Source organism: Pseudomonas sp. NPDC089918 (assembly GCF_050280605.1).
Lineage (GTDB): Bacteria > Pseudomonadota > Gammaproteobacteria > Pseudomonadales > Pseudomonadaceae > Aquipseudomonas.
Genome location: NZ_JBNNVP010000024.1, coordinates 57,339 through 104,200 on the forward strand (window position 1 = coordinate 57,339; position 46,862 = coordinate 104,200).

At 59.7% G+C, this 46,862-nt stretch carries 49 protein-coding genes and 2 tRNA genes (1 of these 51 only partly in view); 33 read left to right on the forward strand and 18 right to left on the reverse strand.

The genetic code is table 11. The annotated features are described in order from the left end of the window. The 4 genes in view from ACQKPC_RS17900 to ACQKPC_RS17915 are tightly spaced (at most 25 nt apart) and all read left to right on the forward strand, a layout consistent with a single transcriptional unit that may run on beyond the window. Window positions 1-227, forward strand: partial view of a DUF2282 domain-containing protein gene (locus ACQKPC_RS17900; RefSeq protein WP_427625747.1) — the 3' portion only. It extends 79 nt beyond the left edge of the window; the window shows 227 of its 306 coding nt (coding positions 80-306); its start codon lies off the left edge, out of view; the stop codon is at window positions 225-227. 25 nt (window positions 228-252) lie between these two features. Next, a complete protein-coding gene (locus tag ACQKPC_RS17905; protein WP_427625748.1) occupies window positions 253-1,107 on the forward strand; it encodes a DUF692 domain-containing protein in 855 nt (284 codons plus the stop codon). After that, complete coding sequence (locus ACQKPC_RS17910) at window positions 1,104-1,862, forward strand: DNA-binding domain-containing protein (RefSeq protein WP_427625749.1); 759 nt, start codon at window positions 1,104-1,106, stop codon at window positions 1,860-1,862. Before ACQKPC_RS17905 ends, ACQKPC_RS17910 begins: the two co-directional genes overlap by 4 nt. Next, window positions 1,859-2,344, forward strand: coding sequence for a DoxX family protein (locus ACQKPC_RS17915; protein ID WP_427625750.1), 486 nt, complete (start codon window positions 1,859-1,861; stop codon window positions 2,342-2,344). Before ACQKPC_RS17910 ends, ACQKPC_RS17915 begins: the two co-directional genes overlap by 4 nt. A 146-nt stretch (window positions 2,345-2,490) precedes the next feature. On the opposite strand, the gene ACQKPC_RS17920 is transcribed toward ACQKPC_RS17915, so the two are convergent. Further along, window positions 2,491-3,405, reverse strand: coding sequence for a LysR family transcriptional regulator (locus tag ACQKPC_RS17920; RefSeq protein WP_427625751.1), 915 nt, complete (start codon window positions 3,403-3,405; stop codon window positions 2,491-2,493). A 105-nt stretch (window positions 3,406-3,510) separates the two neighbouring features. Between ACQKPC_RS17920 and ACQKPC_RS17925 the strand changes: the two genes are divergently transcribed. Further along, window positions 3,511-4,110, forward strand: coding sequence for a short chain dehydrogenase (locus ACQKPC_RS17925; RefSeq protein WP_007906681.1), 600 nt, complete (start codon window positions 3,511-3,513; stop codon window positions 4,108-4,110). A gap of 35 nt (window positions 4,111-4,145) precedes the next feature. Here the strand turns inward: ACQKPC_RS17925 and ACQKPC_RS17930 are convergent, their stop codons facing one another. Continuing rightward, complete coding sequence (locus ACQKPC_RS17930) at window positions 4,146-4,544, reverse strand: hypothetical protein (RefSeq protein ID WP_427625752.1); 399 nt, start codon at window positions 4,542-4,544, stop codon at window positions 4,146-4,148. 148 nt (window positions 4,545-4,692) lie between these two features. Between ACQKPC_RS17930 and ACQKPC_RS17935 the strand changes: the two genes are divergently transcribed. Together ACQKPC_RS17935 and ACQKPC_RS17940 are read left to right on the forward strand one after the other, a co-directional pair. After that, on the forward strand, window positions 4,693-5,346 hold the full coding sequence (locus tag ACQKPC_RS17935) for a COG3650 family protein (protein WP_427625753.1): 654 nt from the start codon (window positions 4,693-4,695) through the stop codon (window positions 5,344-5,346). 95 nt (window positions 5,347-5,441) lie between these two features. Further along, complete coding sequence (locus ACQKPC_RS17940) at window positions 5,442-7,055, forward strand: NAD(P)/FAD-dependent oxidoreductase (protein WP_427625754.1); 1,614 nt, start codon at window positions 5,442-5,444, stop codon at window positions 7,053-7,055. A gap of 135 nt (window positions 7,056-7,190) precedes the next feature. Here ACQKPC_RS17940 and ACQKPC_RS17945 read toward each other — a convergent pair whose 3' ends face one another. Next, window positions 7,191-8,288, reverse strand: coding sequence for a PLP-dependent cysteine synthase family protein (locus ACQKPC_RS17945; protein ID WP_427625781.1), 1,098 nt, complete (start codon window positions 8,286-8,288; stop codon window positions 7,191-7,193). 246 nt (window positions 8,289-8,534) lie between these two features. Here ACQKPC_RS17945 and nhaA point away from each other — a divergent pair, with 246 nt between their 5' ends. The 3 genes from nhaA (at window position 8,535) to ACQKPC_RS17960 (ending at window position 11,258) form a co-directional block, all read left to right on the forward strand. Beyond that, on the forward strand, window positions 8,535-9,722 hold the full coding sequence (gene nhaA / locus ACQKPC_RS17950) for a Na+/H+ antiporter NhaA (RefSeq protein ID WP_427625755.1): 1,188 nt from the start codon (window positions 8,535-8,537) through the stop codon (window positions 9,720-9,722). Between the two features lie 121 nt (window positions 9,723-9,843). Next, window positions 9,844-11,025, forward strand: coding sequence for an S-type pyocin domain-containing protein (locus ACQKPC_RS17955; RefSeq protein ID WP_427625756.1), 1,182 nt, complete (start codon window positions 9,844-9,846; stop codon window positions 11,023-11,025). Further along, window positions 11,022-11,258, forward strand: coding sequence for a DUF7683 domain-containing protein (locus ACQKPC_RS17960; protein WP_427625757.1), 237 nt, complete (start codon window positions 11,022-11,024; stop codon window positions 11,256-11,258). Before ACQKPC_RS17955 ends, ACQKPC_RS17960 begins: the two co-directional genes overlap by 4 nt. A gap of 83 nt (window positions 11,259-11,341) precedes the next feature. Here ACQKPC_RS17960 and ACQKPC_RS17965 read toward each other — a convergent pair whose 3' ends face one another. Further along, window positions 11,342-11,806: a glycine zipper 2TM domain-containing protein gene (locus ACQKPC_RS17965; protein WP_218398330.1), complete on the reverse strand. Its 465-nt coding sequence runs from the start codon at window positions 11,804-11,806 to the stop codon at window positions 11,342-11,344. A gap of 168 nt (window positions 11,807-11,974) precedes the next feature. On the opposite strand from ACQKPC_RS17965, the gene ACQKPC_RS17970 reads away from it, so the two are divergent. Continuing rightward, entirely contained in the window at window positions 11,975-12,211 is a 237-nt protein-coding gene (locus ACQKPC_RS17970; protein ID WP_063342689.1) for a hypothetical protein, read from the forward strand. A 5-nt stretch (window positions 12,212-12,216) separates the two neighbouring features. Here the strand turns inward: ACQKPC_RS17970 and pdxH are convergent, their stop codons facing one another. The 5 genes from pdxH to dinG all read right to left on the reverse strand — a co-directional run bounded on the left by pdxH (window position 12,217) and on the right by dinG (window position 20,223). Further along, a complete protein-coding gene (gene pdxH / locus ACQKPC_RS17975) occupies window positions 12,217-12,864 on the reverse strand; it encodes a pyridoxamine 5'-phosphate oxidase (protein ID WP_427625758.1) in 648 nt (215 codons plus the stop codon). Between the two features lie 24 nt (window positions 12,865-12,888). Then, complete coding sequence (locus tag ACQKPC_RS17980) at window positions 12,889-13,986, reverse strand: OmpA family protein (protein ID WP_427625759.1); 1,098 nt, start codon at window positions 13,984-13,986, stop codon at window positions 12,889-12,891. Window positions 13,987-14,098: 112 nt separating this feature from the next. Continuing rightward, complete coding sequence (locus tag ACQKPC_RS17985; protein ID WP_427625760.1) at window positions 14,099-15,244, reverse strand: serine hydrolase domain-containing protein; 1,146 nt, start codon at window positions 15,242-15,244, stop codon at window positions 14,099-14,101. Between the two features lie 227 nt (window positions 15,245-15,471). Beyond that, window positions 15,472-17,982, reverse strand: coding sequence for a beta-agarase (locus tag ACQKPC_RS17990; RefSeq protein WP_427625761.1), 2,511 nt, complete (start codon window positions 17,980-17,982; stop codon window positions 15,472-15,474). A 96-nt stretch (window positions 17,983-18,078) separates the two neighbouring features. Continuing rightward, window positions 18,079-20,223, reverse strand: a complete 2,145-nt coding sequence (dinG, locus tag ACQKPC_RS17995) for an ATP-dependent DNA helicase DinG (RefSeq protein WP_218398340.1) — start codon at window positions 20,221-20,223, stop codon at window positions 18,079-18,081. 98 nt (window positions 20,224-20,321) lie between these two features. Here dinG and ACQKPC_RS18000 point away from each other — a divergent pair, with 98 nt between their 5' ends. Then, window positions 20,322-20,780 (forward strand): CopD family protein, encoded by a 459-nt coding sequence (locus ACQKPC_RS18000; protein ID WP_427625762.1) that lies wholly within the window; start codon window positions 20,322-20,324, stop codon window positions 20,778-20,780. A 110-nt stretch (window positions 20,781-20,890) separates the two neighbouring features. Here the strand turns inward: ACQKPC_RS18000 and ACQKPC_RS18005 are convergent, their stop codons facing one another. The 4 genes from ACQKPC_RS18005 to ACQKPC_RS18020 form a co-directional block, all read right to left on the reverse strand. Continuing rightward, window positions 20,891-21,649: a collagen-like triple helix repeat-containing protein gene (locus ACQKPC_RS18005; protein WP_427625763.1), complete on the reverse strand. Its 759-nt coding sequence runs from the start codon at window positions 21,647-21,649 to the stop codon at window positions 20,891-20,893. After that, window positions 21,642-21,920 (reverse strand): DUF1145 domain-containing protein, encoded by a 279-nt coding sequence (locus tag ACQKPC_RS18010; protein ID WP_032830505.1) that lies wholly within the window; start codon window positions 21,918-21,920, stop codon window positions 21,642-21,644. Before ACQKPC_RS18010 ends, ACQKPC_RS18005 begins: the two co-directional genes overlap by 8 nt. 163 nt (window positions 21,921-22,083) lie before the next feature. Then, window positions 22,084-22,797, reverse strand: coding sequence for an OmpA family protein (locus ACQKPC_RS18015; RefSeq protein ID WP_427625764.1), 714 nt, complete (start codon window positions 22,795-22,797; stop codon window positions 22,084-22,086). Window positions 22,798-22,887: 90 nt separating this feature from the next. Further along, a complete protein-coding gene (locus ACQKPC_RS18020; protein WP_123499290.1) occupies window positions 22,888-23,583 on the reverse strand; it encodes an OmpA family protein in 696 nt (231 codons plus the stop codon). 201 nt (window positions 23,584-23,784) lie between these two features. Here ACQKPC_RS18020 and ACQKPC_RS18025 point away from each other — a divergent pair, with 201 nt between their 5' ends. The 4 genes from ACQKPC_RS18025 to ACQKPC_RS18040 all read left to right on the forward strand — a co-directional run bounded on the left by ACQKPC_RS18025 (window position 23,785) and on the right by ACQKPC_RS18040 (window position 25,579). After that, complete coding sequence (locus ACQKPC_RS18025; RefSeq protein ID WP_427625765.1) at window positions 23,785-24,282, forward strand: DUF6231 family protein; 498 nt, start codon at window positions 23,785-23,787, stop codon at window positions 24,280-24,282. Between the two features lie 4 nt (window positions 24,283-24,286). Continuing rightward, complete coding sequence (locus ACQKPC_RS18030; protein WP_123499295.1) at window positions 24,287-24,763, forward strand: YchJ family protein; 477 nt, start codon at window positions 24,287-24,289, stop codon at window positions 24,761-24,763. Between the two features lie 115 nt (window positions 24,764-24,878). Then, window positions 24,879-25,364: an LEA type 2 family protein gene (locus tag ACQKPC_RS18035; RefSeq protein WP_427625766.1), complete on the forward strand. Its 486-nt coding sequence runs from the start codon at window positions 24,879-24,881 to the stop codon at window positions 25,362-25,364. A gap of 5 nt (window positions 25,365-25,369) precedes the next feature. Then, a complete protein-coding gene (locus ACQKPC_RS18040) occupies window positions 25,370-25,579 on the forward strand; it encodes an SEC-C metal-binding domain-containing protein (protein WP_007906737.1) in 210 nt (69 codons plus the stop codon). A 201-nt stretch (window positions 25,580-25,780) separates the two neighbouring features. Here ACQKPC_RS18040 and ACQKPC_RS18045 read toward each other — a convergent pair whose 3' ends face one another. Further along, entirely contained in the window at window positions 25,781-26,305 is a 525-nt protein-coding gene (locus tag ACQKPC_RS18045; protein ID WP_427625782.1) for a cysteine hydrolase family protein, read from the reverse strand. Here ACQKPC_RS18045 and ACQKPC_RS18050 point away from each other — a divergent pair. The 10 genes from ACQKPC_RS18050 (at window position 26,186) to ACQKPC_RS18095 (ending at window position 37,419) form a co-directional block, all read left to right on the forward strand. Beyond that, complete coding sequence (locus ACQKPC_RS18050) at window positions 26,186-26,458, forward strand: hypothetical protein (protein ID WP_427625783.1); 273 nt, start codon at window positions 26,186-26,188, stop codon at window positions 26,456-26,458. The genes ACQKPC_RS18045 and ACQKPC_RS18050 overlap by 120 nt on opposite strands. 26 nt (window positions 26,459-26,484) lie before the next feature. After that, on the forward strand, window positions 26,485-27,129 hold the full coding sequence (locus ACQKPC_RS18055; protein ID WP_427625767.1) for a glutathione binding-like protein: 645 nt from the start codon (window positions 26,485-26,487) through the stop codon (window positions 27,127-27,129). Between the two features lie 220 nt (window positions 27,130-27,349). Then, on the forward strand, window positions 27,350-29,800 hold the full coding sequence (locus ACQKPC_RS18060; protein ID WP_427625768.1) for a penicillin acylase family protein: 2,451 nt from the start codon (window positions 27,350-27,352) through the stop codon (window positions 29,798-29,800). 343 nt (window positions 29,801-30,143) lie between these two features. Further along, the gene (locus ACQKPC_RS18065) at window positions 30,144-31,175 is read left to right on the forward strand and encodes a ligase-associated DNA damage response exonuclease (RefSeq protein ID WP_427625769.1); all 1,032 of its coding nucleotides are present in this window, start codon (window positions 30,144-30,146) and stop codon (window positions 31,173-31,175) included. Further along, window positions 31,172-32,860 carry an ATP-dependent DNA ligase gene (locus ACQKPC_RS18070; protein ID WP_427625770.1) on the forward strand — a complete coding sequence of 563 codons (1,689 nt, stop codon included), beginning with the start codon at window positions 31,172-31,174 and terminating at the stop codon, window positions 32,858-32,860. The genes ACQKPC_RS18065 and ACQKPC_RS18070 overlap by 4 nt, the downstream gene beginning before the upstream one ends. Before the next feature lie 375 nt (window positions 32,861-33,235). Beyond that, window positions 33,236-34,018: a transporter substrate-binding domain-containing protein gene (locus ACQKPC_RS18075; RefSeq protein WP_427625771.1), complete on the forward strand. Its 783-nt coding sequence runs from the start codon at window positions 33,236-33,238 to the stop codon at window positions 34,016-34,018. Window positions 34,019-34,074: 56 nt separating this feature from the next. Continuing rightward, window positions 34,075-34,803, forward strand: a complete 729-nt coding sequence (locus ACQKPC_RS18080; protein ID WP_427625772.1) for an ABC transporter permease — start codon at window positions 34,075-34,077, stop codon at window positions 34,801-34,803. After that, window positions 34,800-35,510, forward strand: a complete 711-nt coding sequence (locus ACQKPC_RS18085; RefSeq protein ID WP_007904660.1) for an ABC transporter permease — start codon at window positions 34,800-34,802, stop codon at window positions 35,508-35,510. Before ACQKPC_RS18080 ends, ACQKPC_RS18085 begins: the two co-directional genes overlap by 4 nt. 12 nt (window positions 35,511-35,522) lie before the next feature. Beyond that, entirely contained in the window at window positions 35,523-36,641 is a 1,119-nt protein-coding gene (locus tag ACQKPC_RS18090) for a succinylglutamate desuccinylase/aspartoacylase family protein (protein WP_427625773.1), read from the forward strand. A 13-nt stretch (window positions 36,642-36,654) separates the two neighbouring features. Then, entirely contained in the window at window positions 36,655-37,419 is a 765-nt protein-coding gene (locus ACQKPC_RS18095; RefSeq protein WP_427625774.1) for an ABC transporter ATP-binding protein, read from the forward strand. Window positions 37,420-37,482: 63 nt separating this feature from the next. Here the strand turns inward: ACQKPC_RS18095 and ACQKPC_RS18100 are convergent, their stop codons facing one another. Together ACQKPC_RS18100 and dcd are read right to left on the reverse strand one after the other, a co-directional pair. Further along, the gene (locus ACQKPC_RS18100) at window positions 37,483-37,692 is read right to left on the reverse strand and encodes a hypothetical protein (RefSeq protein ID WP_427625775.1); all 210 of its coding nucleotides are present in this window, start codon (window positions 37,690-37,692) and stop codon (window positions 37,483-37,485) included. A gap of 107 nt (window positions 37,693-37,799) precedes the next feature. Further along, on the reverse strand, window positions 37,800-38,366 hold the full coding sequence (gene dcd / locus ACQKPC_RS18105; protein ID WP_008030058.1) for a dCTP deaminase: 567 nt from the start codon (window positions 38,364-38,366) through the stop codon (window positions 37,800-37,802). A gap of 354 nt (window positions 38,367-38,720) precedes the next feature. Between dcd and ACQKPC_RS18110 the strand changes: the two genes are divergently transcribed. Then, window positions 38,721-38,930, forward strand: coding sequence for a cold-shock protein (locus ACQKPC_RS18110; protein ID WP_002554837.1), 210 nt, complete (start codon window positions 38,721-38,723; stop codon window positions 38,928-38,930). 109 nt (window positions 38,931-39,039) lie between these two features. Here ACQKPC_RS18110 and ACQKPC_RS18115 read toward each other — a convergent pair whose 3' ends face one another. Next, complete coding sequence (locus ACQKPC_RS18115) at window positions 39,040-40,047, reverse strand: DUF481 domain-containing protein (protein WP_427625776.1); 1,008 nt, start codon at window positions 40,045-40,047, stop codon at window positions 39,040-39,042. A 167-nt stretch (window positions 40,048-40,214) separates the two neighbouring features. Here ACQKPC_RS18115 and ACQKPC_RS18120 point away from each other — a divergent pair, with 167 nt between their 5' ends. From ACQKPC_RS18120 to ACQKPC_RS18135, 4 genes are all read left to right on the forward strand, one after another. Next, window positions 40,215-40,568, forward strand: a complete 354-nt coding sequence (locus ACQKPC_RS18120) for an MGMT family protein (RefSeq protein ID WP_007940587.1) — start codon at window positions 40,215-40,217, stop codon at window positions 40,566-40,568. A 44-nt stretch (window positions 40,569-40,612) separates the two neighbouring features. Further along, window positions 40,613-42,172 carry an AmpG family muropeptide MFS transporter gene (locus ACQKPC_RS18125; RefSeq protein ID WP_427625777.1) on the forward strand — a complete coding sequence of 520 codons (1,560 nt, stop codon included), beginning with the start codon at window positions 40,613-40,615 and terminating at the stop codon, window positions 42,170-42,172. Between the two features lie 141 nt (window positions 42,173-42,313). Beyond that, on the forward strand, window positions 42,314-44,029 hold the full coding sequence (locus ACQKPC_RS18130) for a proline--tRNA ligase (protein WP_123360588.1): 1,716 nt from the start codon (window positions 42,314-42,316) through the stop codon (window positions 44,027-44,029). Between the two features lie 17 nt (window positions 44,030-44,046). Next, the gene (locus ACQKPC_RS18135; RefSeq protein WP_008072742.1) at window positions 44,047-45,000 is read left to right on the forward strand and encodes a hypothetical protein; all 954 of its coding nucleotides are present in this window, start codon (window positions 44,047-44,049) and stop codon (window positions 44,998-45,000) included. 116 nt (window positions 45,001-45,116) lie between these two features. Here ACQKPC_RS18135 and dinB read toward each other — a convergent pair whose 3' ends face one another. Further along, window positions 45,117-46,178: a DNA polymerase IV gene (dinB, locus tag ACQKPC_RS18140; protein ID WP_427625778.1), complete on the reverse strand. Its 1,062-nt coding sequence runs from the start codon at window positions 46,176-46,178 to the stop codon at window positions 45,117-45,119. 300 nt (window positions 46,179-46,478) lie between these two features. Here dinB and ACQKPC_RS18145 point away from each other — a divergent pair. Continuing rightward, a tRNA-Met gene (locus ACQKPC_RS18145) sits at window positions 46,479-46,555 on the forward strand. A 220-nt stretch (window positions 46,556-46,775) separates the two neighbouring features. Next, a tRNA-Met gene (locus ACQKPC_RS18150) sits at window positions 46,776-46,852 on the forward strand. The last annotated feature ends 10 nt before the right edge of the window (window positions 46,853-46,862 follow it).

Sequence of the window (46,862 nt, forward strand, 5' to 3'; positions counted from 1 at the left end):
CCACTACTCATGCCGCTGACGCCAACATGGAAAAATGCTTCGGCGTGGCCATGAAAGGCCACAACGATTGCGCCGCAGGCGCTGGCACGACTTGCGCCGGCACAGCAAAAACAGACTACCAGCCAAATGCTTTCAAACTGGTTCCTAAAGGCACCTGCGCCACCACGATGAGCAAAACCTCGCCAACCGGTTTCGGCCAGATGGAAGCCTACAAAGCCAAGTCGTAATCAGCACCCAGCCTGAGTGTCGACCATGAACAATTCATTCTCCGGGCTCCCGCCCCGCTCCGGGCTGGGGCTCAAGACCGAGCACTTTCGTGAAGTGCTCGGTGCACAACCGGACATCGGTTTCTTCGAAGTCCACGCCGAAAACTACATGGTGGCCGGCGGCCCGTTTCATCATTTTCTGGGGTTGATTCGCGAGCAGTATCCGCTATCGCTACACGGCGTTGGCTTGTCTATTGGTGCCGAAGGTCCACTGGATCTTCAGCACCTGCAAAGGCTTGCCGCGCTGATCGAGCGCTATCAACCCCAATCCTTTTCCGAACACCTGGCCTGGTCCAGTCATGGCCCGGTGTTTCTCAATGACCTGCTGCCCCTGGCCTACGATGCACCGACGCTGAACCGCGTCTGCGAGCACATCGATCAGGTGCAGAGCGCCCTCAAACGCCCGATGCTGCTGGAGAACCCGGCGACGTATCTGGCGTTCCAGCGCTCGACAATCGATGAAGCCGACTTCATCAGTGAGGTCATTCGCCGCACCGGCTGCGGGCTGCTACTGGACGTCAACAACGTCTACGTCTCCTGCATCAATCACCAAAGGGATCCGCTGGCCTACATCGACGCGCTGCCGCTGCAGGCGGTGGGAGAGATTCATCTGGCCGGGTTTGCCGAAGACACCGACAGCCTCGGCGACCGTCTGCTGATCGACGATCACGGTGCGCCCATCGATAACGCAGTGTGGGCGCTGTACTCGCGGGTGCTGGAGCGGGTCGGCCCGGTCGCCACGTTGATCGAGCGCGACAACCAATTACCGGCCTTCAGCGTGCTGCACGCCGAAGCCCGTCAGGCTGATGAGTTGCTGCATTGCGCGGGGAGCCGATCATGAGCACTCAAGCCGCGTTTGCCGCCGCCCTGCTCGATCCGCAACGGCCCTGCCCCGACGGTTTGTTCTGTGCCAATGGCGCCGATCCCGCCAGCCGTTTCGCGGTGTATCGCAACAATGTGCAGAGCTCGCTGATCAACGCCTTGGCCGACAGTTACCCAGTGGTTTCGCAATTGGTGGGCGATGAGTTCTTTCGGGCGATGGCGGGGCTGTATGTGCAGAGTTACCCGCCCCAAGGCTCACTCATCAACGATTACGGCAAGGACTTCGCCGAGTTCATCGACAGCTTTGAACCGGCAGCCAGCGTGCCTTATCTGGCCGACATAGCGCGGCTGGAGCGGTTGCGCGTTCAGGCCTATCACGCCGCCGACGCTCAGCCCTTGCGCCATGAACAGATTGCCGCCGCGCTGTCGGACCCGCAGGCGCTGAGCGAGCTGACGGTCGGGTTTCATCCCTCCCTGAATCTGCTGACTTCAGCTTTTGCCGTGGTTGCGATCTGGGCGGCGCATCAACAGGACGCGACGCTGGCCGGGATCGACCTCGGCCATGGGCAAAACGCGCTGGTGTTGCGCAATGGTCTGGAAGTTGAGGTTTTCGCCATCGACCACGGCGCCTGCACCTTCATTCAGAACCTGCGACTCGGCCAGCCTCTGGCCCAAGCGCTGGAAACAGCGCCCGACTTCGACCTCGGCCAAACCCTGGCGCTGCTGATCAGCCACAACGTCATCACCCATTTACACCAGAAGGTATCGCCATGAACCTCCATCACAACCCCATCGCCCGCGCCATCAAGTGGCTGGAAAAAATCCCCCACAGCCTGATCGCCTTTATCGCGCGTTTTTCGATTGCCGCGGTGTTCTGGAAGTCCGGGCAGACCAAGGTGGAAGGCCTGGCCATCGACTTGATCGACGGCACGTTTCAACTCGGCGTACCAAGGCTGGCGGACTCGACCATCCCGTTGTTCCAGAGCGAATATCACCTGCCATTGCTCTCCCCGGAACTGGCGGCGCACCTGGCGGCCTTTGCCGAGCATTTCTTTCCGATGCTGATTCTGATCGGCTTCGCCACCCGCTTTTCGGCTCTGGCGCTGTTGGGTATGACCCTGACCATTCAGCTGTTCGTGTACCCCGATGCTTATCCGACCCACGGCACCTGGGCTGCGGTGTTGCTGTACTTGATGGCGACCGGGCCGGGCAAATTGTCGATTGATCATTTGATTGCCAAGCGTTACACCCGCTGATCCCTACCTCAGACCTCCAGACGATAAAGAACTAATGTGGGAGCGGGCTTGCTCGCGAAAGCGGTATCACATTCAACAGATATGTTGGCTGACACACCTCTTTCGCGAGCAAGCCCGCTCCCACAGGGGGGGTGCGTGGTGAGACGTTACCGCTGAAGCCGATCCAACGCCTCGCCACTGCGCTTGAACCAACCGATCAGATAATCCGCCAGCACTTGGGTGCGCTTCGGCAAACCGCCTTGATACGGGTGCACCAGGTACATCGGCATGCTGCGAGTCTGATAATCGCGCAGGAGCCAGCGCAAACGCCCGTCAGCCAATTCCTCTTGCAGCAAATACGATGGCAAACGCGCAATGCCCGCATCCGCCAGCGCGGCCTTCTTCAAGAGGTTGTAGTGGTTGCTGGCGAACGGCCCCGACACTCGCACCCGCAGTAACTCGTGCTGTTGGTGATAGAGCCATTCTTCGCGACCGCTGTAATGGCTGTTGAGCAGGCAGCGGTGTTCGGCCAGTGCCTGAGGCGTCAGTGGTTCACCGAATCGCTCCAGGTACGCGGGGCTGGCGCAGGTCATCTCGTGCCAGGCCAGCAGCGGGCGGGCGACCAGGCGTTCGTCGTTGGCCACTTCCGAGCGGATTGCCAGATCGAAACCGTCCCGGGACAGGTCGCGGTAGTGATTGTTGAGCTCCAGTTCGATCTGCACCTCGGGGTATTGCCGGGAAAACTCCAGCAGCGCGCCGTCAAAGAAGGTCTCCCCCAATGAAACCGGAACCGTCATCCGCACCGGGCCAGCCATGTCGTCTTTCAACCGCGCCAAGGCCTGACGTGCTCGCTCGACTTGAATCACCAGTGCCTGGGCTTGCGGCAACAACGCCGCGCCCGCCGCCGTCAGGCTCAAGCGGCGTGTGGTGCGTTGCAGCAACACCACGGAGAACCGCGTTTCCAGCAGGCTAATGCGCTTGGAGAGTTGCCCCTTGCTGCAACCCAATTGCTGGGCGGCCAGGGTGAAACTGCCCGCCTCGATCAACACCGCGAACGCCGCCAGATCGTCCATTTCGCTCATGGATTGTTTCCATTTGAAAACCAAAGGTTGCCTATTAGCCCGCTTATCTATGGAAAAAACCACTCTAAACTTAAATTTAAATCCAACCCATTCAGGTACATCACGATGAAAATTCTTTTGATCGGCGCCTCTGGCACCGTCGGTTCGGCCATTGACCATGAACTGTCCCAGCGCCACGAAATCATCCGTATCGGCCGCAAGAGCGGTGAGTTTCAGGTCGACATCAGTGACAGCGCCTCGATCCGCAAATTGTTCCAACAGACCGGCAACTTCGATGCGCTGATCTGCGCCGCCGGCAGCGTCAACTTCGTGCCGCTGGCGACCATGACCGAACAAGACTTCGAGCTCGGTTTGCGGGACAAGCTGATGGGTCAGGTGAACCTGCTGCTGATCGGCCGGGAATTCGCCAATGACGGTGCGTCATTCACCTTCACCACCGGCATCCTCAGCCACGATCCGATTCGTACCGGCAGCTCGGCCTCCCTGGTCAACGGCGCCCTGGACAGCTTCGTCCGTGCCGCGGCGATCGAACTGCCGCGCGGCCTGCGCATCAACTCGGTCAGCCCGAACGTGCTGGTCGAAGCCATGGGCAGTTATGCTCCGTACTTCCGTGGCTTCAAACCGGTTCCCGCCGCCGAAGTGGCGCTGGCCTACGCCAAAAGCGTGGAAGGCTTGCAGACCGGCCAGACCTACCGCGTTGGCTGAACAAGCCCCAAGTGCGGCGCTGCCTCAGCGTCGCCTTAAGGTACAGAAGGCTCCAGCAGCGTAGGTACCAGATTGCGGGCTATCTCGCGCGGTACAGATATCGCCAGTTTTGGGCCTTCGATTACCGATTGAATCGTCGTGGTCGATACCAGCAACCCATTGATGAACAGCGTCAACGACTGATGCATTTCCTCACGCGTCATCTGCGCCAAGCGACGCTGCGCATCAGGACTCAGCGTAACCTGAAGCCCGATAGATTGCGGATTGATATCACCCGCCCTCCTGAGTTCAAGACTCATCTCGGTGAAATCCGACCCGGACGAAAAAGCGATTTCTGCCGCCAGGCACTGCAGCGCTCCAGCCATTCCCAACGCCAAAAAAAGCAGCTTCCCTATTCCCCTCATAAAACCTCCTTTCAACGAAAACGCCGACAAGGTTACGCCCTAATTCCTTTCGCCTCAGTGCCTGAAGTAAAGCCGAATGTTGCTTGCGCCGGCTTCGGATCTTCGACAAGTCCAACTCTTAGGTTGTGATGAACGGTCAGGCTAAGTAACGTGGCGACACTTGTCAGGAGACTCAAAGATGCGTGTTGCCCGTTCCTTGGTACTTGTTGCCGTGCTTCCGTTGTTCGCCGCCTGCCAGTTGCTTGATGGCCCACGGGAAAGCGCTTCCCATGTGGGCCAGACCCGCTTGCAGGGCCAATTGACGGCCGCTGACGGCAAGTTACTGTTCCAGCCATGCAATGAGCAACGCAGTTTGGTGGTCAACGACAGCGGTGGCACCAGCGTCCTGCAAGAGGCCGCAACCCTGGCCGATGATCAGGGCAAGCTGTTCGCCGACGTACGTGGCCGGATCTCCGACAACCAGCTCGATCTGCAGCAGTTGTACCGCGTCGAACGCTCGGGCACGGCGTGCGACGATCCCAATTTCAAGCAGCTGACGCTGCGCGCCGCCGGCCATGGCCCGGAATGGAACGTCAGAGTCAGCGGCAAAGGCATGGTCATCGACCGCGCCGGTCAGCCGCCCCTGGCCCTGCCGTACGTTGAAGAGCAACTGGGCGATGGCCGCTTCAATCTCAGCACCGAAGCCAATAACCAGCGCATCGAGCTCTGGGTCGCGCCGCAACGTTGCGTCGACAGCAGCACCGGCAGCGTGCAGCACATGAGCGCCGAGCTGCGCATCGATGGCCAGGTGCAACGTGGCTGTGGGTATTTTGGCGGATCGCGCGACGACTGATCGTTTTTGCCTCACGGGAATCATCCTTTGAGGCTTATAATCGCGGGCTTCAAACGCCTTGGCGCAGTTGTGCGCCCCGCGAACCGGATCCCGTCATGTTACGAATCACCGAACTCAAGCTGCCGATCGACCATCCCGAAGAAGACCTGCGCCCTGCCATCGTGCAGCGCCTGGGCATCGCCAGTGATGACCTGCTCGATTTCACCTTGTTCAAGCGCAGCTACGATGCGCGCAAAAAGTCCTCCGAACTGTGCTTCATCTACACCATTGACCTCAACGTTCGCGATGAGGCGGCGGTGCTGCACACATTCGCCGATGACCGTAACGTCAACGTGGCGCCGGATGTCAGCTACAAAGTGGTCGGCCAGGCGCCTGCCGACCTGAGCCAGCGCCCGATCGTGGTCGGGTTCGGCCCCTGCGGGATCTTCGCCGGGCTGCTGCTGGCGCAGATGGGCTTCAAGCCGATCATTCTCGAACGTGGCACCGAAGTGCGTCAGCGCACCAAGGACACTTGGGGCCTGTGGCGTAAAAGCGTGCTCAACCCCGAATCCAACGTGCAGTTCGGTGAAGGCGGCGCGGGTACGTTCTCCGACGGCAAGCTCTACAGCCAGATCAAGGACCCGAAATTCATCGGTCGCAAAGTCTTGCACGAGTTCGTCAAGGCCGGCGCGCCGGAAGAAATCCTCTACGTCAGCAAACCGCACATCGGTACGTTCCGTCTGACCGGTGTAGTGGAAAACATGCGGGAGCAGATTCGCGCCATGGGCGGCGAAGTGCGCTTCCAGCAGCGCGTCACCGATGTGTTGATCGAAGATGGCCAACTGATCGGCGTCGAGCTCAATGGCGGCGAGCAGATCCATTCCAAACACGTGATCCTGGCCCTCGGCCACAGCGCCCGGGACACCTTCCGCATGCTCCACGGTCGTGGCGTGTACATGGAAGCCAAGCCGTTTTCGGTGGGTTTCCGCATCGAGCACCCGCAATCGCTGATCGACCGCGCGCGCCTGGGCAAATATGCCGGGCACCCGAAACTCGGCGCTGCCGACTACAAACTGGTGCACCACGCCAGCAACGGTCGTTCGGTCTACAGCTTCTGCATGTGCCCGGGCGGCACCGTGGTGGCGGCGACCTCCGAGCCGAACCGCGTGGTCACCAATGGCATGAGCCAGTACTCGCGTAACGAGCGCAACGCCAACTCCGGGATCGTTGTCGGGATCACCCCGGAAGTCGATTACCCAGGTGGCCCACTGGCTGGCATCGAGTTGCAGGAACGTCTGGAATCCCACGCCTTTGTGTTGGGCGGCAGCAATTACGAAGCGCCGGCGCAATTGGTCGGTGACTTCATTGCAGGCAAGCCATCGACCGAGTTGGGCAGCGTCGAGCCGTCCTACAAGCCGGGCGTTGCCTTGGGTGATTTGGCACTGGCTTTGCCGGCATTCGCCATCGAAGCCATTCGCGAAGCCTTGCCGGCGTTCGAGAAGCAGATTCGTGGCTACTCGCTGCACGACGCCGTGTTGACCGGAATCGAGACGCGCACGTCATCGCCACTGCGGATTACCCGTAACGAGTCGATGCAAAGCCTGAACGTGAAGGGCTTGTTCCCGGCCGGTGAAGGCGCGGGTTATGCGGGCGGGATTCTGTCGGCGGGTGTCGACGGGATTCGCATCGCCGAAGCGGTGGCCCGAGACATCCTTGGCCTCGAGGCCTGACCGGCAACTCCTGAAACAACGCAAAACCCTGTGGGAGCGGGCTTGCTCGCGAAAGCGGCGGATCAGTCAGCATCGTTGTCGACTGACCCGCCGCTTTCGCGAGCAAGCCCGCTCCCACATTTGATCTTCGGTGAGTCAGATGTTTGCGCGCAACACGCTGGCCGGCAACGGCTCGCCGCGCTCGACACTCGCCGCCACGGCATCCATCAAACCACTCAACTCATACCCTTGGGCCTTGAGCCAGGCCTGATCGTAATAGGTGGTGGCATAGCGCTCGCCGCCATCGCACAGAATCGCCACGATCGATCCCGACTCCCCCGCCGCCTTCATCTGTTGCGCCGCCATCAGCGCGCCAATCAGGTTGGTGCCGCTTGATCCGCCTACATGCCGACCCAAACGCTGCGCCAGATAGTGCATGGCCGCCAGCGACAAGGCGTCCGGCACCTTGACCATCGCATCGATCACCTTGGGCAGGAACGACGCTTCCACTCGTGGCCGACCAATGCCTTCAATCCGTGATCCGCAATCCAGGCGCAAGCTGGCATCGCCAGTCTGGTAGTAATCGAAGAACACCGAACGCTCGGCATCGGCGCACAACACGCGGGTGCAGTGCTGGCGATAGCGCACGTAACGGCCGAGCGTCGCGGTAGTGCCTCCGGTGCCGGGGCTGGAAATCAGCCAGCTCGGTTCCGGATGTTGCTCGAAGCGCATCTGCTGGAAGATCGATTCGGCGATGTTGTTGTTCGCCCGCCAGTCGGTGGCGCGTTCGGCGTAGGTGAACTGGTCGATGAAGTGCCCGTCATGCTCGCGAGCCAGGCGTTCGGATTCGGCGTAGATCTGCGTCGGATCGTCCACCAGATGGCTCTTGCCACCGTAGAAAGCGATCTGCGCGATCTTCTCCTTGGACGTGGTCGCGGGCATCACCGCAATGAACGGCAACCCCAGCATCCGGGCGAAGTACGCCTCGGAAATCGCCGTCGAACCGCTGGAGGCTTCGATCACCGGCGCACCGGGTTTGAGCCAGCCGTTACACAGGGCGTAGAGAAACAACGAGCGCGCCAGCCGATGTTTCAGGCTTCCGGTGGGATGGCTCGACTCATCCTTGAAATACAACTCGATACCTGGCAACCCCGGTAGCGGCAAGGGAATCAGGTGGGTATCGGCGCTACGCTGGAAGTCGGCTTCGATGATCCGGATGGCTTCGCGGGCCCACTGTCGGTTGTCGCTCATGATGGTTTTCTCGTTGAATCAGGCAAAGAGTCGGCCTTGTCGCAAGGCTCAGCCCACAAGCTTAGGAAAGAACCTACATCATGCACAGATACAGCTGAGGTCCAATACGTCCGGCAACTGCTAGGCTCGCCTTTGCTGACCGTCCGCGTTGTAACGGCATATAACAAAAAAGAATATAACTTTTGTTTTAACAACTAACGGTACGGGTTAGGGTGTGCCACCTTTTGAATTCATCGATGGAGAGCGACCTTGCCTCTGCGTAGCACGTTCACGCATTTCTTTCAGTTGGAAGCTGCCAGCGGTCTGTTATTGATCGCCGCGGCCGCTCTCGCCCTGATCATCAACAATTCATCGCTGTCATGGCTCTATAGCGGGCTGCTGGACACCCCGGTGGTGGCTCAGATCGGCGCGCTGAAAATCGCCAAGCCGCTGCTGTTGTGGATCAACGACGGCTTGATGGCCCTGTTCTTCCTGCTGATTGGCCTGGAAGTGAAACGCGAAGTCCTCGACGGTCAACTGTCGAAACCCTCGCAGATCGTCCTGCCCGGCGCGGCGGCGATTGGCGGCATGGTGGTGCCGGCGCTGATCTACTGGTTCCTCAACCGCGACAACCCGTCCGCCCTGAGTGGCTGGGCCATTCCGACCGCCACCGACATCGCCTTCGCCCTCGGCGTACTGGCCCTGTTGGGCAAACGCGTGCCGGTGTCGCTGAAACTGTTCCTCATGACCCTGGCGATCATCGACGACCTGGGCGCGATCATCATCATTGCGATCTTCTATTCCGGAGCACTGTCGACCTTGTCCCTGGCATTGGCCGCAGCCTGCATCGCGGCGTTGATCGGGATGAACCGACTCGGCGTGGTCAAGCTCGGGCCGTACATGATCATCGGGCTGATCCTCTGGGTCTGCGTGCTCAAGAGCGGCGTGCATGCCACGCTGGCCGGTGTGACCCTGGCCTTCTGCATTCCACTGCGTACGAAAAACGCCGAGCCTTCGCCGCTGCTGACCCTGGAACATGCCCTGCATCCGTGGGTGGCCTACGGCATCCTGCCGCTGTTTGCCTTCGCCAACGCCGGCCTGTCACTGAGCGGCGTGACCGCCGAAAGCTTCACTCACGACGTGCCGATGGGCATCGCCGTCGGCCTGCTACTGGGCAAGACCATCGGTGTCTACGGCCTGACCTGGCTGGCGGTAAAAATCGGCATCGCCGCCCTGCCCCAAGGCGCCAACTGGGGCCAGGTGCTGGGTGTGGCGATCCTCTGCGGCATCGGTTTCACCATGAGCCTGTTTGTCGGTTCCCTGGCCTTCGTGCCCGGCACCAGTGAATACGCCGGGATGGATCGAATGGGGATTCTGACCGGCTCGATACTGGCGGCATTGCTCGGTTATGCGGTGACGGCGGCGGCGAGTCGCAAGAACCCCGCACTGCCTTCCTGAGCGATAGAGAACACTCTTAGCGACATTCAGGATTCGTCCTACAGCCACGATTAGCCACGTTCGTTAACGTCGTGCAGCCCCTCTTTCAGGGGTTGCCGATGGACGAGCGAAAGGACAATCAGTGGCTGGCAACAAGGACATCCCTCGGGTTAAAAACCCACCGTCAGGCGATGGGCATCACGTCACCCACCGCTACATGACGGCCACCGAACTGGCCGAGCGGGACGCCAGGCAAAATGCCTACGACACCATGCTGGCGAGGCAGCAGGCCTTCGAAGACAGCCTTCAAGTCGCTACGAAAAAGGACGACGTTGTCCGCGCGGGCTGCGTGTTCGCCAAGTCCTGCAAGCTGCCCGACGCAATCATCGACTACACGAATCCCACTGGCGTTGTTCCGACTGACAGTCTGAAAGACTACGGCGAACTGATCCTGCTCGGTGCTCGCGAGGCCGATGAAAGCGGTGTTGTACCGCTCAAGAAAATCAGTGGCACTGCGGTTCCGGCAGGTTTCGGCAGTTTTGCTTTGACCGGCTCAGCATTCACCGCGCTGCCCGCTGTCGCGGCCAGCACCGCCGCGGCTACCTTGGCAGGCCTGGTGGCCCTGGTCATACCTTCGAGCCTTGGCGACAGCTCGCTCTATACCGAAGACCAACTGCGCGCCCTTAAACAGGCCCGCACTCGCGTACGCCTCAGAGTCGAGCAACAGGCTGACGGCAGTCTCAAGGGATACGGTTTCTACACCGGTAAAAACCGTGACTGGGAGATGGTCGATGTCGCGCAATTCGCCTTGCGCGGCAGTGAGCAGGTGGCGGACCTTGGAGACGGCGTTGAGCTGATCTGGACACCGGCCGAGGACGGTTCAAACATCCTCGGCATCCCCGCCCTGGAAGCCGCACCGCAAGCGCCGCACATCTGGGTTTACCCGCCGACGAAGGCGGCTGACAGCATCATCGTGAACCCGGTGTATCCGCCTGAGTACAAGGATTTCATTCTGGTGTTTCCGGCGGATTCGGGGGTGTTGCCGGCTTATATTGTGGTGAGTATTGCGGACCACAAATATCATCCGGCGCCAAAGGGGCTTACTGCTTTTCCTGATGCCACACCGGCAAAACAGAAAACACGGGTTAAAGGTAGAGGCACCCGAATGCGCTGGAGAACTGCTGAAGGGCGAATTCTAGAATGGGATTATCAGCATGGAGCAGTAGAAATGTACGACAAACGAGGTCGCCATCTTGGTGAGTTTGATGCTGAAACAGGTAATCAAAACAAGCCGGCAGATCCGAAAAGAAGGATAGAACCGTGAACCACGTAATTTATGCTTTTGATAAAGAAACAGAAGCGCTGGTATTCGAAGTGCCCGTCCCCGCAGACAACATTGAACAGCTGAGGGAGATAATGAGTTGGACTGAAGCTGAAGAAGAAATCTATGGCTATGACCTTGATTCCCAGCAGATAACAAAACTGGAAACGTTAGTTGGTCGATCATTCTACGATCCACAATACGATTTTCAGCTCGGTTGCTATGTAAGCAAGTAAACGCTCTGGTTCAACCCCACAGCCAAAAACAAAACCCCGACCAGCTCACCTGATCGGGGTTTTCTTTCACCCTACATTCCCGCTTAGTGCGCAACGCGGCTCGTACCATCAACCGTGGCAATCCGCACCCGCTCACCCACGCGGAACACTTCGTTTGGCTGAACTTCCTGCACGTAGGCGCGCATGCTGCCATCGTCTTCGCGCACGGTGATTTCAACACCTTGCGTACGGGTCAGGCCTTCTTCGGCAGCCGAGCCTATCAGGCCGCCGGCGACAGCGCCGATGACCGCTGCGACGATGCTGCCGCGACCGCCGCCAATGGCGCTACCGCCGACACCACCCACGGCTGCGCCCGCGACGCTGCCGATCGGGGTTTTGGTGCCTTCGATTTTCACCGGACGCAGGGCTTCGATGGTACCCATGCGAATCGTCTGCACACGACGCGCTTCGTCACGGGAGTAGGAGTCACCGGTCAGGCTCGATTGGCAACCGGAGAGCAACATCGCCATCGTGGAAAAGGAAGCAACCAGCAGAACAGACTTACGCATAGCATCAAACTCCATAGGACAGGTATCCATTAAACTCCGCAGCTTGACGCCTGTCACGGCATTGCCCGGATAAAATTGGTTTCATTCAGGCCCGATACAGGCGCTTTTTCGAACTCACATACAGTAGCGGCAAATTACAAAATCTGCGCCGCAGACCCAAGGACTTTCATGGATTACTTCATCATTGTCGTCACGACCGTTGCCGGCTTGTACTTCCATTGGTGGCTGTACGTGCGGATCAAACGCTGGATGGACCGCGATCTGGCGTTGTCACTGGCGGGTAAAGACGAACAGAAAAGAGCCTTTATGCTCCAGCAACTGGCGAACGCTCAAGCGCAGAAGATCAAGCGGCGGGACCTGCCTCAGTGGCTGGCGGCCGCTGCGGCAGGGTATCCCGATCGGTAGGCTATTTACGGCGCCAGGCGTTCACGAACCCAGTCGGTGCCTTGCAAGCGGTAGTTGAGGCGATCGTGCAGACGGCTCGGACGGCCCTGCCAGAATTCGATGCGCTCGGGTAGCAAACGATAACCGCCCCAGTGTTCGGGGCAGTGAGGCTGAGTATCGCTGAAACGTTGCTCGGTGTTCTTGAGCAGCGCTTCCAGTTCGTCGCGATCGGCGATCACCCGGCTCTGGGGCGAGGCCCAGGCACCGAGACGGCTGCCCAGAGGGCGAACCTGATAATAAGCGTCAGACTCTTCAGGCGTGACCTTCACCACCCGCCCTTCGATGCGTACCTGACGCTCCAGGGCTGGCCAGAAGAACGTCATGGCCGCCAATGGATTGGCTGCCAGTTGCTGACCCTTGTCGCTATCGTAGTTAGTGAAAAAGGTGAAGCCCTGCTCGTCCAGCCCCTTGAGCAGCAAGATGCGGCAATGCGGCCGCCCCTGCTGATCGACGGTCGCCAGCGTCATGGCATTCGCCTCCACCGGCACTTGCTCGGTTTTCACCGCGTCGGCAAACCACTGATGAAACAGCGCGAACGGCTCGGCCGGGGCTTGCGCCTCGGTCAGGCCATCTCGGGTGTAATCGCGACGCATATCTGCCAAGGGCCGGGTCATGGCGCATTCCTTTTGGTTAACGAATCACTTCTTTGTGTCATCGGCGACAGCGACTTTCTTGGTGTCGACAGCGGCTTTAGCCGGCGCAGTCTTTTTCACTACGGCTTTTTTGGCTGGAGCCTTGGCAGCCGCTTTCTTGGCCGGGGCCTTTTTCGTCGCCGGCACAGCCGCTTTCTTCGCAGCAGGCGCCGGGGTCACAGGCTTGGCCACTGGCTTGATGTCTTGCGCAGCGACCATGGCTTTCACGGGTGCAGGAGCCGGCATGTTGTACTTGCTCAGCAGCGCGACCATGGTGTTTGCCGGCGTCACCAACAGCTCGACGCGACGGTTCAAGGCACGACCTTCAGAACTGTCGTTGGCGGCGCGCGGAGCCTCACCACCCATGCCACGCAGCATCAGGCGATCACGTTGCAGACCGCTGAGACGGAAGATCGCCGCCACCGCTTGGGCGCGCTCCTGGCTCAGTTTCACGTTGGCCGGAGCGGCGCCCGACGTATCACTGTGACCGAGTACCAGCACGGCAGTTTTTGGATCGACTTCGAGGATTTTCGCGACACGGGTGAACGGGCCGAGGGTCACCGGCAGCAGCATGGCTGGACGGTCAGGGTTGAACGAGCCGTCTACCGGTGCAGTGACGACCAGCACGTTTTCACGGCGCTCGAGTTTCAGATTGCTGTCCTTGATCGCCTCACGCAGGCGCGGTTCGTAGTCGTCGAGCCAGGCTTGGGTGACTTTCGGGTCGGGCATCGGCACGGCCTTGGCGGTGCTCTGCTCCTTACCGCCGAACGGCCACCACCAATTGCCACCCGCATCGGCTTCAGCCTTGGCTGCAACGGCCGGCTTGGCTTCAGGTTTAACGTCCGGTTTCACGTCCGGTTTGGCCACTTTGTCGGCAGCGTCATCGGAACCGAACGGCCAGTACCAAGGGGATGCACTTTCAGCCTTGGCGACGGGTGCTGTTGCAGCAGGTTTCAGCGGGGCCGGGGCCGGTTCTTTGGTCGCAACCTTGTCGGATGAGCCGAACGGCCACCAGCTGCCGCCGTCTGCGTCATTTTGTGGGGTTTGTGCGCAACCGGTGATAGCGAAGCACAGGGCCAGGGCGAGAGTTTTATTGGATGACATTGGATATCCACAAAATGAAGTAATGAAGAATCAGACCGGGTTGGCCCGGATAAACAGCGCTTTGAAACCACAAAGGCTTTCGGGTTCCGGCCCTGGCCCCCTTAAGCGTGATTTACAGACAAGTGGCCAGTACTCGCACAAGCTTTTGCGCTCGTGGATCCATCAAGACGTACGGCCCCAGGGTATTTGTCACAAAGCCGAAGGCCACATCGTGTTCTGGGTCAGCAAAACCGATGGAACCGCCGGCGCCGGGGTGACCGAACGCCCGTGGGCCGAGGCCGTAGGTGGCGTTGGGTACGTCCGGTTGATCGAGCATGCAACCCAGGCCGAAGCGGGTCCGGGTCAATAAAGTCTTGTCTTCGCCGACGCTGTGTTCGCGGGTCAGCTCGTCGAGCATTTCGCTTTCCAGCAGACTGCCGTCGAGCAAACCGGCGTAGAACCCGGCCAGGCTGCGGGCATTGCCATGGCCATTGGCGGCCGGCTGCTGCATGCGCCGCCATTCCGGTTTGTTGGTGCTAGTCATTATAGACGGCGGGTTGGTAAAGGCCCGCGTGCTCATGGCCGTCGGCTCGCGCATGGTCACTTGCAGCAAGCGCTGGGCCGCGGCATCGCCAAGGTTGCCCTTGCTGCGGGCAATGTGTGCCACGCGATGAAATTCTTTGTCGGCGAGGCCGACGTGGAAGTCCAGCCCCAAGGGCTTCGCGACCCGCGCCACGATGGACTCGCCCGGCTCACGACCGTCGGCGCGACGCAGCAACTCACCGACCAGCCAGCCATAGGTGATCGCCGCATAACCGTGACCTTCACCCGGCTTCCACCATGGCGCTTCGGCAGCCAGGGCATCGACCATGGTCTGCCAGTCGTAAAGTGCTTCTGGCGCCAACAATTCGCGCAGGGCCGGCAGGCCGGCCTGATGGCAGAGCAAGTGGCGCAGGGTCACGGATTCTTTGCCGGCGGCAGCGAACTCGGGCCAGTAGCGGGCGACCGGGACATCCAGTTGCAGCTTGCCTTCGGCCACCAATTGCAGCGCGGTCACGGCGGTGAAGGTCTTGGTGCAGGAAAACAGGTTGGCAATGGTGTCGCTGTGCCAGGCTTCGGTGCCGTCCTTGTCAGCGGTACCACCCCAGAGGTCGAGGACAGTTTCACCGCCAATCCGGATGCACAACGCCGCGCCACGCTCCTGAGGATCGTCGAACAGCGCTGCAAAAGCTTCGCGCACCGCTTCGAACTTAAGCTCGTAATGACCCTGAATCTGCACCCACAACTCTCCCGGATAAACGCTCTATAAAGTGGCCCGCATTGTTCCAGCCCTTGAGGGATTTGGGAACAGGGTCGGGCCGGGCGGTCGCCCATGGAATTAATCAGGAGCCTCTGTGGCGAGGGAGCTTGCTCCCGTTGGGGCGCGGAGCGGCCCCCTATTCCCAGAATGGGACTGCTGCGCAGTCCAACGGGATCAAGCTCCCTCGCCACAGGGGATCTCAGTGCTTAATGACCATTGCCCGAATGCCCACCCGCATGACCGGCGCCCTTCTCCGCACCTTTGCCGGCAGCGCCTTGCTTGCCGCCCTTGCCTTCATGGTTTTCCGCCTCGGCTCTGGCCTTCTCGGCCTCTTTGCCGAGTTGATCGACAGTCTGCACATTGCTTTTGCGTACCGTGTCGACAAAGCCCTGGAACGGCAGGTCAGTAATGCCCACCAGCCCGAAGTGACCGTTCTCGCCATCCAGCAGGCGACCGGTCACCGGTTGATCGAGGTACTGGAACCAATGCACCCCGACAATCGAGGGTTCGCTCATCGCTTGTTTGAGGAAGTTGGCGTAGGCCGGGCCGCGGTCTTCTTCTTTGGCCAGTTGCGTCACGCCACCCCAGAACGGGCCGCGATCCGCCGATCCGAAGTTGAATTCGGTGATCAGTACGGGCTTGTCCAGGCTGCGCAGTCTGGCGAAGTCGTAACCGTCCTGGGGTTGCAAGGTGTACATATTGAAGCTCAACACGTCGCAGTATTGCGCGCAGGACTCGACGGCTTCCGGGGTGCTGATGGCAAAACGGCCACCCAGCAACAACTGGTTCGGCGCATGCCACTTGAGCGAGTCGGAGACGGTTTTGAAGTACGTGTCTGCGAACACTTTCTGGAAGTATTTGAAGTCGGCTTCGATTTCCGGGTACTCGGCGCTCGGCTGCGGCGGCACGAAGCCCGGGTCTTCCATCAATTCCCAGGCCGGCAGATCAATGCCCCATGCCTTGGAAAGGCCCGCCTGGTTGCGGTACTTGTCACGCAGCTGTTTGAGGAAGGCACGCTTGGCCGGCACATCGGTGGTCATTTTCAAAGTGCCGTAGGCCAGCGCGTAACGAGCCTTCGGGTCATCGCCGGGACCGGCCCAGGCCAGTTCATTGTCGGCGAAGTAACCGATCAGCCACGGATCGTCGCGATGGTCGCGGGCGGCGATGGCCACGGCGCGCTCGGTGGCCATGGCGAAACGCGGATCGAACGGATCGGGCATACCGCCCCACCAATCGGTGCCGGTGCTGATGCTGGCGTAATCGCCGACGATCGACAGCGGCAGGGTGTATGGCACTCGGTCAGCGTTGCCAAACACCGGTGCGCTCCAGTTGCCGAGGGTGTTGAAACCCCAGGCTTGCAGGCGATCGAGGGTGTGACTGGCCCAACGCTTTTCGTCGAAAACCACTTTGCAAGTCTCGACGGTTGTTTGCTCGGCCGCTTTTTCGACTGACGCTTCAACGGCGCCAGTCTTGGCCGCTTCGGCAACCCCGGCGCCGGATTCGGTCGCCGCAGGAGCGGCTGATTGCTCTGTGGCCTTGGCTGCCGTCGCCTCGACCGCATCGGCCTTGGCCGCTTGGGCAACACCGGCCTTGGTGTCGCTGCCCGGTGCGCAAGGCTCGCCATACAGACGCTGCAGGTTGGCGCCATAGAAATCGTACCAGCGCCCGGCATTGTAGGCTCGGCCCTGATCGGCGCCATTGCCGCCACGGTTGTCGCCTTCGCCATAGTAGCTGGCAAGGGGCTCGTCGGGTTTGGGCAGGGACTCGAACATCCACTCGCGACCGGCGACGTAGGTCTGGTTGACGCTCGGGTTCACGCTGTTGACGCCGAGGGAATAGAACGGATGCCCTTCCGGGGTCACCAGGTACCAGCGACCGTCACGTTTTTCTGTGCGGAAAAAGCCGCTGGCCTTGAACGCAGGGCCTTTGGTCCAGCCGCCGAACTTGTCCAGGGACTGCTTCTCACGCTCGGCCAGCCAGCTTTTCAGTTGTTGCTGTTCTTTGGTCGCAGCGGATTTCAGTTGCTCGTCGCTGCTGACCTTCTCCGGCCATTTGGCCCGGGTCGATTGGCCGTAGGCGTCCACCAGACCGCCATAAGCGGCCTTGGTGACAGCCTCGCCATCCTGCACGCCGAAGCGCTCGAGCAGGATGCTTTGGGCGACTTTGGGCTGATCCATCGACAAGGTCACTGACACCACTTGGCTGCGGTCCAGCTCACCGGCGCTGCTGGCCAGCAATACACGCTGGCCTTCGAAGTTGATCGGCATCGGCGGGCCGGCTTTCATGCCCTGGCTCAAAGGTGTACTCGGCTGCAGTGGCACCAGCAGGGTTTGCGCCGGGCCGGCCGGCAGATCGACGCGGCTGACCAGGGTCTTGCCGTCGTTGCTCTGGATTTTCACGTACAGGGTCACGGCCCAGTTCATCGCGCTCTGGATCCGCAGGCTCATGACACCCGACTGCGACCAGTCCCAGGCACCGGTCTGCGGCGTCAGACGCAACGTCGGCTGGGCCACAGGGTTGAAGGTCACGCGGCGCAGCACTTCACCTTCGGCCGTTTGCTCCGCGTTCGATTGCGGCAGGCTGGCGTCCTGGGTCGCCACCTGGACCACATCGGCGGGACGCACAAAGTTGAACAGCGTCTGTTGGCCGGCAGGGGCCGCCAGCAAAGGGGCTGCGAACATCAGAGCGAAAACAGCAGGCAACGAACGGCGAATCATAGGAACGAGGTTCTCCCTAACGACCTTCAATGGGCCAGTGGAAAAGCGATGGCAGAGAGATAGACAACGCGGCGGGCAAATTTGCCCACCGGTGTATCAGGAAATTTCACGACGGAAGGGTGGCAACGCATTGAGGATTGCCTTGCCGTAACGCTGGGTGACCAGACGACGGTCGAGCAAGGTGATGGTGCCGCGGTCTTCTTCGGTCCGCAGTAGGCGCCCGCAAGCCTGGACCAGCTTCAGCGAGGCATCCGGCACGGAGATTTCCATGAACGGATTGCCACCGCGGGCCTCGATCCATTCCGCCAGCGCCGCTTCGACCGGATCGTCGGGCACCGAGAACGGAATCTTGGCGATCACCACGTGTTCGCAGTAGGCACCGGGCAAATCCACGCCTTCGGCGAAACTCGCCAGGCCGAACAACACGCTCGAATCCCCGCCATCGACCCGCGCCTTGTGCTTGTTCAGGGTTTCCTGCTTCGACAGGTTGCCTTGAATGAACACTTGCTTGCGCCAGTCGCGGTCCAGACCGTCGAACACGTCCTGCATCTGTTTGCGTGAGGAGAACAGCACCAGGGTGCCACGTGAACCTTCTACCAGTTGCGGCAGGTCGCGGATGATCGCTGCGGTATGAGCCGGCGCATCACGCGGGTCGGCTTTGAGGTCCGGCACCCGCAACACACCGGCATCGGCGTGATGAAACGGGCTCGGGACCACGGCGGTCACGGCTGTTTTAGGCAGACCGGCACGCATACGGAAGCGGTCGAAAGTGCCGAGAGCGGTCAGGGTCGCCGATGTCACCAGCGCCCCGTAAGCCACGTTCCACAGGTTGCGCCGGAGCATATCCGCCGCGAGGATCGGGCTGGCATTGACCTCGATGTCGAACAGCGAACCGCTTTCGGCCAGGGTCAGCCAACGGGCCATGGGCGGGTTGTCTTCCGGGTCTTCGACGGTGAAAGCGGTCCACAGCTCCCAGTTGCCCGAAGAGCGCGACAACAGGCTGCCGAACAGTGGATACCACTCTTCGGCCTGGTTACTGGCGATGCCGATGTTGACCTCGCCATCCATGCCTTCCTTGAGCAGTTCAGTGAGCCGGGTGAACAGGTCGGTCAGGCGGGCAAAGCCCTTCTTCAGCTCGATGCCCATTTCGCGCATGTGCTCGGGAATCACCCCGCCGACGAATCGGTGACGCGGCCGCTCGCGACCTTCGACGTCTTCGCCGGGCTTGAAGTCGGCGGCTTGCTCACAGGCGCTGAACATGAACTGCTGCTGGGTCTTGATCTCCCGGGCCAGCTCCGGCACCTGCTCGATCAACTTGCCCAGATCGCCCGGCAGCGGGTGCTGGGCGAGTAATTTGGTGAGGTTCTTGGCGGTGGTTTCCAGCCAGTCGGCGGTGGAACGCAAACGGGTGTAATGCGCGAAGTGGCCGATGGCTTTGTCCGGCAGGTGGTGGCCTTCGTCGAACACATAGATGGTGTCACGCGGGTCCGGCAGAACCGCACCGCCGCCCAGGGCCAGGTCGGCCAGGACCATGTCGTGGTTGGTGACAATCACATCAACTTTGCCCATGCCTTCGCGGGCCTTGTAGAAGGCGCACTGGCCGAAGTTCGGGCAATGACGGTTGGTGCACTGACTGTGATCGGTCGTCAGGCGCGCCCAGTCGGCGTCTTCCAGCGCCGTCGACCAACTGTCGCGATCGCCGTCCCACTTATTGCCGGCGAGCTTCTCGATCATGCTGGTGAACAGCTTCTGGCTGGCCTCATCAACCTCGATCTTGAAGCCTTCTTCTTCGAACAGCTGCGCGGTGGCAGTCTGCGCATGACCTTCCTGGAGCAACATATCCAGCTTGGACAGGCACATGTAGCGGCCCCGGCCCTTGGCCAGGGCGAAGCTGAAATTCAGCCCGCTGTTGCGCATCAGGTCGGGCAAATCCTTGTAGACGATCTGCTCTTGCAGGGCCACGGTAGCCGTGGCGATCACCAGACGCTTGCCGGCGGCCTTCGCGGCAGGGATGGCCGCCAGGCTGTAGGCCACGGTTTTGCCGGTACCGGTGCCGGCTTCCACCGCGACAATCGCGGGGTCGCCACTGCGCCGGCCTTCGTCGTCGGTGTCGATGTCACCGAGGACTTTGGCAATTTCGGCGATCATCAGGCGTTGGCCGTAGCGCGGCTTGAGGCTCTTGGCTTCGAGAAAACGCGAGTAGGCGCCCTGGATCGTGGTTTTGAGTTCGGTGCTGATCATGGATTGTCGGGCGCAAAAACGCTGGATAAATTTTCAGTAGTTGGGATCGGCCGCTATCATACCGCGCTAATTAATCCCGCGCAGAACGGAGTACCTCAATGACACCTTTTGGCATCGTTTATACCCTGCATGTCCTGGCCGCCCTGGTTTGGGTCGGCGGCATGTTTTTCGCCTGGATGGTCTTGCGGCCCGCGGCGATGAAGGCGCTGGAAGGCCCTGCCCGGCTGAAGCTGTGGGTGGAAGTGTTTCAAGGTTTTTTCCGCTGGGTCTGGATCGCCGTAGTGCTTTTGCCGATCAGCGGTGTGGGCATGATTCATCTGCAGTTCGCGGGGTTTGAAGCGGCGCCGCGGTATGTGCAGGTGATGATGGGATTGTATGTGGTGATGACGGCGCTGTTTATCCGGATTCAGGCGCTGATGCTGCCGGAATTGCGCACGGCGGTGGCGGCTCAGGATTGGCCGACGGGCGCGGCGGTGCTGGGCAGGATTCGCCGGTTGGTGGGGATTAATCTGGTGGTCGGGTTGGTGCTGGTGGCGATTGCTGCTGCTCGGCCGTGATCGTTCCCACGCTCTGCGTGGGAATGCCTCAAGGGACGCTCCGCGTCCAGTGACGCGGAGCGTCACGGGCTGCGTTCCCACGCAGAGCGTGGGAACGATCGCTTGAGGGCTTACAACCGCTGAATCGTCACCGAACCCGCCACTCCCGCAGGCCCTGGCTGACCGTCGACACCGGGACGACCGCTCTTGCCGCCATCGGCTTTATAGACGACGCAGCCCTTGGCCTTGCCGCCCGCGCCAGGTTTACCCCCCGGACCTGCCGCGCCACCAACCCCGCCCGCAACCTCGACCTTGATCTGCTGCGCAGGGTAATCACGCGGCACTTCCAGCCGAACCAGCGCCCCTGGTGCGCCCGGCTGGCCGTCGCTGCCATTACTGCCATCGGCGCCGCGACCGGCCTGGCCCCAGGTACAACCCGGTGCTTGACCATTAGCCCCATCAAGGCCGACAAAACCTGGAGCTCCCGCGCCACCGCGAGCGTCTACCGACAATTGCGGCGCGTTCAACGCTTTGATCTGCAAATCCAGATTGCGTCCGGAGCGAGCGGCCTTGAGGTAAGTCCCCGGCGCGCCACGTGCAGTGATCTGACTGCCTTCGGCCAATTCGGCACGGCTGACCTTCAACGCCAGAGCTTGTTCGCTCGGCACAATGGCAATCCGCGCGTCGCGCCCCAGGTGCAGCTCGCCGACCGTCACTTCGGTCACGTTCGAGGGAATCAGCAAAGTCCCGTAATCGGCGACTTCCAGCCGTTCCAGTTGCAAGGTACTGGTGGTGTTGGGCAAGCGCATCAGCGAGTTGGTTTCGACGCTCACCACCTGCGCGCAGGCCAATGGGCTGATAAATGCAGCGAGCAGACAGAGTTTACGCATGGGAGGCCTTCGAAGCGGCCGGGGCCGGAATGGTTTGCAGGTGGAAAACGCCGAAAAAGACAATCTTCAGGCGATCACGCCAAGGATGGGCTCGACCTTTGAGGCTGCGGTTGCAGAACACCAGCTCCAGAAGATGGAGCCCTGCCAACACAGTGCCTGCAAAATTGATCAGCAGGTGAAACGGATGAACAAACGGTATGAGCAGATTGGCCAGCACCACCAACCAGAACAGCAGGGTCAACAACTTCCCCAGCCCCCAAAACACCTTCATACGCTCCTCCGTTGAGAATTATTCTTTGCGCGCACAGTAACGGCTTCCACGCGGGATATGCCAGAGGGCAACAGAAAATTCTTCCAGAAGGTCGCGGATTAGCCGCCGGATCAACCCGAATCGTTGTCCGACGGCTCTATCACGCGGTTATTAGTCACAGAGCTTAGCGATTGATGTGCAATTCCACGCGACGGTTTTGCGCCCGTCCTTCTTCCGTGTCGTTATCGGCCACCGGTTGGCTTTCGCCCCGGCCTTCGCTGGTGAGTTTGTTCGGCGCCACTCCCTGGCTCAACAGGTAGGCCGCGACGCTGCTGGCACGACGCTCCGACAGTTTCTGGTTATAGGCGTCCGAACCCTGGCTGTCGGTATGACCGATGACTTTAATGCTCACCACATCGGTGTTCTGCAATTTGGCCATCAACGAATCCAGCTCACTGCGCGCTTGGGGCATCAGCTCGGATTGGTTGTAAGCGAACAGCACGTTGCCGTTCAGGGTGATGACTTCGGAGACCGGTGCTTCAACAGGTTTCACGCTGGCCGGGTATTGCGGCAGCGGGCAACCGTGATGTTCGACAGGTGTATCGGCGGGCGTATCGGGGCAACGATCACGTCGGTCGAAGACACCATCATCGTCTTCATCGCCATCCTGGGCGTAGCAGATCAGGCCACCGGTCAAGATCCCGAGCGCCGCTCCACCGGCTGCCCAGCCACCACTTTCGATCGCGCCCAAACCGCCGCCGACCAGTCCGCCAATGACGCTGCAGATCGGCCACGTACGTTGATTGAGGGGGGCGGTGCCATCGCTGTGAGTCGCACAACCGGTCAGAAGACTGCCAAGCAGCAGAACCGGCAAGACGGTCCTTGTGAGAACGCTCATTGTGAATGCTCCTGTGTCACCGGCCCATACCGGTCACACAGGAGTAAAGACCCGCATCCGCGACTGTACAAGCCGCGGAACGGGAGAGGCCTAGCGGTTGATTTTGATTTCCGTGCGCCGATTCATCGAACGGCCGTCAGCGGTTTTATTATCGGCCACCGGTTGGCTTTCACCAGCACCGGTCACAGACACGAAACTGCTGCGTGGCACGCCTTGGGAAATCAGGTATTCCACCACTGAATGGGCGCGTCTATCCGACAGTTTCTGGTTGTAGGCATCACTGCCGACACTGTCGGTATGACCGGTGACGGTCAGTTGGGCGGTGGAGGATTCCTGTTTCAGGCGCGTGGCAATGGTGCTGAGTACGTCCTTATCGGCAGGGGTGAGCTTGGCCGAGTCGAACTGGAAGTGCACATCACGGATAACGATGACTTCTTCCTTGACCACCGCCGCCTCCTCGACCACCGGCGCAGGCGCGGGTGGAGGGCAGCCGTTGGCATCGACCTGCACGCCTTTAGGTGTGCCCGGGCACTTGTCGCGGCTGTCCGGTACGCCATCGCCGTCTTCGTCGCCGTCACCATGCACCCAGCAATAAGCGGCTGCCGTGCCGCCGACCAGCAGCGCGCCATACCCCGCCCATGCCGAGCTTTCGGTCGCGCCGAGCCCCGCACCGATAACACCACCGACCGCCGCACAGGACGGCCAGTCGGTTTTCTGCAAACCTGCGCAACCAGTCAACACACTGGTTAGCAGAACCAAGGGTAATGCTGTCCGAATTATGCTCATCTAGTTCTTCTCCTGAGGGATCGGCTTAAAACCGATTCTAGGGAGTAAAGACCCGACTTTTAATCTCCGCCAGCAATAGGCCATTGCTGTTTTGCCCCGTGTTCACGGAAGATCGGCGCTTTTTGGTTAAACCCGCCAGAAGGGACGCTAGGCCCGGACGTTGGGGCAGGCTAATCTTGGCGCTCTGATTGAGGATCTTCGATGATTGCAGGTATTTCTTCGCGCACGCCCCAGCAAGCGTTGGCCGCTTTGCTTGATCGTTATGCCCCGGCGCGTCTGTTACTGATTGGCGCCAGCGAATTCCCCGCGCTTGAGGCATTCAAACTCGCACACCCGGACAGCATCGTCGCCTTTGCTGCACCCGGGCCACTGCCCGCCGAACTGGCAGCACAGCGGTTTAACCTGGCGCTGGTGGTCGATTGCCTTGAACACTTGCCCAAGCGCGACGGCCTGAATCTGCTCGGCGGGATACGCAACCTCAATGCCAGTCGCATTGCGGTACTGGCCGACTTGCCGGCATGCGGTTGGCAGGAGACGGACTTTTTCTCCCTGGCGCTGCAAGCCAGTGAACGCTTCCAGCGCGATGATCAAGTACTGACCCTGTTCACCTATGATCTGCTTGACTATAAACAGGTGCCCGACTGGCTTAACTCACGCTTCTGGGCCAATCCGGAAAACTTCGGGAAATATTGGTGGTAACGCAATGAGTACATCCATTTGCCCTTGCGGCAGCGGCACGCTGCTCGATGCCTGCTGTGGCCATTACCACGCCGGCCACCCCGCTCCCAGCGCCGAAGTCTTGATGCGTTCGCGCTACAGCGCCTATGTATTGGGGTTGATCGATTATCTAGTGGCGACCACCCTGCCCGCACAACAGGCCGGCCTGGATCGCCAGTCGATCAGCGACTGGAGCGCCCAAAGCACCTGGCTGGGCCTGGAGGTGGAAAGCGCCGAAGTCTTCGGCGGACAGCCGGAGCACGCCTTCGTCACCTTCACCGCTCGCTGGCACGACAGCAGCGGCGAACACAGTCACCGCGAACGTTCGTCATTCGTACAGAACGCCGGCCACTGGTATTTCATCGACCCCACCGTGTCACTCAAGGCCGGACGTAACGATGCATGCCCGTGCGCCAGCGGGCAGAAGTTCAAGAAGTGCTGCGCGAGTTACTTTGGCGCTTGAGGTCGCCGACCGCAAAAAAGATCGCAGCCTTCGGCAGCTCCTACGCGCCTGTGGGCGCCGCCGAAGGCTGCGATCTTTTTAAGGCTAGACTGGGTCTCAAGGGAGATACCTCACCATGACCCGTCAACGGCGCGCATTACAGCTGCTCACCCTGCTCCTGTTTCTGGCGCTCGGCGGCTGTGCGTCGTGGTTCGACGACGACTTGCCGGAGCCGCAGGTGCATCTGGTCAAGGTCGAGGTGGTCCGGGCCAAACTACTGGAGCAGAAATTCCTGCTGCATTTTCGCGTCGACAATCCCAATGACCAAGACCTGACGGTGCGTGCCCTGGAATATCGCATTCACCTGGGGGACATACTGCTGACCGAAGGCGAGCACGAACACTGGTTCACGGTCGGCCCCAAACGCAGTGCTTATTTTAAAGTACCGATCCGCACCAACCTGTGGCCGAAAGTCCGGGACCTGGTCAAGCTGCTGAAAAAACCCGACCAACCCATTCCCTATCGTCTGGAAGGTGAACTGGAAACCGGTTTATTCATCGCGCACTACGTGCACCTGGCGCGTAATGGCGTGATAATCGCCGCCGATTTAATTCCGGAGTGACCCCGATGACCCAGCAACCTCATGTCCATGGCCCTGACTGCAACCACGATCATGACCATCACGACCACCATGATCACGACCATGGCCATGTCCACGGCCCGAACTGCGGCCACGCCCACCAGGAACCGGTGCGCAACGCCCTGAAAGACGTCGGCCGCAACGACCCTTGCCCATGCGGCAACGGCAAGAAATTCAAGAAGTGCCACGGCGCTTGATGCTTCGGGCGGATATCTTTTTCGCCTGTTGAATCGCTATCGCGGGCAAGCCCGCTCCCACAGGGATCTTTTGTGAACACACAAAATTGTGAGCACCGCCGATCAACTGTGGGAGCGAGCCTGCTCGCGATGACGGAGGCACATTCACTATCAATTTGGCCGTTAGACCGCTATCGCGAGCAGGCTCGCTCCCACAGGTTTTCAGCCAGCCGTTAATATTTCTGCTGTGCCGACGACCGTCGCATACTCGCCATGCAAATTGCCCAGCGACATCGCGTGCACTTCCTCGGCTGAATGAGCATTGCCAAAGTAATCCGCTTTATCGAAGGTAAAGCACGCATCCTCAGCAACCCACGCTTCAAACCCCAGATTCCCGGCCGTTCGCGCCGTGGACTCCACCGAGTTGTTGGTCGCCACACCAACGATGATCAACTGATCGATCCCCGCCTCGCGCAAGCGTGCTTCCAGCCCCGTCGAACAAAAGGCATCCGGCACCTGTTTCTGAATCAGCCACTCACCCATCGATGGTTGAAAACGCTCCTGAAATTCCACCCCCGATTGCTGCGGCCAGAACACTGAATCCTCTGAGCGGGACAGGTGCTGCACATGAATCACCGGCCGCCCGGCTCGACGCCAATGCCCCAGCAATTCCAGGATGCGCTCTTCGGCCTGAGGGTTGTTTCGACGGCCCAACCTGGGATGCAGGATGCCTTTTTGTTGATCGATGATGATCAGCGCCGCTTTGGTCTTGAGCTCCATGCCGACTTTTCTCCTGCTGGGGCATTGAATTTCCCGCACTTCAGCATCACCTATTGCTACTGGCAAGCCATCCAACGCAAACAGGACGACCTGATGCCGGCGGTCGCTGTCCGTACCTGACGATGTCTCTTGATTTGGAGTACTTCATGATCGACTTGTATTACTGGACCACCCCCAACGGCCACAAGATTTCTATATTCCTGGAAGAAGCCGGCCTGCCGTACAACGTTTACCCGATCAACATCAGCCAGAACGACCAGTTCAAACCCGGATTCCTGAAGATCTCGCCGAACAACAAAATCCCGGCCATCGTCGATCATGAGCCGGCCGATGGCGGTGAACCGTTGGCACTGTTCGAGTCGGGGGCGATTCTGCTGTACCTCGCGGAGAAAACCGGCAAGTTCCTGCCCAAGGATCTGCGCGGACGCCAGCAAGCGTTGCAATGGTTGTTCTGGCAGATGGGTGGCCTGGGGCCGATGGCCGGGCAAAATCATCACTTCAGCCAATTCGCACCAGAGAAAATCCCCTACGCGATCAAGCGCTACATCGACGAAACCGCCCGCCTGTATGGGGTGCTCGACAAGCAATTGGCCAACAATGACTTTGTCGCCGGCAGCGAATACAGCATTGCCGACATGGCAATCTACCCGTGGATCGTTTCTCACAAGTGGCAAAGCCAGAACCTGGAAGACTTCCCCAACGTATTGCGCTGGTTTACCCACATCCAGAACCGCCCGGCGACGGTGAAGGCGTATGCGCTGGTGGCCAAGGTCAATCCGCCTAAATCCTGAGGCCCTGCACTCTGATCGTTCCCATGCTCCGCGTGGGAATACCTCAACGGACGCTCCGCGTTCGGCTCTGAATGTGACGCAGAGCGTCACGGGCTGCATTCCCACGCAGAGCGTGGGAACGATCACCGTAAAGAAATAACACCGCCGCCGCTTGCGCGGCTTCCTCCTGCTCACTAACGTAGCGCCTTTATTGCGCCTCTACCCCCGCAGGAGCTTTGCCATGGCCTCGCCAGCCCTCACACATTTTCTTCCCCGGTTCGGCGTTGCCGCAGCAGTGGCCGGTGTTTTAAGCCTGACCGGTTGTCAGACCTGGAACACTCAAGACACCCTCCCGCCTACCTCCGGCGTGCAACCGCTCAAAGGCCTGGCGCAGAACGTTTCGATTCGACGCAATGCCATGGGCATGCCGCTGATCGAGAGCAATAGCTTCCACGATGCGCTGTTCACCCTCGGCTACGTGCATGCCAGCGACCGCATCAGCCAAATGGTCACTCTGCGTTTGCTGGCCCAGGGCCGTCTGGCGGAGATGTCCGGTTCGGACTTGCTCGACGCCGACCGCTACATGCGTGCGGTCAACCTGAAGAAAAGCGCGGGTGAGCTGTACAAAGCCTCTTCGCCGCGCCTCAAGCGTTTCTTCGAAGTCTATGCCCGTGGGGTCAACGCCTACCTGTTCCGCTACCGCGACAAACTGCCTGCGGACCTCGCGGCCACTGGCTATAAGCCGGAATACTGGAAACCTGAAGATTCGGCGCTGATTTTCTGCCTGCTGAATTTCAGTCAATCGGCGAACCTGCCGGAAGAAATTTCCTCATTGATGCTGGCCCAGACAGTCAGTACCGACAAGCTGGCGTGGCTTGCGCCGTCTGCTCCCGATGAAAAACTGCCAGTCGCAGAAGCGGAAAAACTTCAGGGCATCAAACTCAATGGGCAAATCCCGGGGCTGAGCGAAATCAGCAAAGCCACGGGCCAACTGTCCGACCTGAATCTGCTGGGCGCCACGTCTTCTAACAACTGGGCGATTGCCCCGCAACGCAGCCGCAGCGGCAAAAGCCTGTTGGCCAGCGACAGCCATGGGCCGCTGGGCGTGCCGTCGCTGTTCAATTACGTGCAGATTCGCGCGCCGAAATACCAGGCCTCCGGCGTGACTATTGCCGGGTTACCCATGGTGCTCGGTGGTTTCAACGGCAAAGTGGCGTGGAGCATGACCACGGTCATGGGCGACAACCAGGACCTGTTCCTGGAAAAAATCAAACGCCAGGGCAACGGCCTTTCTTACGAAGTCAGCGGCAAATGGCAGCCGGCGATCGTGCGCAACGAAACCTACTTCGTCAAAGGCCAGAAGCCGATTCGCGAAGCGGTGTACGAAACCCGCCATGGACCGCTGCTCAACAGCGCCCAAGGCACCGCGTTGGCGAATGGTTTCGGCTTGGCCTTGCAGACGCCGAACTTCACCGACGACAAAACCCTGGACGCCTTTTTCGATCTGTCCCGAGCACAGAGCGTCGAGAAAGCCTCGGACGCCAGCCGTGAGATCCGCGCCATCGCCCTGAATCTGGTGTTTGCCGATGCCAGCAACATCGGCTGGCAAGTCACCGGTCGCTACCCGAACCGTCGCGAAGGCGAAGGCTTGCTGCCGTCGCCGGGCTGGGAAGGTCGCTACGACTGGGACGGTTACGCCGACCCAATGCTCCATCCGTATGACCAGGACCCGGCTCAAGGCTGGCTCGGCACCGCCAACCAGCGGGTCATTCCCCATGGCTACGGCATGCAACTGTCCAATTCCTGGTCGGCGCCGGAGCGCGGTGAACGCATGGCCGAACTGGCGGGCGTGGGCAAACACGACACGCGTAGCCTGATCGCCATGCAATACGACCAGACCACCACCTTCGCTGCCAAGCTGAAGAAGATGTTTGAAGCACCGGGCATGTCCCAGCCACTCAAGCAAGCCATCGAAGCGTTGCCGGTGGCCGATCGCGGCAAGGCTCGCGAGGCTTATACGCGTTTGATGGCTTTCGACGGCAAACTCAGCCCGACCTCCGCCGACGCGGCGATCTACGAGCTGTTTTTGCAGGAAAGCACCCAGCAGATTTTCCTCGACGAACTGGGCCCGGAAAGCAGCCCGGCGTGGAAAGCCTTTATTGCCAACGGCAAGTTGTCTTACGCGGCTCAGGCCGATCACCTGCTGGGCCGTGAGGACAGTCCGTTCTGGGACGACCTGCGCACCTCGCAGAAAGAAGACAAACCGGCGATTCTCGCCCGTAGCCTGGCGGCCGCGATCAGTGCGGGGGACAGCCAGTTGGGTGGCGATCACAAAGCCTGGCAGTGGGGCAAACTGCATCGCTACGAATGGAAGAACGCCAGTGGCCAGACCGTGCGCGGTCCGCTGCCAGCCGGCGGCGACCACACCACGCTCAACACCGCCGCGTTCACCTGGGGTCAGGACTTCAACACCACGCTGGCGCCGGCCATGCGCTTTATCGTCGATTTTGGCCAGGCCGAACCGCTGATGGGCCAGAACGGTAGCGGCCAGTCCGGCAACCCGGCCAGCGCGCACTATCTCGACAGCGTCGAGCCATGGCTCAAGGGGCAATACATCAGCCTGCCGATGCAGCCGCAAAACTTTGACAAAATCTACGGCAAGACGCGGTTGACCCTCACGCCTGGCAAGTAACCTCAAGAGGGACCGGGCAGGCTCGCGAAAGCATGCTGCCGGTCCCATTGATGCTGAAAATCCATTGTGGCGAGGGAGCTTGCTCCCGCTCGACTGCGCAGCAGTCGCAAAACTGACGTCGGTGTTCTAACTGGATCTGCGCGGTGGCAGATTCGGGGCCGCTGCGCGCCCCAGCGGGAGCAAGCTCCCTCGCCACAAGTGCGATAATTCCTCTCTAAAAAGCCTTAACTGGCTTGCTCGCAAAAGCGGCCTGTTTAACGCCTCCATTCTTCCCGAAAATAAATAGAACTTCTCGTCTCGCGTAAACCTCCTAGCTAACAGGCCTCTCCATTCTGGTAACAATATGGACCTTGTTATCGCTCGTCCTGAAGGTTTGTACTGCCCGCCCGGTGATTTCTATATCGACCCATGGCAGCCGGTCGAACGCTCGGTCATCACCCACGCCCACAGCGACCATGCTCGCCGTGGCAATCAACATTATCTGGCAGCGGCACCGGGGGCAGCCATCCTGCGTGCGCGTCTGGGCCAGGACATCAACCTGCAAACCTTGCCTTATGGCGAGCCATTGCTGCACCGCGGTGTAAAACTGAGTTTTCACCCCGCGGGCCACGTACTCGGCTCTGCCCAGGTACGTCTGGAATATGGCGGGGAAGTCTGGGTCGCCTCGGGGGATTACAAGACCGAGCCCGATGGCACCTGTGCGCCATTCGAACCGGTGCGTTGCCACACGTTCATCACGGAATCGACGTTCGGCTTGCCGATTTACCGCTGGCAACCCCAGACGCAGATCTTTGCCGAGATCAATCAGTGGTGGCGGGCCAATGCGGCGGCCGACAAGACCAGCGTGCTGTTCTGCTATGCCTTCGGCAAGGCTCAACGGATTCTCCACGGCATCGATGCCAGCCTCGGCCCCATTCTGGTACATGGCGCGGTTGAACCCATCAATCGGATTTATCGCGAGAGCGGCATTTATTTACCGCCAACGATCTATGCCGGCGAAGTTAAAAAGCATGACCCGATGATGCGCAAGGCCTTGGTCCTCGCACCTCCTTCTGCGGGTGCCAGCCCTTGGGTACGGCGTTTCGGTGATTACAGCGATGGCTTCGCCAGCGGTTGGATGCGCTTGCGCGGTACACGACGCCGGCGCAGTGTGGACCGCGGTTTTGTGCTATCGGATCACGCCGACTGGCCCGGCCTGCTTTGGGCCATCGAACAAACCGGAGCCGAACGCGTGATCGTCACCCATGGTTCAATCGGGGTATTGGTGCGCTATCTGCGCGAACAAGGCCTCGATGCCATGAGTTTCAGCACCGAATATGGCGATGATGAAGAAACCACAGTCCTCGAACCCGAGAGCGCCGAGGTGCTGGCATGAAAGCCTTCGCCGACTTGTATGCCGAACTCGACGCCACCACCTCGAGCAACGCCAAACTGGCGGCGATGCAGAGCTATTTCGCCCAAGCCGCACCTGAAGATGCCGCTTGGGCGGTGTACTTTCTGTCCGGTGGGCGCCCTCGACAATTGGTGCCGGTACGAATGCTGCGGGAAATGGCCACAGCGTTTTCCGGACTCTCGCCCTGGCTGTTCGAAGAAAGTTATCAGGCCGTAGGTGATCTGGCGGAAACCATCTCGCTGGTGCTGCCCGAAATGCCCCACACCTCTACCGATGGGCTGGCGGTGTGGATTGAAGACAAACTGCTGCCGCTGCGTAACGCGCCCCCGCTAACCCTCGCCGAATGCTTGCCCGCCTTGTGGGCGCAACTGGATCGCCAGAGTCTGATGCTGTGCATCAAACTGATCACCGGCAGTTTCCGTGTCGGGGTCTCCAAATTGCTGGTTACCCGCGCCTTGGCGGCGATGGGCGGGCTCGACAGCAAACGCGTGGCCCAGCGGCTGGTGGGTTACACCGATCTGTCCAACCGCCCAACCGCCGCCAGTTACCTGAAGCTGATCGCCCCCGAATCACCCAATGAGCATGCCCAACGGGGTGGTCAGCCCTACCCGTTTTTCCTCGCCCATGCGTTGTCGCACCCGATCGAGCAGTTCGACGCCCTGCTCGGCCCCGTCAATCAGTGGCAAGTGGAATGGAAGTGGGACGGCATCCGCGCTCAAGTGGTCAAGCGCGATGGGCGCTTGTGGATCTGGTCACGAGGTGAAGAGCTGTTAAGCGAGCGCTTCCCCGAACTGGACAGCCTGGTTCATGACTTACCCGACGGCACGGTGATCGACGGTGAAATCGTCGCCTGGAAAGCCGCACAACCAGGCACCGAGGACGCCTTCGACCCGAAGTCGACGTCGTCACCCGCCGTGCAACCCTTCGCTCTGTTGCAACAGCGGATCAGCCGTAGAACGCTGAGCAAGAAAATCCTCGATGAGGTGCCCGTGGTGATCCTGGCCTATGACCTGCTGGAATGGCAGGGTGAGGATTGGCGTAACCAGACCCAAGCCACGCGCCGCACTCAGCTGGAGCAACTCATCCTCAACTGCGCAAACCCGGTATTAATGAGCTCCCCCGTGCTGACCGGCGAAGACTGGTTCGACCTTGGCCGTCAACGGGAAGCCTCCCGCAGACTGGGCGTCGAAGGCATGATGCTCAAGGCCCGCGATGCGCTGTATGGCGTCGGGCGGACCAAGGACATGGGCGTGTGGTGGAAATGGAAAGTCGACCCGTTCAGCGTTGATGCGGTGCTGATCTATGCCCAGCAGGGCCATGGCCGCCGGGCCAGCCTCTACACTGATTACACGTTCGCGGTGTGGGACGGTCCTCCTTCTGCCCGCGAGCGAACGCTGGTGCCTTTCGCCAAGGCTTACTCCGGGTTGACTGACGAAGAAATGCGTCAGGTCGACAGCATCGTACGCAAGACCACGGTGGAAAAATTCGGACCGGTGAGTAGTGTGAAACCGACTTTGGTGTTTGAGCTGGGATTCGAGGGTATTGCCCTGTCGAAGCGGCATAAGAGCGGGATTGCGGTGCGGTTTCCGAGAATGCTGCGTTGGCGGCAGGACAAATCGGTGGAGGAGGCTGACAACTTGGCGACGTTGCAGGATTTGCTCGCCTGACCTGATTTCTGTGTTGCACCAATGCAGATCAGTAAAGTTGCAGAACCTATGGGAGCGGGCTTGCTCGCGAAGGCGGTGTGTCCGGCAACATTAATGTTGACTGACACTCCCTCTTCGCGAGCAAGCCCGCTCCCACATGGATTGTGGCTTAGCTGATCTGGCGGTGGGCTCCCCACACTGCGCACCATCCAGGCGCAGGGATCTGGCGATGCCCGTTTTCGTGCATAAAATCCCGCTTTACCGCTTCTTGTATTACCTTTTAAACGCTTGTTCGGGACTCTGGTTCGGAAATTGCTACTTTTAATAGGTCTTACGCTTTTCAGTAACAGTACTTCTGCGCCACAAGCGCTCATATTGGTTCTTAGGGATTGAATAATGAAAAAAGCATTGCTGACCCTTTCTGCACTGGCGTTGTGCATGGCTGCCGGCTCCGCGCTGGCCAAGGAATACAAAGAATTGCGTTTTGGCGTTGACCCTTCTTACGCGCCGTTCGAGTCCAAAGCAGCCGACGGTAGCCTGGTAGGCTTCGACATCGACCTGGGCAATGCAATTTGCGCCGAGCTGAAGGTCAAGTGCAAATGGGTCGAAAGCGATTTCGACGGCATGATTCCGGGCTTGAAAGCCAATAAATTCGACGGTGTGATCTCTTCGATGACCGTCACCCCGGCCCGCGAAAAAGTCATCGATTTCTCCAACGAGTTGTTCTCCGGCCCAACCGCTTACGTGTTCAAGAAAGGTTCCGGCCTGACCGAAGACGCCGCTTCGCTGAAGGGTAAAACCGTCGGTTACGAGCAAGGCACCATCCAGGAAGCGTACGCCAAAGCGGTGCTGGACAAGGCTGGCGTGAAAACCCAGGCCTATCAGAACCAGGATCAGGTGTATTCCGACCTGACTTCCGGCCGTCTCGACGCAGCGATCCAGGACATGCTGCAAGCCGAACTGGGCTTCTTGAAGTCACCAAAAGGCGAAGGCTACGAAATCAGCAAGCCGGTCGACAGCGAATTGCTGCCGTCGAAAACAGCGATCGGTATCTCGAAAGGTAACAAAGACCTCAAGGCACTTTTGGATAAAGGTATCAAAGCGTTACACGACGATGGCACCTACGCCACCATTCAGAAGAAACACTTTGGCGATCTGAATTTGTACAGCGGCAAATAATGCCCGGCGCCCATCTCGCGATGGGCGCTTTTTTCACCCGATCAGGTTGCTGATTTATGTTCGAAAACCTATTACAAAACCTGGGGCTCTCAGCCTTCAGCCTCCAGGGCTTCGGTCCGTTGCTGATGGAAGGCACCTGGATGACCATCAAATTATCGGTGTTGTCGCTGTTGGTGGCCGTGTTGCTCGGCTTGCTGGGCGCCAGTGCCAAGCTGTCAAAAGTCAAACTGGTACGTGTTCCGGCCCAGATCTACACCACGCTGATTCGTGGGGTGCCCGACCTGGTGCTGATGCTGCTGATCTTCTACAGCCTGCAAACCTGGCTGACCTCGTTTACCGACTTCATGGAATGGGAATACATCGAGATCAACCCGTTCAGCGCCGGGGTCATCACCCTGGGCTTCATTTACGGTGCGTACTTCACCGAAACGTTTCGCGGGGCGATCCTCGCCGTGCCACGGGGCCAGGTTGAAGCCGCCACCGCCTACGGTCTCAAACGCGGCCAGCGTTTTCGTTTCGTGGTGTTCCCACAAATGATGCGCTTCGCCCTGCCGGGTATCGGCAATAACTGGATGGTGATGCTCAAGGCCACCGCGCTGGTCTCGATCATCGGCCTGGCCGACCTGGTCAAAGCCGCGCAGGACGCCGGTAAAAGCACCTATCAACTGTTCTACTTCCTGGTGCTGGCCGCACTGATTTACCTGGTGATCACCAGCGCCTCCAACGTCGTCCTGCGCTGGCTCGAACGCCGCTACGCCGCCGGCTCCCGGGAGGCCGTACGATGATCGAACTCTTGCAGGAATACTGGAAACCCTTCCTTTATACCGACGGTTACAACATCACCGGCCTGGCCATGACCATGTGGCTGCTCAGCGCTTCGATCTTCATCGGCTTTCTGGCGTCGATCCCGCTGTCCATCGCCAGGGTTTCGCCCAAGATCTACATCCGCTGGCCAGTGCAGTTTTACGTCTACCTGTTCCGGGGTACGCCGCTGTATATCCAGCTGCTGATTTGCTACACCGGTATCTACAGCCTGGCGGCCGTGCGCGCCCAGCCGGTCCTCGATGCGTTCTTTCGCGATGCGATGAACTGCACGATCCTGGCCTTCGCCCTGAACACCTGCGCCTACACCACGGAGATCTTCGCCGGGGCGATTCGCAGCCTGCCTCACGGAGAAATCGAAGCGGCCAAGGCTTATGGTCTGTCAGGCTGGAAGCTCTACGCCTACGTGATCATGCCGTCAGCCCTGCGTCGCTCGTTGCCTTATTACAGCAACGAAGTGATTCTGATGCTGCACTCGACCACCGTGGCGTTCACCGCGACCATCCCGGATGTATTGAAAGTCGCTCGCGACGCGAACTCTGCGACCTTCCTGACATTCCAGTCGTTCGGCATCGCCGCGCTGATCTACCTGACCGTTACCTTTGCGCTGGTCGGCCTGTTCCGTCTCGCCGAACGCCGATGGCTGGCCTTCCTCGGGCCGACTCACTAGGACAACTCGTACATGCGCCACCAGATTCATGACCTGCTGGCCCCGCTGCCGGGGACCGTGCGACAGATTCACAGTTTCCACTTCGGCCCGTCGTCGGCCAAAGGCAAGATTTACATTCAGTCCTCCCTGCATGCCGATGAATTGCCCGGCATGTTGGTGGCCTGGCACCTCAAGCAGCGTCTGGCGGAGCTGGAAGCCGCCGGCCGGCTGCGCAGCGAAATCGTGCTGGTGCCCGTGGCCAACCCGGTCGGCCTGGAACAAGTGTTGATGGACGTTCCACTGGGCCGCTACGAGCTGGAAAGCGGGCAGAACTTCAATCGCTGGTTCGTCGACTTGAGTGAAGAAGTCGGCAACGAGATCGAAGGCCTGCTCGGCGACGATCCACAACGCAACCTCGAATTGATCCGCGACAGCCTGCGCAAGGCGTTGGCGCGGCAGACCGCAGGCACTCAACTGCAATCCCAGCGCCTGACCCTGCAACGGCTGGCCTGCGATGCGGACATGGTGCTGGACCTGCATTGCGATTTCGAAGCCGTGGCGCACCTTTACACCACGCCCGAGGCCTGGCCCAGGGTCGAGCCACTGGCGCGCTACATCGGTTCTGAAGCCAGTCTGCTGGCTACCGATTCGGGTGGCCAATCGTTCGATGAATGCTTCACCCTGCTCTGGTGGCAGTTGAAAGAGCGCTTCGGCGAGCAGTTCGAGATTCCGCTGGGCAGTTTTTCAGTCACTGTCGAATTACGCGGCCAGGGTGACGTCAATCACCCGCTGGCCAGCCTCGACAGCCAGGCGCTGATCGATTATCTGATTCATTTCGGCGCGATTGCCGGTGAGCCGGCGCCATTACCGGAACTGCCCTACCCGGCGACACCGCTGGCCGGCGTCGAACCGGTGGCTACACCGGTGGGCGGGCTGCTGGTGTTCACGGCTCTGCCCGGGGAATACCTGGAAGCCGGGCAACTGATCGCCGAAGTCATCGACCCGATCAATGATCGCGTCACCCCTGTTCATTGCACCGCCGCCGGCCTGATGTACGCCCGTTCGCTGCGGCGCATGGCCACTGCCGGCATGGTGATCGCCCACGTCGCGGGCACCGAAGCCTATCGCAGCGGCTATCTACTTTCGCCTTGAGGATGCATGCCCCATGTACAAACTGACCATTGAAGGCCTGCATAAAAGCTATGGCGATCATAAGGTGCTCAAAGGCGTTTCGCTCAAGGCCAAGACCGGCGACGTCATCAGCCTGATCGGCGCCAGCGGCTCGGGCAAAAGCACCTTTTTGCGCTGCATCAACTTTCTCGAACAACCCGACGACGGCACCATGAGCCTGGACGACCAGAACATCCGCATGGTCAAGGATCGCCATGGCATCCACGTGGCCGACGCCGATGAGCTGCAACGGATTCGCACCCGCCTGGCCATGGTGTTCCAGCACTTCAACCTGTGGAGCCACATGACGGTGCTGGAAAACATCACCATGGCCCCGCGCCGGGTCCTGGGTTGCAGCAAGCAAGAAGCCGAAGACCGTGCCCGACGTTACCTCGACAAGGTTGGCCTGGCGGCGCGCGTGGCGGATCAGTACCCGGCGTTCCTGTCGGGCGGCCAGCAACAACGGGTAGCCATTGCCCGCGCACTGGCCATGGAACCGGAAGTCATGCTGTTCGACGAACCGACCTCGGCGCTCGACCCGGAACTGGTGGGCGAAGTGCTCAAGGTCATCCAGGGCCTGGCCGAAGAAGGCCGGACCATGATCATGGTCACCCACGAAATGAGCTTCGCCCGCAAGGTATCGAGCCAGGTGCTGTTCCTGCACCAGGGGCTGGTGGAAGAAGAAGGTGCGCCGGAGGATGTACTGGGTAATCCGAAGAGTGAGCGGTTGAAGCAGTTCCTCAGCGGCAACCTGAAGTAAAAATCGCAGGTTTCGCCCACTGCTACGGATCACCGTAGCAGCCTTCGGCAGCTCCTACAGGTATCAGACAACAGGCGCGGGAGGCGGCTCATCCGGCAGGGTGGGCTCTCCGGGTTCTGTCGGTTGTTCGTTGGGGGTATCGGGATCAGGCTGGCCGGGGATGCCCCCTGCCGTGCTGACTGGTGGATGTGCCAACAAGGACCAGGCCAGCATGCCAACCTGATTGGGCTCAAGCCTTGCCAGTTCGGCACTTATTCGCGGATCGATCTTCATGAAGCACTCCTGAGCGATGGCCCGATCCGCCTTGCGCGAATCGGAGCAGTACACTCCATAGAGTGTACGCCCGCTCAGGAATTCCAACGGTTTGTCAGACGGCTGACTCAGGTACGCGGCAGGGTCACGCCACGCTGTCCCTGGTACTTGCCGCCACGGTCCTTGTAGGAGACTTCGCACTCTTCGTCCGACTCAAGGAACAACATCTGCGCCACGCCTTCGTTCGCGTAGATTTTCGCCGGCAGATTGGTGGTGTTGGAGAACTCCAGGGTCACGTGACCTTCCCACTCAGGCTCGAGCGGCGTGACGTTGACGATGATGCCGCAACGCGCGTAGGTGCTTTTACCCAGGCAAATGGTCAATACGTTACGCGGGATGCGGAAGTATTCGACGGTGCTGGCCAGAGCGAAGGAGTTCGGCGGAATGATGCACACGTCGCTGTGGATGTCGACGAAGCTGCCAGCATCGAAGTTTTTCGGGTCGACGATCGCCGAATTGATGTTGGTAAACACCTTGAAGTGATTGGTGCAACGCACATCGTAGCCGTAGCTGGACACGCCGTAGGAGATCACACGGCTATCGTCGCTACCGCGCACCTGGCGCTCGACGAAAGGCTCGATCATGCCCTGTTCCTGCGCCATGCGGCGAATCCACTTGTCCGATTTGATGCTCATGGCGGGTGTCCTGAATAGCGAGGTGGAAAAATTCTGTCCGGCATCTTACCGGGCAGGCGCGCCGGGTTCAAAGTCCGGGAGACAATTCTCGCCAATCGCCCGTGAATCCCGGGTCTTCACCGCCATTCAATGCACCGTCAGTCATGAAAACAGAGAAACCTTCGCAAGAAACATTGGCACGTTCCGGAAAAAGGGTTAAGGTGGCGCCACTGTGCTGCTTGTGTCACTGAGAATCTCTACACGATATGTTGAATTTCGATCCAACCATCTACAAGAATTTTTCCTGCTCTTTGCACTCAGTCTCGGCCAGGGTTCTTCCTGCGTCGCAGTTATCTTTGTTCAAGGAGTTACACCATGTCTAATCGCCAAACCGGTACCGTTAAGTGGTTCAACGATGAAAAAGGCTTCGGCTTCATCACTCCACAATCCGGTGACGACCTGTTCGTTCACTTCAAAGCTATCCAATCCGACGGCTTCAAAAGCCTGAAAGAAGGCCAACAGGTTTCTTTCATCGCTACCCGCGGTCAGAAAGGCATGCAAGCTGAAGAAGTTCAAGTTATCTAACTTGTACTTGCTTTAGTAAAAAGCCCCGCCCTTAAAAGCGGGGCTTTTTTGTGCCTGTGTGTTTTGCAGGCAAAAAAAATCGCAGCCCATGGCTGCGATTTTTTGCGTCTTACCAGGCCACGCCAAACCCAGCGGTGTAGCGGGTCTTGTCCAAATCAGCATCGTCGGTGCCGCTAATGATGTCTCTCTCGGCCTTCAGGTTAAGCGATGCCCATTCGGTCACCTTGTAGCGCAAGCCCATCTCGGCATCGAGCGCGTAGTCGGCCACGCCCGACAACGGCTTGCCCACTTCGCCATTGGTGAAGAACTCCACCTTCTTGCCGATCAGGTAGCGGTTGTAATCCCACTTCATCGCCAGGGAGTAGAAGTTTTCCTTGCTGCCATCGCTGAACTCATAGTCCGTGCGGTTGACCAGCGAGCCCAGCGAGAATGCGCCCAGCTCATCGTCCCAGAATTGGTAACCGGGGCCGGTACCGACTGTGCGCTGGCGGGCCAGTTCTTCGACCTTGTCGCGCTTATAGACCGCGCGCCCTTGCCAGAACCATTTTTCGGTCAGGAAGCGGTCGAGCGAGTATTCGCCCCGCCAGTTGTCGGTAGTGACCACGTCATCCTGAAATTCGCGGTTGTACTCACCTTCTGCGGTGTGTCGCCATCTGCCATGACGCGCAGTGGTCTTGAAGTCGATATCGTAATCGTCGGTGTCTTTCTCGGCCCGCTGATAATCCAGCGCTGCATCGATATTACCCTTCCACACCAAATCCTCGACGACAGGCTTGGGCTTGAGAATCTGCTGGATGCTTGCCAGCTCCACAGTCTTGGGGCCATCGCCGTTGGCCAGGGTGACCTTGCCGTCTTCTGCTGCATGCAGCGCCTTGGCCTTTTCACCGGTGTAGGCATCCTGCTTGACCAGCAACTGCTGATCACTTTCCAGGGTTTTGACCTGCTTCCAGTCGATCGGGACCGCGCCAGCGTACTCGGTCTGAATCAGCAGCTTACCGCCATCGAAGACGGTGATTTTGCCGCTCAATTTGTCACCGTTTTTCAACCAGACGGTATCGGCGAGCAAGGGAGTGGAAGCACTGGCGACAGCGAGGCACAGCAAGGTTCTGGACAACATAAGCGAATCGAAGGCTCAACTTTGCGAAAAAAAGTCGGCATTATCCTTACGAATAAGGCCATGACAAGGACTGACCCGACTTTTTCTATTGAGTTCATTTCTCAATAGGCGATCCTGGATTTACTCTACAGACGGTCAATTGCGCATTTTTTCAGGAAGCCCGGGACGTGACCGACTCAACCGCTGAAACCGAAAGCGCAGCGCAAATCCGACGCACGGCGCTCTACCTGACCCTGGCGCAAGTGCCCGAGGGCAAAGTCGTGAGTTACGGCCAGCTCGCCGAGCTAGCCGGACTGGGTCGTGCTGCCCGCTGGGTCGGGCGAACACTGAGCCAATTGCCCGGTGACACCAAACTTCCCTGGCACCGGGTACTGGGTGCCGGCGGTCGGATCAGCCTGCCTGTGGGCAGCCCTTCGGGGGATGAACAACGGGCCCGATTGCGCATGGAAGGCATCAGTGTCCTGAACAATCGTGTTGATATTCAGCGCCATGGGTGGCGCCCGGTAGAGCACAGCGGTTAGAGTGCGCGCTTTGTTTCCGTAATCCTTGAGGCAGACTCCAGCCCATGCCCCGTAAAACCTGGCGCGCCGCGCTCGCCGCCTATGCCAGCCCCTCGACGCTCGTGCTGTTGCTGCTTGGTTTCGCCGCCGGCTTGCCCTACATGCTGGTGTTTTCGACGCTTTCAGTCTGGCTGCGCGAGGCCGGTGTTGCCCGCGAAACCATCGGCTATGCAAGCCTGATCGGCCTGGCCTACGCCTTTAAATGGGTCTGGTCCCCGCTGCTCGACCAATGGCGCCTGCCACTTCTTGGCAAGCTTGGTCGACGACGCTCCTGGCTGGTCCTGGCCCAGGCACTCGTAATCCTGGGCCTGATCGGCATGGGATTCTGCGACCCGCAAAAGCACCTGTCCTGGTTGATCGCGATCGCCGTGGTCGTCGCCTTCGCCTCGGCGACGCAAGACATCGCCGTCGACGCTTATCGCCTGGAAATCGCCGACGAAACCCGCCAAGCTGCGCTGGCGGCCAGTTACATGGCCGGTTATCGGGTCGCGGCCCTGCTGGCGACTGCCGGCGCACTGTTCTTCGCCGAAGGCTTCGGCTCCACCGGTTTCAACTATAAGCATGCGGCGTGGACCGGCACCTACGTGCTGTTCGGCGTCTTGATGGTCCCGGCGCTGCTGACCACCCTGTTCATGCGCGAACCGCCGGTACCTCTGCGTACTCAATTACAGGCCGGACGCTACAGCTTTGTGCACCAATTGGCGTCGGTGTTCGTGCTGATCGTGCTGCTGGTGTCCGTACCGGCCATGTTCACCCAGCTCTACAACACTGACTTCGCCAGCGTACTGTTCAACGGCGTCAGCGTACTGGACCTGCTGCTCGAAGACCGTGCGTTCCTGCGGGCGATTCTCTATATCACGCTTACCGGCCTGTGCCTGTCGGCCATGGGCCGCCGTGGCCTGGCCCCGGTGCTGACACCGGTCAACGACTTCATCCTGCGTTACCGCTGGCAAGCCCTGCTGCTGCTCGGGCTGATCGCCACCTATCGGATGTCCGATACGGTCATGGGCGTGATGGCCAACGTGTTCTACATCGACCAGGGGTTCACCAAGGATCAGATTGCCAGCGTCAGCAAGATATTCGGCCTGATCATGACGCTGGTCGGCGCCGGCATGGGCGGCCTGCTGATCGTGCGCTTCGGCATTCTGCCTATCCTGTTCATTGGCGGCGTTGCATCGGCCGGTACCAACCTGCTGTTCCTGATGCTCACAGATATGGGTGCCGATCTGCAGATGCTGATTGTCACTATTTCACTGGATAACTTCAGCTCGGGCCTGGCGACTTCGGCATTTGTCGCTTACCTGTCGAGCCTGACCAATCTCAAGTTCTCCGCCACCCAGTACGCCCTGCTCAGCTCGATCATGCTCCTGCTGCCCCGCCTCATCGGCGGCTACTCAGGGGTTATGGTGGAAAAATTCGGCTATCACAACTTCTTCCTGATCACTGCCCTGCTGGGTGTTCCGACTCTCCTGTTGATCGCGCTGCACTGGTTCCAGGAAAACCGCCGAGCCGGTCCGACACCGACGCCGGAACCGGTGCAGTCCCAGGTCGCGGAAGAGTCGTAGGCACTTAAGCCAGAAGTGTCGCAGAGGGCGGGCAGATTCTCGCCCTCTGCGACACTGCCGGCCGCACTCCTGTACGCCAGCTGATCTCGCCCGTACAATGTTCCGTCATTTCTCGTCATCAGCAACCGACAACGGCCAACCATGCGCACCAGTCAATTTTTGCTCGCCACACAGAAAGAAACGCCTTCCGACGCGGTTGTCATCAGCCATCAGCTGATGCTGCGCGCCGGCATGATCCGCAAACTCGCCTCGGGCCTGTACACCTGGCTGCCCATGGGCTTGCGAGTGATGCGCAAGGTTGAAGCCATCGTGCGTGAAGAAATGAACGCCGCCGGCTCTCTCGAAGTGTTGATGCCGAGCACTCAACCGGCTGAGCTGTGGCAGGAATCCGGTCGCTGGGAAGAATACGGTCCTGAATTGCTGCGCTTCAAGGATCGCCACGGTCGCGACTTCTGTGCCGGCCCGACTCACGAAGAAGTCATCACCGACCTGATGCGTAACGAGCTGAGCAGCTATAAACAGCTGCCGATCAACCTGTATCAGATCCAGACCAAATTCCGTGACGAAATCCGCCCACGCTTCGGTTTGATGCGCGGCCGCGAATTCATCATGAAGGATGCCTATTCGTTCCACGCTGATCAGCCTTCGCTGCAGATCACCTACGACCGCATGCATCAGGCGTACTGCAACGTGTTCACCCGTCTGGGCCTGAAGTTCCGCCCGGTTGAAGCGGACAACGGCTCGATCGGTGGCGCCGGCTCCCACGAGTTCCACGTACTGGCCGAATCCGGTGAAGACGACATCGTCTTCAGCAACGGTTCCGACTACGCGGCGAACATCGAAAAGGCCGAAGCCGTACCGCGCGAAACCTCTCGTGCCGCGCCTACCGAAGAGCTGCGCCTGGTCGACACGCCGAACGCCAAGACCATTGCGCAACTGGTCGAAGGCTTCAATCTGCCGATCGAAAAGACCATCAAGACTCTCGTGGTACACGCTGAAGAACAAGGCAAACTGATTGCCCTGATCATCCGTGGCGACCACGAGCTGAACGAAATCAAGGCCGCCAACCAGCCTGGCGTTGCCAGCCCGCTGGTCATGGCTTCCGAAGCTGAACTGCGCGACGCCATCGGCGCCGGCGCCGGTTCCCTTGGCCCGTTGAACCTGCCACTGCCAATCATCATCGATCGCTCCGTCGAGCTGATGAGCGATTTCGGCATCGGCGCGAACATCGACGACAAGCACTACTTCGGCGTGAACTGGGAACGTGATCTGCCGGTTCCGACCGTCGCCGACCTGCGTAATGTCGTGGCCGGTGATCCGAGCCCTGACGGCAAAGGCACCCTGGAAATCAAGCGCGGCATCGAAGTCGGGCACATCTTCCAGCTGGGCAACAAGTACAGCAAAGCGATGAAGTGCGAAGTGCTGGGCGAGAACGGCAAGCCGGTCACCCTGGAAATGGGCTGCTATGGCATTGGCGTATCTCGTGTAGTGGCGGCCGCCATCGAACAGAACAACGACGAGAACGGGATTATCTGGAGCGACGCCCTGGCCCCGTTCCAGGTTGCTCTGGTACCGCTGCGCTACGAAACCGAGCAGGTTCGCGAAGCTACCGACAAGCTCTACGCAGAACTGACTGCCGCTGGCTTCGAAGTGCTGCTGGACGACCGCGACAAGAAAACCAGCCCGGGTATCAAGTTCGCGGACATGGAGCTGATTGGCATTCCACACCGGATCGTGGTCAGTGACCGCGGCCTCGCCGACGGCAATCTGGAATACAAGAGCCGTACAGAGGCCGAGGCGCAAGCGCTGCCGGTCGCTGACGTGCTGTCTTTCCTCCAGGCCCGTATCCGCCGCTGACACCAGATAGAGACGTCATGTTCAAGCGAAACACCTTAGGCCTCGGTAGCGCCGCCCTGTGCGGCGCGCTGCTGGTCAGCGGCTGTGCCAATCAGATGTCACAACGCAACGAGCACGAGGAGCGGGTCGAGCGCAAATTGCTTGATCACAGCCTGCAGATCGATGTCGGCGAGCCCAAGGTGCTTGAGCTGCCACAACGTCGGGTGAAAATCCACGAGCAGAAGACTTTCGAAGTCACCGAGTTCGAAGTCACGCGTCACTACGATCGCTACACGCCTTACCAACCCTGGAGGGAGGTCTATGAGATCCCGCTGGGCGCGGTGGCCGTGGTGGCCGGTGTCGGTGCGAACGTGGTCAACGTGTTCGCCCTCGGCAATCTGCCGGACAGCGTGACGAAGGACTGGCTCAGCTATGGTTTCGCCGGGCTCAACCCGTTCATGAACGCGCAGTCTCATGGTCGGGCACAACAGAACCTGGCGGGCATCGACGAAGTCCAGCGCGACAAGCGCACGGAGTACTCGAGCCTGCCGTGGAGCGAGCGCCCGGTGCAGGTCAAGGCGGCCAAGAACACCTTCGAACTGACCACCGATCGTAACGGCGTGTTGCGCCTGAACCTGCTGGACAGCCCGTTCGCCGAACATGACCTCAATCATCTGGGCAAACTGCAGATCAGTGTCGAGGACAACAAGGACGATGTGCACACCGACTCGTCCCTGGCGATCAGCAGCAACTTGCGCGGCAAGCTGCTCGAAGCGCATGGGTTGATTTACGATGACCTCGAAGACGACGAAGTGAGCCAGTGGGTACACCGGGTCAAACGTCTGTCGGAACTGGGGCTGGAAGAAGAAGCCAGCGAGCTGGAACAGAGCCTGATCGAACTGACCCGCAACGATCCCGAGTTGCAGGCCGAATTCCTCAAGTCATTGACCAAGGATGCCGGGCGACTGGTGGCGGATCCGGGACCGAATTAAACCCTTAAAGCTTCGCGAGCAGGCTCGCTCCCACAGTTGACCGAGTTGTTCAGACGAACGCGGTCTAATGTGGGAGCGAGCCTGCTCGCGATGAGGCCCTTAAATTCACCCCTGAACTACCGCTCAAACAACTCCATCTGCTCAAACCCGCCCCGCAAATCCTCCAGCCTCACCCCAATCCCCAACAACCGCACCGGTTTCCCACCACGGTTAAAGGCCTGGGTCAGCAGCAACTGATAACTCCCCAGATCCCGCCCTGCCCCGGCCTGCTCCAAAGTAGTCTGGGTAAAGTCATGAAATTTCACTTTGACGAACGGCTTGCCCGGCCGATAACTGCTGTCGATCCTTGCCATGCGGCCCTTCAGGGAGTCCAGCAACTCGGGCAATTTATCCAGGCAACTCACCAGATCCGGCAGGTCCGTGTCGTAGGTATTTTCGACGCTGATCGACTGCCGCCGACTGTCGTTATGCACCAACCGCTCATCGATCCCACGGGCGAGGCTCCAGAGTCGCTCGCCGAAGCTGCCGAATTCGCGCACCAGCGCCAACTTGTCCCATTCGCGCAAATGCGAGCAATCGACGATGCCGAGCCTGCCGAGTTTGTCGGCGGTCACTTTGCCTACACCGTGTAGCTTGCTCACTGGCAAACCACTGACGAAGTCTTCCACCTGATCCGGCGTGATCACGAACAGGCCGTTAGGCTTCTTCCAGTCGCTGGCGATTTTGGCGAGAAACTTGTTCGGCGCCACGCCGGCCGACACGGTGATGTGCAACTGGTTGGAGACACGGCGGCGAATGTCCTGGGCGATTCGCGTGGCGCTGCCGCCAAAATGCGCGCTGTCCGACACGTCGAGGTAGGCCTCATCCAGGGAAAGCGGCTCGATCAGGTCGGTGTAATCGCGAAAGATCGTATGAATTTCCTTCGACGCTTCTCTATAGGCATCCATGCGCGGCTTGACGATGGTCAGGTCCGGACAGAGTTTCAAGGCATGTCCGGAAGACATGGCCGAGCGAACGCCATAAGCCCGCGCTTCATAGTTACAGGTGGCAATCACCCCACGCCGATCCGCCGAGCCGCCCACCGCCAATGGCTTACCGGCCAGGCGCGGGTCGTCACGCATCTCGATAGCGGCGTAGAAACAGTCACAATCGACGTGGATGATTTTTCGCTGCGTCATATAAAAGCAGTGTTCATGGCTAAGAAATGAGGTGTGGGTGAGTCATATCGGCAGTATCTCACTGACACCTGTATATAGCACCAGTACTCTGAATGTTCTTTTTCCTTTGTAGGAAAAGCACACAGGAATTTATTTTCTCAATCGAAAGAGCCCTCTCAATAGAGCCACAAGCCTTGCCCTGCCTGCGTTTCAGACCGGTCAGCCGTTGCTTTTTTCACCTAAGCGCTTGAACAGGAACAGGTTTTACCGAGATTGAAGGTTGACAGCCCTGCGATCCTCTGTAGAATGCCGACACACAGACGCGGGATGGAGCAGTCTGGTAGCTCGTCGGGCTCATAACCCGAAGGTCGTCGGTTCAAATCCGGCTCCCGCAACCAAACATCAAAAAAGGCTACTCGAAAGAGTGGCCTTTTTTGTGCGCGTCTGTTTTATGAAAATCGGCGGTCTATGCCTTTCGGCACAGAAACAAGAAATCGTTCTGATTCCGAAACTTAGGTCTCCCCTGCGACCGTTCACCGTCGTTTTACACTTATTTGAGCCATACTGGGATTAACGGTTGACACTCCGGCGTTCGCCTGTAGAATGCCGCCACACAGACGCGGGATGGAGCAGTCTGGTAGCTCGTCGGGCTCATAACCCGAAGGTCGTCGGTTCAAATCCGGCTCCCGCAACCAAACATCAAAA

Bases quoted from the DNA above. Each gene is read 5' to 3' on its own strand.
- ACQKPC_RS17940 (WP_427625754.1), top strand. From the start codon at position 5,442: ATGTTACGAATCACCGAACTCAAGCTGCCGATCGACCATCCCGAAGAA.
- ACQKPC_RS18095 (WP_427625774.1), top strand. From the start codon at position 36,655: ATGTACAAACTGACCATTGAAGGCCTGCATAAAAGCTATGGCGATCAT.
- ACQKPC_RS18135 (WP_008072742.1), top strand. From the start codon at position 44,047: ATGTTCAAGCGAAACACCTTAGGCCTCGGTAGCGCCGCCCTGTGCGGC.
- ACQKPC_RS18115 (WP_427625776.1), bottom strand. From the start codon at position 40,047: ATGTTGTCCAGAACCTTGCTGTGCCTCGCTGTCGCCAGTGCTTCCACT.
- dcd (WP_008030058.1), bottom strand. From the start codon at position 38,366: ATGAGCATCAAATCGGACAAGTGGATTCGCCGCATGGCGCAGGAACAG.
- ACQKPC_RS17920 (WP_427625751.1), bottom strand. From the start codon at position 3,405: ATGAGCGAAATGGACGATCTGGCGGCGTTCGCGGTGTTGATCGAGGCG.
- ACQKPC_RS17910 (WP_427625749.1), top strand. From the start codon at position 1,104: ATGAGCACTCAAGCCGCGTTTGCCGCCGCCCTGCTCGATCCGCAACGG.
- ACQKPC_RS17925 (WP_007906681.1), top strand. From the start codon at position 3,511: ATGAAAATTCTTTTGATCGGCGCCTCTGGCACCGTCGGTTCGGCCATT.
- ACQKPC_RS17990 (WP_427625761.1), bottom strand. From the start codon at position 17,982: ATGATTCGCCGTTCGTTGCCTGCTGTTTTCGCTCTGATGTTCGCAGCC.
- ACQKPC_RS18010 (WP_032830505.1), bottom strand. From the start codon at position 21,920: ATGAAGGTGTTTTGGGGGCTGGGGAAGTTGTTGACCCTGCTGTTCTGG.
- pdxH (WP_427625758.1), bottom strand. From the start codon at position 12,864: ATGACCCGGCCCTTGGCAGATATGCGTCGCGATTACACCCGAGATGGC.
- ACQKPC_RS18125 (WP_427625777.1), top strand. From the start codon at position 40,613: ATGCCCCGTAAAACCTGGCGCGCCGCGCTCGCCGCCTATGCCAGCCCC.
- ACQKPC_RS18040 (WP_007906737.1), top strand. From the start codon at position 25,370: ATGACCCAGCAACCTCATGTCCATGGCCCTGACTGCAACCACGATCAT.
- ACQKPC_RS18070 (WP_427625770.1), top strand. From the start codon at position 31,172: ATGAAAGCCTTCGCCGACTTGTATGCCGAACTCGACGCCACCACCTCG.
- ACQKPC_RS18080 (WP_427625772.1), top strand. From the start codon at position 34,075: ATGTTCGAAAACCTATTACAAAACCTGGGGCTCTCAGCCTTCAGCCTC.
- ACQKPC_RS17915 (WP_427625750.1), top strand. From the start codon at position 1,859: ATGAACCTCCATCACAACCCCATCGCCCGCGCCATCAAGTGGCTGGAA.
- ACQKPC_RS18090 (WP_427625773.1), top strand. From the start codon at position 35,523: ATGCGCCACCAGATTCATGACCTGCTGGCCCCGCTGCCGGGGACCGTG.
- ACQKPC_RS18060 (WP_427625768.1), top strand. From the start codon at position 27,350: ATGGCCTCGCCAGCCCTCACACATTTTCTTCCCCGGTTCGGCGTTGCC.
- ACQKPC_RS17980 (WP_427625759.1), bottom strand. From the start codon at position 13,986: ATGTCATCCAATAAAACTCTCGCCCTGGCCCTGTGCTTCGCTATCACC.
- ACQKPC_RS18055 (WP_427625767.1), top strand. From the start codon at position 26,485: ATGATCGACTTGTATTACTGGACCACCCCCAACGGCCACAAGATTTCT.
- ACQKPC_RS18085 (WP_007904660.1), top strand. From the start codon at position 34,800: ATGATCGAACTCTTGCAGGAATACTGGAAACCCTTCCTTTATACCGAC.
- ACQKPC_RS18005 (WP_427625763.1), bottom strand. From the start codon at position 21,649: ATGCGTAAACTCTGTCTGCTCGCTGCATTTATCAGCCCATTGGCCTGC.
- ACQKPC_RS18025 (WP_427625765.1), top strand. From the start codon at position 23,785: ATGATTGCAGGTATTTCTTCGCGCACGCCCCAGCAAGCGTTGGCCGCT.
- ACQKPC_RS17935 (WP_427625753.1), top strand. From the start codon at position 4,693: ATGCGTGTTGCCCGTTCCTTGGTACTTGTTGCCGTGCTTCCGTTGTTC.
- dinB (WP_427625778.1), bottom strand. From the start codon at position 46,178: ATGACGCAGCGAAAAATCATCCACGTCGATTGTGACTGTTTCTACGCC.
- ACQKPC_RS18065 (WP_427625769.1), top strand. From the start codon at position 30,144: ATGGACCTTGTTATCGCTCGTCCTGAAGGTTTGTACTGCCCGCCCGGT.
- dinG (WP_218398340.1), bottom strand. From the start codon at position 20,223: ATGATCAGCACCGAACTCAAAACCACGATCCAGGGCGCCTACTCGCGT.
- ACQKPC_RS18100 (WP_427625775.1), bottom strand. From the start codon at position 37,692: ATGAAGATCGATCCGCGAATAAGTGCCGAACTGGCAAGGCTTGAGCCC.
- ACQKPC_RS18035 (WP_427625766.1), top strand. From the start codon at position 24,879: ATGACCCGTCAACGGCGCGCATTACAGCTGCTCACCCTGCTCCTGTTT.
- ACQKPC_RS18000 (WP_427625762.1), top strand. From the start codon at position 20,322: ATGACACCTTTTGGCATCGTTTATACCCTGCATGTCCTGGCCGCCCTG.
- ACQKPC_RS17905 (WP_427625748.1), top strand. From the start codon at position 253: ATGAACAATTCATTCTCCGGGCTCCCGCCCCGCTCCGGGCTGGGGCTC.
- ACQKPC_RS18015 (WP_427625764.1), bottom strand. From the start codon at position 22,797: ATGAGCGTTCTCACAAGGACCGTCTTGCCGGTTCTGCTGCTTGGCAGT.
- ACQKPC_RS18110 (WP_002554837.1), top strand. From the start codon at position 38,721: ATGTCTAATCGCCAAACCGGTACCGTTAAGTGGTTCAACGATGAAAAA.
- ACQKPC_RS18050 (WP_427625783.1), top strand. From the start codon at position 26,186: ATGAATCACCGGCCGCCCGGCTCGACGCCAATGCCCCAGCAATTCCAG.
- ACQKPC_RS17965 (WP_218398330.1), bottom strand. From the start codon at position 11,806: ATGCGTAAGTCTGTTCTGCTGGTTGCTTCCTTTTCCACGATGGCGATG.
- ACQKPC_RS18020 (WP_123499290.1), bottom strand. From the start codon at position 23,583: ATGAGCATAATTCGGACAGCATTACCCTTGGTTCTGCTAACCAGTGTG.
- ACQKPC_RS17970 (WP_063342689.1), top strand. From the start codon at position 11,975: ATGGATTACTTCATCATTGTCGTCACGACCGTTGCCGGCTTGTACTTC.
- ACQKPC_RS18030 (WP_123499295.1), top strand. From the start codon at position 24,287: ATGAGTACATCCATTTGCCCTTGCGGCAGCGGCACGCTGCTCGATGCC.
- ACQKPC_RS18130 (WP_123360588.1), top strand. From the start codon at position 42,314: ATGCGCACCAGTCAATTTTTGCTCGCCACACAGAAAGAAACGCCTTCC.
- ACQKPC_RS18075 (WP_427625771.1), top strand. From the start codon at position 33,236: ATGAAAAAAGCATTGCTGACCCTTTCTGCACTGGCGTTGTGCATGGCT.